Origin of the sequence: Citrobacter sp. S55_ASV_140, assembly GCF_018919505.1 — a bacterium.
GTDB lineage: Bacteria > Pseudomonadota > Gammaproteobacteria > Enterobacterales > Enterobacteriaceae > Citrobacter > Citrobacter werkmanii.
Map to the genome: position 1 here is coordinate 1 of NZ_JAHLQZ010000019.1, position 43,639 is coordinate 43,639.

Annotated in this window: 42 protein-coding genes, 3 tRNA genes and 1 pseudogene; 20 read left to right on the forward strand and 26 right to left on the reverse strand. The window is 52.5% G+C overall.

Annotated features, from left to right (window positions below; genetic code table 11):
• The 10 genes from KQJ18_RS05295 to nnr form a co-directional block, all read right to left on the reverse strand.
• Window positions 1–156, reverse strand: a 156-nt coding sequence (locus tag KQJ18_RS05295; protein WP_216421617.1) for a DUF2065 domain-containing protein, incomplete at its 3' end; no start/stop codon positions are given.
• A gap of 83 nt (window positions 157–239) precedes the next feature.
• Window positions 240–1,244 (reverse strand): protease modulator HflC, encoded by a 1,005-nt coding sequence (gene hflC / locus KQJ18_RS05300; RefSeq protein ID WP_003830491.1) that lies wholly within the window; start codon window positions 1,242–1,244, stop codon window positions 240–242.
• A gap of 2 nt (window positions 1,245–1,246) precedes the next feature.
• Entirely contained in the window at window positions 1,247–2,500 is a 1,254-nt protein-coding gene (hflK, locus tag KQJ18_RS05305) for an FtsH protease activity modulator HflK (protein WP_069324734.1), read from the reverse strand.
• A 120-nt stretch (window positions 2,501–2,620) separates the two neighbouring features.
• Complete coding sequence (hflX, locus tag KQJ18_RS05310) at window positions 2,621–3,901, reverse strand: ribosome rescue GTPase HflX (protein WP_003025589.1); 1,281 nt, start codon at window positions 3,899–3,901, stop codon at window positions 2,621–2,623.
• A gap of 74 nt (window positions 3,902–3,975) precedes the next feature.
• Window positions 3,976–4,284: an RNA chaperone Hfq gene (hfq, locus tag KQJ18_RS05315; protein WP_003025584.1), complete on the reverse strand. Its 309-nt coding sequence runs from the start codon at window positions 4,282–4,284 to the stop codon at window positions 3,976–3,978.
• An 84-nt stretch (window positions 4,285–4,368) separates the two neighbouring features.
• A complete protein-coding gene (gene miaA, locus KQJ18_RS05320) occupies window positions 4,369–5,319 on the reverse strand; it encodes a tRNA (adenosine(37)-N6)-dimethylallyltransferase MiaA (protein WP_038636521.1) in 951 nt (316 codons plus the stop codon).
• Window positions 5,312–7,165 carry a DNA mismatch repair endonuclease MutL gene (gene mutL / locus KQJ18_RS05325; protein WP_085048471.1) on the reverse strand — a complete coding sequence of 618 codons (1,854 nt, stop codon included), beginning with the start codon at window positions 7,163–7,165 and terminating at the stop codon, window positions 5,312–5,314. Before mutL ends, miaA begins: the two co-directional genes overlap by 8 nt.
• Before the next feature lie 9 nt (window positions 7,166–7,174).
• Window positions 7,175–8,506, reverse strand: coding sequence for an N-acetylmuramoyl-L-alanine amidase AmiB (amiB, locus tag KQJ18_RS05330; protein ID WP_199967100.1), 1,332 nt, complete (start codon window positions 8,504–8,506; stop codon window positions 7,175–7,177).
• Window positions 8,507–8,522: 16 nt separating this feature from the next.
• The gene (tsaE, locus tag KQJ18_RS05335) at window positions 8,523–8,984 is read right to left on the reverse strand and encodes a tRNA (adenosine(37)-N6)-threonylcarbamoyltransferase complex ATPase subunit type 1 TsaE (protein WP_008786002.1); all 462 of its coding nucleotides are present in this window, start codon (window positions 8,982–8,984) and stop codon (window positions 8,523–8,525) included.
• Window positions 8,956–10,503, reverse strand: a complete 1,548-nt coding sequence (gene nnr, locus KQJ18_RS05340) for a bifunctional ADP-dependent NAD(P)H-hydrate dehydratase/NAD(P)H-hydrate epimerase (protein WP_216421611.1) — start codon at window positions 10,501–10,503, stop codon at window positions 8,956–8,958. Before nnr ends, tsaE begins: the two co-directional genes overlap by 29 nt.
• On the opposite strand from nnr, the gene queG reads away from it, so the two are divergent.
• Window positions 10,502–11,641, forward strand: coding sequence for a tRNA epoxyqueuosine(34) reductase QueG (queG, locus tag KQJ18_RS05345; RefSeq protein ID WP_216421613.1), 1,140 nt, complete (start codon window positions 10,502–10,504; stop codon window positions 11,639–11,641). The genes nnr and queG overlap by 2 nt on opposite strands.
• A gap of 268 nt (window positions 11,642–11,909) precedes the next feature.
• Here queG and KQJ18_RS05350 read toward each other — a convergent pair.
• The 3 genes from KQJ18_RS05350 to orn all read right to left on the reverse strand — a co-directional run bounded on the left by KQJ18_RS05350 (window position 11,910) and on the right by orn (window position 13,004).
• A tRNA-Gly gene (locus tag KQJ18_RS05350) sits at window positions 11,910–11,985 on the reverse strand.
• A gap of 156 nt (window positions 11,986–12,141) precedes the next feature.
• Window positions 12,142–12,217: transfer RNA gene (locus KQJ18_RS05355), tRNA-Gly, on the reverse strand.
• A 241-nt stretch (window positions 12,218–12,458) separates the two neighbouring features.
• A complete protein-coding gene (gene orn, locus KQJ18_RS05360) occupies window positions 12,459–13,004 on the reverse strand; it encodes an oligoribonuclease (RefSeq protein ID WP_006686300.1) in 546 nt (181 codons plus the stop codon).
• A 105-nt stretch (window positions 13,005–13,109) separates the two neighbouring features.
• Here orn and rsgA point away from each other — a divergent pair, with 105 nt between their 5' ends.
• From rsgA to mscM, 3 genes are all read left to right on the forward strand, one after another.
• Complete coding sequence (rsgA, locus tag KQJ18_RS05365) at window positions 13,110–14,162, forward strand: small ribosomal subunit biogenesis GTPase RsgA (RefSeq protein ID WP_216421614.1); 1,053 nt, start codon at window positions 13,110–13,112, stop codon at window positions 14,160–14,162.
• Window positions 14,163–14,253: 91 nt separating this feature from the next.
• Window positions 14,254–15,222, forward strand: coding sequence for an archaetidylserine decarboxylase (gene asd, locus KQJ18_RS05370; protein ID WP_061382723.1), 969 nt, complete (start codon window positions 14,254–14,256; stop codon window positions 15,220–15,222).
• A gap of 17 nt (window positions 15,223–15,239) precedes the next feature.
• Window positions 15,240–18,554, forward strand: coding sequence for a miniconductance mechanosensitive channel MscM (gene mscM / locus KQJ18_RS05375; RefSeq protein ID WP_038636503.1), 3,315 nt, complete (start codon window positions 15,240–15,242; stop codon window positions 18,552–18,554).
• Between the two features lie 94 nt (window positions 18,555–18,648).
• Here the strand turns inward: mscM and yjeM are convergent, their stop codons facing one another.
• Together yjeM and epmA are read right to left on the reverse strand one after the other, a co-directional pair.
• Window positions 18,649–20,151 (reverse strand): glutamate/gamma-aminobutyrate family transporter YjeM, encoded by a 1,503-nt coding sequence (gene yjeM / locus KQJ18_RS05380; RefSeq protein WP_038636500.1) that lies wholly within the window; start codon window positions 20,149–20,151, stop codon window positions 18,649–18,651.
• A gap of 213 nt (window positions 20,152–20,364) precedes the next feature.
• The gene (gene epmA, locus KQJ18_RS05385; protein ID WP_003830517.1) at window positions 20,365–21,342 is read right to left on the reverse strand and encodes an elongation factor P--(R)-beta-lysine ligase; all 978 of its coding nucleotides are present in this window, start codon (window positions 21,340–21,342) and stop codon (window positions 20,365–20,367) included.
• Window positions 21,343–21,666: 324 nt separating this feature from the next.
• On the opposite strand from epmA, the gene frdA reads away from it, so the two are divergent.
• Genes frdA through frdD form a run of 4 tightly spaced genes read left to right on the forward strand, consistent with a single transcriptional unit; the run spans window position 21,667 to window position 24,957 of the window.
• Window positions 21,667–23,457, forward strand: a complete 1,791-nt coding sequence (gene frdA / locus KQJ18_RS05390; protein ID WP_038636496.1) for a fumarate reductase (quinol) flavoprotein subunit — start codon at window positions 21,667–21,669, stop codon at window positions 23,455–23,457.
• Window positions 23,450–24,184, forward strand: coding sequence for a fumarate reductase iron-sulfur protein (frdB, locus tag KQJ18_RS05395; protein ID WP_006686291.1), 735 nt, complete (start codon window positions 23,450–23,452; stop codon window positions 24,182–24,184). Before frdA ends, frdB begins: the two co-directional genes overlap by 8 nt.
• Window positions 24,185–24,194: 10 nt before the next feature.
• The gene (gene frdC / locus KQJ18_RS05400) at window positions 24,195–24,590 is read left to right on the forward strand and encodes a fumarate reductase subunit FrdC (RefSeq protein WP_006686290.1); all 396 of its coding nucleotides are present in this window, start codon (window positions 24,195–24,197) and stop codon (window positions 24,588–24,590) included.
• 10 nt (window positions 24,591–24,600) lie between these two features.
• Entirely contained in the window at window positions 24,601–24,957 is a 357-nt protein-coding gene (frdD, locus tag KQJ18_RS05405) for a fumarate reductase subunit FrdD (RefSeq protein WP_003025535.1), read from the forward strand.
• A 41-nt stretch (window positions 24,958–24,998) separates the two neighbouring features.
• Here frdD and ampR read toward each other — a convergent pair whose 3' ends face one another.
• The gene (gene ampR, locus KQJ18_RS05410) at window positions 24,999–25,874 is read right to left on the reverse strand and encodes a LysR family transcriptional regulator AmpR (RefSeq protein ID WP_069324727.1); all 876 of its coding nucleotides are present in this window, start codon (window positions 25,872–25,874) and stop codon (window positions 24,999–25,001) included.
• Window positions 25,875–26,005: 131 nt separating this feature from the next.
• On the opposite strand from ampR, the gene blaCMY reads away from it, so the two are divergent.
• Together blaCMY and KQJ18_RS05420 are read left to right on the forward strand one after the other, a co-directional pair.
• Complete coding sequence (gene blaCMY, locus KQJ18_RS05415; protein ID WP_069324726.1) at window positions 26,006–27,151, forward strand: CMY-2 family class C beta-lactamase; 1,146 nt, start codon at window positions 26,006–26,008, stop codon at window positions 27,149–27,151.
• A 93-nt stretch (window positions 27,152–27,244) separates the two neighbouring features.
• Window positions 27,245–27,778, forward strand: coding sequence for a lipocalin family protein (locus KQJ18_RS05420; protein ID WP_038636486.1), 534 nt, complete (start codon window positions 27,245–27,247; stop codon window positions 27,776–27,778).
• On the opposite strand, the gene sugE is transcribed toward KQJ18_RS05420, so the two are convergent.
• On the reverse strand, window positions 27,775–28,092 hold the full coding sequence (gene sugE / locus KQJ18_RS05425) for a quaternary ammonium compound efflux SMR transporter SugE (RefSeq protein WP_038642963.1): 318 nt from the start codon (window positions 28,090–28,092) through the stop codon (window positions 27,775–27,777). The genes KQJ18_RS05420 and sugE overlap by 4 nt on opposite strands.
• Before the next feature lie 256 nt (window positions 28,093–28,348).
• Here sugE and KQJ18_RS05430 point away from each other — a divergent pair, with 256 nt between their 5' ends.
• Window positions 28,349–28,948 (forward strand): LuxR C-terminal-related transcriptional regulator, encoded by a 600-nt coding sequence (locus KQJ18_RS05430; protein ID WP_150344525.1) that lies wholly within the window; start codon window positions 28,349–28,351, stop codon window positions 28,946–28,948.
• A gap of 30 nt (window positions 28,949–28,978) precedes the next feature.
• On the opposite strand, the gene ecnB is transcribed toward KQJ18_RS05430, so the two are convergent.
• The 3 genes from ecnB to efp form a co-directional block, all read right to left on the reverse strand.
• The gene (gene ecnB / locus KQJ18_RS05435) at window positions 28,979–29,125 is read right to left on the reverse strand and encodes a lipoprotein toxin entericidin B (RefSeq protein ID WP_032940256.1); all 147 of its coding nucleotides are present in this window, start codon (window positions 29,123–29,125) and stop codon (window positions 28,979–28,981) included.
• A gap of 107 nt (window positions 29,126–29,232) precedes the next feature.
• Window positions 29,233–29,367 carry a lipoprotein antitoxin entericidin A gene (gene ecnA / locus KQJ18_RS05440; protein ID WP_016151394.1) on the reverse strand — a complete coding sequence of 45 codons (135 nt, stop codon included), beginning with the start codon at window positions 29,365–29,367 and terminating at the stop codon, window positions 29,233–29,235.
• Window positions 29,368–29,424: 57 nt separating this feature from the next.
• Window positions 29,425–29,991, reverse strand: a complete 567-nt coding sequence (gene efp / locus KQJ18_RS05445) for an elongation factor P (RefSeq protein WP_006686282.1) — start codon at window positions 29,989–29,991, stop codon at window positions 29,425–29,427.
• Window positions 29,992–30,032: 41 nt separating this feature from the next.
• Here efp and epmB point away from each other — a divergent pair, with 41 nt between their 5' ends.
• Both epmB and yjeJ read left to right on the forward strand, forming a co-directional pair.
• Window positions 30,033–31,061 (forward strand): EF-P beta-lysylation protein EpmB, encoded by a 1,029-nt coding sequence (gene epmB, locus KQJ18_RS05450; protein WP_216421615.1) that lies wholly within the window; start codon window positions 30,033–30,035, stop codon window positions 31,059–31,061.
• A 184-nt stretch (window positions 31,062–31,245) separates the two neighbouring features.
• The gene (gene yjeJ, locus KQJ18_RS05455; RefSeq protein WP_085048478.1) at window positions 31,246–32,109 is read left to right on the forward strand and encodes a YjeJ family protein; all 864 of its coding nucleotides are present in this window, start codon (window positions 31,246–31,248) and stop codon (window positions 32,107–32,109) included.
• Window positions 32,110–32,197: 88 nt separating this feature from the next.
• Here yjeJ and KQJ18_RS05460 read toward each other — a convergent pair whose 3' ends face one another.
• The 3 genes from KQJ18_RS05460 to KQJ18_RS05470 form a co-directional block, all read right to left on the reverse strand.
• Window positions 32,198–32,551 carry a DUF4156 domain-containing protein gene (locus KQJ18_RS05460; RefSeq protein WP_038636474.1) on the reverse strand — a complete coding sequence of 118 codons (354 nt, stop codon included), beginning with the start codon at window positions 32,549–32,551 and terminating at the stop codon, window positions 32,198–32,200.
• A gap of 251 nt (window positions 32,552–32,802) precedes the next feature.
• The gene (groL, locus tag KQJ18_RS05465) at window positions 32,803–34,449 is read right to left on the reverse strand and encodes a chaperonin GroEL (protein ID WP_006686275.1); all 1,647 of its coding nucleotides are present in this window, start codon (window positions 34,447–34,449) and stop codon (window positions 32,803–32,805) included.
• A gap of 43 nt (window positions 34,450–34,492) precedes the next feature.
• The gene (locus KQJ18_RS05470) at window positions 34,493–34,786 is read right to left on the reverse strand and encodes a co-chaperone GroES (protein ID WP_000027827.1); all 294 of its coding nucleotides are present in this window, start codon (window positions 34,784–34,786) and stop codon (window positions 34,493–34,495) included.
• Between the two features lie 274 nt (window positions 34,787–35,060).
• On the opposite strand from KQJ18_RS05470, the gene yjeH reads away from it, so the two are divergent.
• Entirely contained in the window at window positions 35,061–36,326 is a 1,266-nt protein-coding gene (gene yjeH, locus KQJ18_RS05475; protein ID WP_038636468.1) for an L-methionine/branched-chain amino acid transporter, read from the forward strand.
• 47 nt (window positions 36,327–36,373) lie between these two features.
• On the opposite strand, the gene KQJ18_RS05480 is transcribed toward yjeH, so the two are convergent.
• On the reverse strand, window positions 36,374–36,850 hold the full coding sequence (locus tag KQJ18_RS05480; protein WP_006686272.1) for an FxsA family protein: 477 nt from the start codon (window positions 36,848–36,850) through the stop codon (window positions 36,374–36,376).
• Window positions 36,851–37,187: 337 nt separating this feature from the next.
• Here KQJ18_RS05480 and aspA point away from each other — a divergent pair, with 337 nt between their 5' ends.
• The 5 genes from aspA (at window position 37,188) to KQJ18_RS05505 (ending at window position 42,813) form a co-directional block, all read left to right on the forward strand.
• A complete protein-coding gene (aspA, locus tag KQJ18_RS05485) occupies window positions 37,188–38,624 on the forward strand; it encodes an aspartate ammonia-lyase (RefSeq protein WP_032940252.1) in 1,437 nt (478 codons plus the stop codon).
• Between the two features lie 114 nt (window positions 38,625–38,738).
• Window positions 38,739–40,040: an anaerobic C4-dicarboxylate transporter DcuA gene (gene dcuA / locus KQJ18_RS05490; protein ID WP_038636462.1), complete on the forward strand. Its 1,302-nt coding sequence runs from the start codon at window positions 38,739–38,741 to the stop codon at window positions 40,038–40,040.
• A gap of 128 nt (window positions 40,041–40,168) precedes the next feature.
• Window positions 40,169–40,516, forward strand: a complete 348-nt coding sequence (cutA, locus tag KQJ18_RS05495; protein ID WP_003025447.1) for a divalent cation tolerance protein CutA — start codon at window positions 40,169–40,171, stop codon at window positions 40,514–40,516.
• Window positions 40,492–42,201, forward strand: coding sequence for a protein-disulfide reductase DsbD (locus KQJ18_RS05500; RefSeq protein WP_204525570.1), 1,710 nt, complete (start codon window positions 40,492–40,494; stop codon window positions 42,199–42,201). The genes cutA and KQJ18_RS05500 overlap by 25 nt, the downstream gene beginning before the upstream one ends.
• 36 nt (window positions 42,202–42,237) lie before the next feature.
• The gene (locus KQJ18_RS05505; protein ID WP_006686267.1) at window positions 42,238–42,813 is read left to right on the forward strand and encodes a transcriptional regulator; all 576 of its coding nucleotides are present in this window, start codon (window positions 42,238–42,240) and stop codon (window positions 42,811–42,813) included.
• Here the strand turns inward: KQJ18_RS05505 and KQJ18_RS24890 are convergent.
• A pseudogene (locus KQJ18_RS24890) lies at window positions 42,810–42,920 on the reverse strand (LysE family translocator); the annotation flags it as partial. The gene KQJ18_RS05505 and the pseudogene KQJ18_RS24890 sit on opposite strands and share 4 nt — an antisense overlap.
• 204 nt (window positions 42,921–43,124) lie before the next feature.
• Here KQJ18_RS24890 and KQJ18_RS05510 point away from each other — a divergent pair.
• Window positions 43,125–43,200 (forward strand) — tRNA-Phe (locus tag KQJ18_RS05510).
• 129 nt (window positions 43,201–43,329) lie between these two features.
• Here KQJ18_RS05510 and KQJ18_RS05515 read toward each other — a convergent pair.
• Window positions 43,330–43,639: hypothetical protein (locus KQJ18_RS05515; protein ID WP_216421616.1), on the reverse strand; the 310-nt coding region annotated here is incomplete at its 5' end.

Consider the following 43,639-nt stretch of genomic DNA (forward strand, 5'->3'; position numbering starts at 1 on the left):
CGCAACCACAAGACCTCCACCAAAACGACGCAAAGTATTTTCGGGGAGTTGCGCCATCGCGGAGATCATTTTCTTCCATGCGCCGGGATAAAGCATCGGACCCAGACCTTCCAGCACCAAAACCAGCGCGAGTGCCAGCCAAATTGTTGAATTCATCCATCGTCCTTATATAAAAAAGAAAACCACCGCATCCCTGGGGACGCCGGTGGTTTTGCTGGTTTAAAACCGCTGAAACTATTTTAGCGTGTCGCGGTATTCGGTGTCTTCATGTAGCGGAAGAAATCGCTGTCCGGGCTCATGACCATCACGTCCTGGTTACCTTCGAAGCTCTTCTCATAAGCACGCAGGCTACGGATGAAGGCGTAGAAGTCAGGATCCTGGCTGAACGCGTCGGCAAACAGTTTAGCGGCTTCTGCATCGCCTTCACCGCGCATAATGCGGCCCTGACGCTCAGATTCTGCCAGCGTTTTCGTTACTTCGTAATCCGCCGTTGCACGCAGTTTTTCCGCTTCTTCCTGACCTTGTGAACGATGGCGACGGGCTACCGCTTCACGCTCAGCGCGCATACGGTTATAGATAGCCTCAGAGACTTCCGCAGGCAGGTTGATTTGCTTAATACGCACGTCAACCACTTCGATCCCCAACGCCGCCATACTGTTCGGGTTGATGACCGGAACTTTACCGTTCGTTTCAGCCTGAACACGCTCAGCCGCTTCGGCAATCGCACTATCCGCCGCCGGCGTCGCGACTTCATCTTCCGTACCAGCAGAACCGGAGTTCAGCGCGTCACGGACTTCCAGAGTCAGACGACCACGGGAATCGGTAACGATGTCTTTCACGTCGAGACGACCGATTTCAGAACGCAGACGGTCAGAGAACTTACGTTTCAGCAGGACTTCTGCCTGAGAAACATCGCCACCGCCCGTTGCCAGGTAGTAACGGCTAAAGTCACTGATGCGCCACTTGATGTAGGAGTCAACGATCAGGTCTTTCTTCTCTTTGGTGACAAAGCGATCGGCCTGGTTGTCCATGGTCTGAATACGCGCATCCAGCATCTTCACTGATTCAATAAACGGAATCTTGAAGTGCAGGCCAGGTGCAACAACCAGCGGCTTGTTTTCATCGTCACGCAGAACTTTACCAAAGCGCAGCGTAATACCGCGCTCGCCTTCTTTGACCACAAAGACAGACATGAACAGAACTACCAGAACGATGATGATAATCGCAATAACTGACTTACGCATCGTTATTCCCCCTGACGCTGGTAGTCGTTACGCTGCGCGTTCGCGCGGCGTTGGTCCATAATATCGCCCTGACTGGTGGACGAGGTGTTGCTTGCTCCAGTGCTGGAGGTCGTCGCTGGCGGCAGACGCAGCAGGTTTGAACTGCTGTCACTCTTTGCTGCTGGCGCACTACCGCCTTTCAGCATTTGATCCAGCGGCAGAACCATCAGATTGCTGCCTTTATCGTTAACCAGGACTTTGCGGGTATTGCTCAGCACTTTTTCCATGGTCTCGATATACAGACGCTCGCGAGTAATTTGCGGCGCGGCTTTATATTCCGGCAGAATTTTCGCGAAGCGCGCCACTTCACCCTGAGCTTCCAGGATGGTTTGCGTTTTGTAAGCACGCGCTTCTTCCAGAATACGCTGCGCCTGACCGTTCGCACGCGGCTGAACTTCGTTGGTGTACGCTTCCGCTTCACGGATGTACTGCTGTTCGTTTTCGCGCGCGGCAATCGCATCGTCAAACGCAGCTTTTACCTCTTCCGGCGGACGTGCGGCCTGGAAGTTGACGTCCAGCAGGGTGATACCCATGTTGTACGGACGGATCGTTTCTTCCAGTTCACGCTGGGTATCGCTACGAATAACGGTACGCCCTTCGGTCAGGATACGGTCCATAGTGTACTTCCCGATAACGCCACGTAGTGCGCTGTCGGTTGCCTGACGCAGGCTGTCATCCGCGCTGGTTACGCTAAACAGGTAACGCTGCGGATCGGTCACGCGGTACTGCACGTTCATTTCAACGCGCACAACGTTTTCGTCAGATGTCAGCATGACGCCAGATGCGGCAAGTTCACGCACGGCTTCAACGTTGACCGGAGTCACTTCGTCGATAAAGGTCGGTTTCCAGTTCAGACCCGGCTCAACCAAATGGCTGAATTTACCGAAGCGTGTCACCACGCCGCGTTCCGCTTCTTTAATGGTGTAGAAACCGCTGGCCGCCCAGATTATGACGATAGCGGCCGCAGCGATAGTAAAGACCCGACCGCCCAGTTGCGGACGCGGACCTTGCGATGAACTACCGCCGCCAGAACCAGTACCTTTACCGCCGCCCAGACCACCGAGCTTTTTGCTCAGTTTGCGGAAGATATCATCCAGATCGGGAGGTCCCTGATCGCGCCCACCTTTGTTTCCATTTCCCTCAGGGTTGCCGCCAGGTTTGCTGCTTCCCCACGGGTCGCGGTCTTGTCCGTTATTACCGGGCTGATTCCACGCCATTTTTGTGCTCCATATTTGTTATGCGATGCTATACCTGCGTCTTTTGTGCTGCCGATGCGTTGGCTACGCAAAATCCACAAGGTATAGAGGCGAAAAAATCTTCAGGCCATATCCGTCAGATCAGACAACATAGTCTTCCAGTGCCGGTTCTTGTTTACAGAGGCGACGCCAGTCTACGATCGGCATACGAACCTGCAGACCTACGCTGCCGTCCTCCTCCATCCACTCTTTTTCTATTGCCTGAAGTTGATAAAACCGGCTTCTCAGACGCCCTTCCTGCGGCGGCAAACGCAACGTATGCTGCGCCACCTCACCGGAAAGCCGCTCAGTCAAAGCCTGAAAAAGCTGTGGTATACCTATTCCCGTTTGCGCTGAAACCCAAACGCGAATGGGTTTATTCTCTTCATCCCTGTCGATACGCGGTTCAAAGTCATCCAGCATATCGATTTTATTCATCACCAGCAGGGTTGGGATCTCATGCGCATCGATCTCCTCAAGCACCGTATCGACGGCCTCGATGTTTTCTTGCACACGAAAATCTGCTGCATCAATAACGTGCAGCAGCAATGTCGCCTGACGTGTTTCCTGCAAGGTGGCTTTAAAAGCCGCCACCAGGTCGTGCGGTAAGTGACGGATAAACCCTACGGTATCCGCCAGCACGGTTTCACCGACATCCGCGACGTCGATCCGCCGCAGGGTCGGGTCCAGGGTCGCAAACAGTTGATCCGCTGCGTAGACCCGGGCTTCAGTTATCTGGTTGAACAGGGTGGATTTTCCGGCGTTGGTATATCCCACCAGTGATACGGTCGGGACATCCGCTTTCTTACGCGACTGTCGCCCCTGCTCACGTTGCTTTTCAACTTTTTCCAGGCGCGACTGTATCTGCAAAATGCGATTACGCAGCAAACGACGGTCGGTTTCGAGCTGGGTTTCACCCGGACCGCGCAAACCAATCCCGCCCTTTTGCCTTTCAAGGTGGGTCCAGCCACGGACCAAACGCGTAGCCATATGGCGCAGTTGCGCCAGCTCAACCTGCAACTTACCCTCATGGGTTCGCGCACGCTGGGCAAAAATATCCAGAATAAGACCAGTCCTGTCGATAACCAGACACTGGCACAATTGTTCCAGGTTACGTTCCTGGGCAGGGCTTAGAGCATGATCAAAAATCACCACCGCAGCGCCAGTCGCTTTTACGGCTTCGGCAATTTCGATTGCCTTGCCTTCACCAACAAAATACTTCGGGTGCGGTGCTTTACGGCTCCCGGTAATCACCTGCATTGCTTCGACACCGGCGGAAGAGACCAGAGATTCAAACTCCTGGAGATCTTCCATATCTTTGTCTTGCGAAAAATAGATGTGTACCAGTACCGCCTGCTCACCGGCATCATAACGGTCAAACAAGCGTCAACCCCTTAATATGTATCAACGGGGAACGCAGGTTCGCTGGCTCCCCGTATGTAAAACAGCAATCAACCTTATTCGGTTTCTTCGCTGTCCTGTTGCGCAGATGAACCTTGCGCGTTGCTACCGTGATGGTAGTTGCTGCCAGTGCCGCCGGTGGCATTATTGCTGTGATGGGAAACCGGGCGAGACGGGACAACAGTAGAAATCGCGTGCTTATAAACCATCTGGCTGACCGTGTTTTTCAACAGGATCACGAACTGATCAAAAGACTCGATTTGACCTTGCAGCTTAATACCATTCACCAAATAAATAGAAACTGGAACACGTTCCCGACGCAGTGCGTTCAGGAACGGATCTTGTAAAGATTGCCCCTTAGCCATTCTCTCTTTTCCTTATATGCTTATTTGTACTTTGAACCTTTCGATTCTGAAAAATTGCGCACGATACGTTTCAATTGTACACATTCAGTTCGCGATAGCACCAACAACCTGTAATACTTCGTTTCGCGCCTGGTCAGGCTTTTCACTGTCAAGCCAGTGCACCCCTTCCCAACCACGCAACCAGGTCACCTGCCGCTTCGCCAACTGCCTCGTGGCGCAAACACCTCTATAAACCATTTCATCGTATGAAATTTCGCCTTCAATGTATGACCACATCTGGCGATACCCGACACAACGAATGGAAGGCAAATCCGTATGCAAATCTCCACGGGCAAAAAGCGCCCGGACTTCTGCTTCAAAACCTGAAGCTAACATCTGATGAAAACGCTGCTCAATTCGCTGATGGAGCAGTTCACGGCTCGCCGGGGCGATTGCAAACTGATGCACCTCATACGGCAAAGCATCTCCTGACGTTTGCGTCAGCTCCGTTAAAGTTTTACCCGAAATGAAAAAAACTTCCAGTGCCCGGGAAAGTCTTTGCGGATCATTTGGATGAATACGCGCGGCAGCTACGGGATCGATCTCCTGAAGCTGTCGGTGTAACGCATCCCACCCATGCTCTGCCGCCTGCTGCTCAATTCTGGCCCTGACGTCCGGGTCCGCCGACGGTAACGGCGACAGCCCTTCAAGCAAGGCTTTGAAATATAACATTGTGCCGCCCACCAGCAGCGGGATACGCCCCGCGGCGGTGATATCGGCCATCTCGGCTAACGCATCGCGGCGAAAATCCGCAGCAGAGTACGCTTGCGACGGATCGCGAATATCCAGTAATCGGTGCGGCGCGGCCTGTAATTCATCTGCATCAGGCTTGGCTGTACCGATATCCATCCCTTTGTAAATAAGGGCGGAATCAACGCTTATCAACTCTACAGGCAAAACTTTACGCAATTCAATTGCGAGCGCTGTTTTACCGGAGGCCGTTGGCCCCATTAAAAAAATCGCCTTTGGCAGGCTCGCCTTACGGGTATCACTCATGTTTCAGGGCATTCATTACCGAATGTAAATCAACAGGTTGTAACAGACCACCCGGCGGCGCCTTCACGAGTTGTGGGCAAAGCCGCTCAACATCCGCTAACAGCGTAATCGCCTGGGCCATGCTCCACTGCGGATGCTCGCTAATCAGGTTACGTGCAATCCACTGTGCAATATTGCCCGGCTCGAATACGGACTGCTGCGCCAGGTAGCCTATCAGTTCAGGAATCAAGATTTGTAAATTTTGTTGGCGTAAGGGTAAAGGCACTGCCCGGATGGTCACATGCTGCGCATCCAGTTGAAATTCAATGCCCAGATCGGCCAGTTGGCTCTGCCCTTTCTGCAGCGCCGCTTTTTCATCGGCGGTCACTTTTAGACGTAAAGGAATCAGTAATGGTTGGGCGCAAACAGCCCCCTGTCCCGGCGTTAATTGCGCCTGACGCAGCCAACGTTCCGCCACAGGTAATGCCAGTAACCGAATATGACCATCGCATTCGAGTAACGCGCAGTCCGCACCGACAATCGTTAGCACCCGACCAAACCCCTGACTGTTACCGGTCAGAGGAGCCGATGGCGCTTCAGATACCGGCGCTTTACGCGTTGGAACTGGCGTCTGCAGCAGTTGCTGATAAATCTCACCCTGCTGCTTTTGATATCCAGGCTGGGCATGAGGCCAGTTGGCGCCCGCCTGACGACCACCACCACCAGCGGGGGCAGAGTAGCGAGGTGCAGCAGCTTCACGCGCCGGAGCGGGCTCGGCAAAATGGTTACGTCCGGCTGCAACGCGGTTTTCCGGGATGTGCCGTGGCGCAGGTTCGTCGTCATCCGCCAACGGCAGCGGCGTTTCAAGCTGCTGTTGCAGAACGCTCAATACGCCCTGGTAGATAAAATCATGCACCAGACGCGACTGATGGAAACGGACTTCATGTTTGGCGGGATGCACATTAACATCCACCTGATGCGGATCGATTTCCAGATATAAAACAAATGCCGGCTGCTGATCGGCGCCCAGCTTATCTTCACAGGCCTGGCGGATAGCGTGGTTGATCAGGCGGTCACGCATCATCCTGCCATTCACGTAACAGTACTGGATTTCCGCCAGCGCCGTCGTTGTGTGGTGAGGATCGGCTACCCAGCCCCGTAGCGTCAAATCGCCATGCTGCCATTCAATCGCCAGCGCATGTTCCAGAAACGGCATACCGCAAATCGCGCCCAGACGGCGCTCTTTTTGTCCATCCGCAGCCACTGCACGGTACTGACGCACCACTTTGCCGTTGTGCGACAAATTAATCGTCACATCAAAACGCGCCAGCGCAATGCGGCGGATAATCTCATCGATATGATTAAATTCGGTTTTCTCGGTGCGCATAAACTTGCGCCGCGCCGGGGTGTTGTAGAACAGATCCAACACCTCCAGCGTGGTACCCACCGGATGCGCGGCGGGTTTAACCGTGACATCCATGTCGCGTCCTTCAGCATAGGCTTGCCAGGCTTCAGGCTGCTCTTGCGTGCGCGACGTCAGGGTTAAACGAGAGACCGAGCTAATACTGGCTAACGCTTCGCCGCGAAACCCAAGGCTCACGATGGCTTCGAGATCGTCAAGCGAGGCAATTTTACTGGTGGCATGACGCGCCAGCGCCAGCGCCAGCTCGTCTTTTTTAATCCCGCAGCCGTTGTCACGAATACGAATAAGCTTCGCGCCGCCGCGTTCGATATCAATATCAATACGCGTCGCGCCGGCATCGATACTGTTTTCCACCAGTTCTTTCACCACTGACGCAGGCCGTTCTACCACCTCGCCCGCGGCAATCTGGTTCGCCAACTGTGGCGGTAGAACCTGAATCGGCATGGCTAATCCTTAATTTGTTAACGTGTTGCCAGGCGACACGGCGCTGGCGGTTTGCGCCGGTGCGCCCTGCGGCCCGGTTTGCATCGGGTGCGCCTGGAAATAGTTACGTAATCCTTTGTAAATCGCCTCGGCCAGTTGCTGCTGGTAATCATCGCTCGCCAACAGACGCTCTTCGCTGTTGTTACTGATAAAGCCAGTTTCAACCAGCACTGACGGGATATCCGGCGAACGGAGTACCCCAAGACTGGCGTGTTCCGGCCGACGTTTATGCATTGAGCCAATACGTTCTAACTGACCGATCATGCTGGTCGCCACATCATACCCGACGCGTTGCGAATGACCGAACTGCAGATCCAGCACGGCCTGGCTGAGGTAAGGATCGGCCTGGCTGTTGGCCAGCACATCGCCCGCACCACCTAACAATTCTGATTGCTTCTCATGCTGTTCCAGCCAGCCAGCCATTTCACTGTTCGCCCGGCGGTTTGACAGTACCCAGACGGAAGCGCCAGTGGCATCCCGGTTTGGCGCGGCGTCAGCATGAATCGAAACCAGGAAGTTGGCGTTTTGTTTACGCGCAACGTCGGAACGTCCCATGACCGAGATGAAGTAATCGCCATCGCGGGTGAGGACGCCTTTAAACATCGGGTCATCATTCAGCAAACTGCGTAGTTTACGCGCCACGGCAATCGTGACATTTTTCTCACGCGTACCGCCGGGACCAATTGCGCCGGGATCCTGTCCGCCATGCCCGGCATCAATGGCAATAACCACTTTGTCGCCGCTATTGGTGCTGGCGCGCGCCGCAGGTCGCGTGGACGTATTACTGCTGGTAACCGCCGTAGTGCGATCGTTTTCCGCTTTAAACGGATTACGTGCAGGCTCGGCAGAGCGCGGGGCGACAACCGGCGCTTCGACACGTTTCGCAACCACCGGAGGCGGTGGAGGCGGCGGTGGCGCATCGGCCTTGATGGTAAACACGACGGTATAATTACCGCCGTTCTGGCGTTTTACGGCATCGGCTTTGCCGTTCTCGGTTAAATCCACCAGCAGGCGCAGAGACTGCGCGTCTTTTGGCGTACCGGAACGGATAGATTTGACCAGATTATTACCGCTAAACAGCAACGGTAATCCCTGAATCACACCGGTTTGTTTAATATCCAGCGCGACGGTTCGTTTCCCATCCTGCGAAACGGCGTATTCAGGATCGCCGATAAAACTCAGCGTAATCCGCGCCTGTTGATCGCCGTTGGAAACCTGAAGATCGGAGAGGCTGGCGGCCCCTGCCTGCGCGCACAGCAGGACCAGGGTTGCCATCAGCCAGTTTCTGATGCGATAAATCATCCCGCCACCCTTAAGGTTAATCGGCTAAACGCGCCAGCAATAAATCACCCGATGAGGAGACTGCGCTTACGCGCGCCTCTCGACCTTGTGCCTGGTATTCGATGTGTATTTCGACGTCCGGGTCTGGCAGAACACCTTTACCTTGTTGCGGCCATTCCACCAGGCAGATGGCATCATTGGCAAAATAATCGCGGATCCCCATAAATTCCAGCTCCTCCGGGTCCGCAAGTCGATACAGATCGAAGTGATAAACCATCAAATTATCGAGCGAATAGGGTTCAACCAGCGTGTAAGTCGGGCTTTTGACATTACCTTTGTGACCTAACGCCTGCAGGAATCCACGGCTAAAAGTGGTTTTGCCCGCTCCCAGGTCGCCGTACAAATAAATAACCGTCGCGCCGTCACAGGCTTTGGCTACCCGCAGTCCCAGGTCTAAAGTCGCCTGTTCATCAGGTAGTGGAATTACTCGATTCATCATGATAAACGTCAATCACATCAGGGTTAACAATACGCTGTAGCGTAGTAAAGAGATCGGTCGCCAGCATGCCGCGCGAACCAAAACGCGCCGCCAGCACATCCGCCGCCGCACCGTGCGCAACACATCCCGCACATGCTGCATCATACGGGGTAAGCTTCTGTCCGAGCAATGCGCCAATAATACCGGAAAGCACATCACCCATTCCGCCGCTGGCCATGCCTGCATTGCCGGTAGCAATAATACCCAACTCAGCCGGTTCAGCAGCAACAACCGTACCCGCGCCTTTCAGCACTACCACGCCTCCGTACCGTTTTACCAGACGTTGTGCACAAAGTAAGCGATCGTCTTCAATTTCTGCAATGGAACAGCCCAGTAGTCGCGCGGCTTCTCCCGGATGCGGCGTGATCACGCGATTGTGACGTTTATCGGGGTTGATTGCCAGCAGGTTCAGCGCATCGGCATCCCAGAGCATCGGTTTGCGAAAATTCTCGACCTTTTGCAGCGCTTTTTTGCCCCACTCCTGCTGACCGAGCCCAGGGCCAATGACGACAACATCCGCCCACGCCAGGCTTTCATCCAGAGTCTGCGGCGTTAGCGTATCAACCATCAGTTCCGGCCTGGCGGTCAGAATCGGAGCGATGTTTTCACTGCGGGTCAGCACTTTGACCAGCCCGGCTCCTGCACGCAGCGCCGCTTCACCGGCCATACGTATTGCGCCTGCCGTCCCGTGGTCCCCGCCGATAATCACCAGCCGACCGTGGGAACCTTTGTGCGAGGTAGGTCGGCGTGGCGTCAGCCAGTTCGCAAGCTGTAGAGCATCAAAACGTTGAATTGGCGCATTCTGCCCAGCCAGCCAGTCGTCCAGCCCAAGCGCGTTAACATGTAGGCGTCCGGTGACATCGCGCGCTTTACCGGTTAACAGGCCTGGTTTGAGCGCAATAAAGGTGACGGTATGCGCCGCATTGATGACCGCACCCGGTGTCGCCCCTGTTTGCGCCAGCAGGCCGGAAGGAATATCTATCGCCACGATGGGGGCTGGGTAAGTATTGGCACGTTCAATCAATACCGAGAGAGCCTCACGCGGCGCGTGTTTTAAGCCAGTCCCTGACAGCGCGTCGATGATGACGTCCACGCTACCAGGCCAGGTGATATCCGCAGCATGAATGACGCCACCGGCGTTAAGCCAGGCATCGCGCGCCTGCTGTGCTTCCTCCGGGAGCGGTTTGTCACTCTCTTGCGCCAGCAGCGTGACCTCAAGTCCCTGCGCTTTGGCAAGCCTTGCCACTACGTAGCCATCGCCGCCGTTGTTGCCATGACCGCACAGCACCAGCCAGTGTTGAGCGTGCGGATAGGCTTCGCGGGCGACCTGAAACGCGGCCTCTCCCGCCCGTTGCATCAGTTCGTACAACGTCAGCCCTAAGCTGTCTGCCGCCTCTCGCTCCATCCGCCTGATGTCATCGGCGTACCAGATGGAGTGTGGTATACTTGCGGGGTTTTTCTTCATTGTATGGTCCGTCATGTCAGAGCCCCTCGATCTCAATCAGTTAGCGCAAAATATTAAGCAGTGGGGGCTGGAGCTTGGCTTTCAGCAGGTCGGTATTGCCGATACCGACCTCAGCGAAGCGGAGCCCAAACTGCAGGCCTGGCTGGATCAACACTATCACGGCGAGATGGACTGGATGGCCCGTCACGGCATGATGCGCGCCCGACCTCACGAATTATTGCCCGGTACGCTACGTGTCATCAGCGTACGTATGAACTATCTCCCTGCCAACGCGGCCTTTGCCAGTACGTTGAAAAATCCCTCTCTGGGTTACGTCAGTCGCTACGCGCTTGGGCGCGACTACCATAAGCTGCTGCGTAACCGCTTAAAAAAGCTGGGCGAGATGATTCAACAACACTGCGTTTCGCTGAATTTTAGACCTTTTGTCGATTCCGCGCCCATTCTTGAGCGTCCGCTGGCGGAAAAAGCCGGGCTTGGCTGGACAGGTAAGCACTCACTTATCCTTAATCGCGAAGCCGGTTCATTTTTCTTCCTCGGTGAATTACTGATCGACTTGCCCTTGCCGGTCGATAAGCCAGTAGAAGAAGGATGCGGGAAATGTGTCGCCTGTATGACCATCTGTCCCACCGGGGCCATCGTTGAACCCTACACCGTAGATGCTCGCCGTTGTATCTCTTATCTCACTATCGAACTGGAGGGCGCTATCCCGGAAGCGTTTCGTCCCTTGTTGGGGAATCGCATTTACGGCTGCGATGATTGTCAGCTCATTTGTCCCTGGAACCGCTATTCGCAGTTGACGGTCGAGGATGACTTTAGCCCACGCAAGCAGCTTCATGCTCCGGAGTTAATAGAGCTGTTTAGCTGGAGCGAAGCGTGGTTTTTAAAAGTCACTGAGGGGTCTGCCATTCGTCGTATTGGTCATCTGCGCTGGCTACGAAATATCGCTGTTGCGTTGGGCAATGCACCCTGGGATGAAGCCGTAATTAACGCCCTGGAAAACCGTAGAGGTGAGCACCCACTTCTCGACGAACACATAGAGTGGGCGGTTGCTCAGCAAATTGAGAAGCGAAACGCCTGCGTAGTTGAGGTGCAGTTGCCGAAGAAACAACGTTTAGTCAGGGTCATCGAAAAGGGTCTACCGCGCGACGCTTAAGTCATCCACAGCTTGTGTATAAAAATAAAAACACATTGATATTCAAGAGGGAAAAAATCGTCAAGTGATCGCATTAACAATTTGAAATGATAATTAATCCAATAATTTCAATGGGTTAAAATGATACTATTAACCAGGCGAAGTTTTTTGCATTCCAGGAATAATACCCGGGCCTGTGGATAAGTCTGTTTACAAGAGTATGTCAACGACGAAACAAAACGTCCCCAACGCGATTCTTCGTTGTGGATATTTTTTTGAGGTAAGAATTTGGAGCGGGAAACGAGACTCGAACTCGCGACCCCGACCTTGGCAAGGTCGTGCTCTACCAACTGAGCTATTCCCGCATAATCTTCGTCTTTCGAACCGCTACTGCGTTGGCTGCCTTCACTCGCCTTAGTCACTTACTTCAGTAAGCTCCTGAGGACTCATTCAGTTGCCGCCTTGTCGCAATTCGAAATCCTGCGATTGGTGGTCTGTGCTTAATAAGCACTTTCAAATTTTGGAGCGGGAAACGAGACTCGAACTCGCGACCCCGACCTTGGCAAGGTCGTGCTCTACCAACTGAGCTATTCCCGCAAATCTGTACTGCTTTTGTTGCTGCCGTAACGCGTAATTCTCTGTCGTTACGGGAGGCGCATTATACGAGAAATCCGTTTAGCTGCAACCCCCCTAAAAGCGATTTTCTTGTTTTTTCGTTTAAGTGCTGAATTTATCGGCAAGTCGTTTAATTTAGCGACAATCCTGACTTAGTGCAAGCTCGCAGGAACGATTTTCGTAGGCCGGGTAAGGCGCAACCGCCACCCGGCAATCCATAAAATCAAAGCTTAATAAAATGTTCGCGGTAGTAAGCCAGCTCAGCAACCGACTCACGAATATCATCCATCGCCTGATGCGTTCCCTGCTTGGTGAAGCCAGCAAGGATCTCCGGCTTCCAACGACGCGCCAGTTCCTTCAGCGTGCTGACGTCGAGATAGCGATAATGGAAATACGCTTCCAGCTCCGGCATGTATTTAAACAGGAAACGACGATCCTGCCCGATGCTGTTGCCGCAGATAGGTGATTTTCCTGCCGGAACCCATTCTTGCAAAAATGCCAGCGTAGCCAGTTCTGCTTCGCGATCGCCCATGGTGCTTGCCTTCACGCGCTCCACCAGCCCGCTCCCGGTGTGCGTACGTACGTTCCAGTCATCCATTAATGCCAGTTGTTCGTCAGACTGGTGTACCGCAATCGTCGGTCCTTCAGCCAGAATATTTAAGTTGGCATCCGTCACCAGTGTGGCGATTTCAATAATGCGATCGCGCTCGGGATCCAGACCAGTCATCTCCAGATCGATCCAAATCAGGTTGTTTTCATTGGCACTCATGCTATTTTCCACCCTTCAGCGTCACATTCAGTGTGACTATATTCATCTAAAATTGCGTGTATCATAAATGTTTTGCCCATCATGGGCGACCAGGAGCCAGTCCGATTGAGTAAGAATAAACTCTCCAAAGGCCAACAGCGCCGTGTGAACGCCAATCACCAGCGTCGTCTTAAAACGTCCGCGGAGAAGCCAGACTACGACGACAACCTGTTTGGCGAAACCGCTGAAGGCATCGTTATCAGCCGTTTTGGCATGCATGCCGACGTGGAGTCTGCTGACGGTGATATTCACCGCTGCAACATCCGCCGCACAATTCGTTCGCTGGTTACCGGCGATCGCGTAGTCTGGCGTCCAGGTAAAGCGGCAGCAGAAGGGGTAAATGTCAAAGGCATCGTTGAGGCGGTTCACGAACGTACCTCGGTGCTCACACGTCCTGACTTTTACGATGGGGTAAAACCCATTGCCGCCAATATCGATCAGATCGTTATTGTCTCAGCCATCTTACCGGAGCTGTCACTTAATATTATCGACCGCTATCTGGTTGCCTGCGAAACGCTACACGTCGAACCGATTATCGTACTGAATAAGATCGATCTGCTGGATGCCGAAGGCATGGCCTTTGTTAACGAACAGATGGATATCTATCGCAACATTGGCTATCGCGTATTGATGGTATCAAGCCGCACGAAAGACGGTCTGAAACCGCTTGAAGAAGCGTTAACCGGTCGTATCAGCATTTTTGCCGGCCAGTCGGGTGTAGGTAAATCCAGCCTGCTCAATAACCTTCTCGGCCTGCAGGAAGCGATCCTGACCAACGATGTCTCCGACAACTCCGGTCTTGGGCAGCACACCACCACCGCTTCTCGCCTGTATCACTTCCCGCACGGCGGCGACATTATCGACTCCCCTGGCGTACGCGAGTTCGGACTGTGGCATCTGGAACCGGAACAAATCACCCATGGCTTTGTCGAATTCCATGACTACCTGGGTCATTGCAAATATCGCGACTGCAAGCATGATGCCGATCCAGGCTGCGCTATCCGTGAGGCTGTAGAAAAAGGGGAAATAGCCGAAACTCGGTTTGAAAATTATCACCGCATCCTGGAAAGCATGGCGCAGGTAAAAACGCGTAAAAACTTTTCTGATACTGACAACTGACAACTAAGCTAAGCATCGCTAGAATCGTCCCCCTTTTTCAGGATCCGGCCCATATGCCGGATCGGGAACAAATTATGGCCTGGAGGCTACCTTGTTAAACTCATTTAAGCTTTCGCTACAATACATTCTGCCGAAACTATGGCTCACTCGCCTGGCGGGCTGGGGTGCGAGCAAACGAGCGGGATGGCTGACCAAACTGGTGATCGATCTGTTCGTGAAATATTACAAGGTCGATATGAAAGAGGCGCAAAAGCCGGATACCGCCAGCTATCGCACCTTTAACGACTTCTTTGTTCGTCCCCTGCGCGACGAGGCTCGTCCAATCAATACCGATCCGAATGTACTGGTCATGCCTGCCGACGGCGTGATCAATCAGTTAGGTAACATCGAAGAAGACAAGCTGTTACAGGCCAAAGGGCACAGCTATACGCTTGAAGCGCTGCTGGCCGGCAACTATCAGATGGCGGACAAATTCCGCAACGGTACGTTTGTGACCACTTACTTATCACCACGCGATTACCACCGGGTACATATGCCATGTAACGGTATCCTGCGCGAAATGATGTACGTGCCAGGCGACCTCTTCTCTGTAAACATCCTGACAGCGCAAAACGTACCGAATCTGTTTGCCCGTAACGAACGCGTTATTTGCCTGTTTGATACCGAGTTTGGCCCGATGGTGCAAATTCTGGTCGGGGCGACTATCGTTGGCAGCATTGAAACCGTATGGGCTGGCACCATTACCCCACCGCGTGAAGGCGTAATTAAACGCTGGACCTGGCCTGAAGGCGAAAGCGAAGGGTCGGTGGCACTGCTGAAAGGTCAGGAAATGGGCCGCTTTAAGCTCGGTTCCACCGTCATCAACCTGTTCGCACCGGGCAAAGTTAACCTGGTTGAGCAATTGCAGGACCTTTCAGTCACGAAAATCGGTCAGCCAATGGCCATCTCAACCGAGACTTTCGTGACGCCAGAGGCAGAACCTGCCCCGCTGCCGAAAGAAGAGATCGAAGCAGAACACGACGCCAGCCCGCTGGTTGACGACAAAAAAGACGAAACTTAAACATAGGAATCGCTGCTGTGCGCCTGATTATCACTTTTCTGATGGCCTGGTGCCTCAGCCTGGGGGCGTACGCTGCGACGGCCCCCGACGCCAAACAACTCACCCAGGAACTGGAGCAGGCCAAGGCGGCGAAACCCGCTCAGCCAGAAACCGTCGAGGCGCTCCAGTCCGCGCTGAATGCCCTTGAGGAGCGGAAAGGCTCTCTCGAGCGCGCCGCGCAATACCAGCAGGTTATTGATAACTTCCCCAAGCTCTCCGCAACGCTACGCGCACAGCTTAGCAATCTGCGTGACGAACCGCGCAACGTACCAACCGGACTGACAACTGATGCGTTAAACCAGGAGATCCTCCAGGTCAGCAGTCAGTTGCTGGAAAAGAGTCGTCAGGCCCAGCAGGAGCAGGATCGCGCCCGGGAAATCGCCGACTCGTTAAGTCAGCTTCCTCAACAGCAAACCGATGCCCGCCGCCAACTAAATGAGCTTGAGCGGCGTATTGGTACCGCCAACGCCAATCCCGCGCAGAATCAGGCGATGCAGGCTGAGTCCGCCAAACTCAAAGCCCTGGTCGATGAACTGGAGCTGGCGCAGCTTTCCGCCAACAACCGTCAGGAACTGGCGCGTATGCGCTCAGAACTGGCGGAAAAACAGAGCCAACAGCTCGACGCCTATCTGCAGGCATTACGTAATCAACTCAACAGCCAGCGGCAGCGTGAAGCTGAGCGAGCGCTGGAGAGTACCGAACTGCTGGCGGAAAACAGTGCGGGATTGCCCGAAGGCATTGTTGACCAGTTCAAGGTTAACCGCGAACTGTCCCAGGCCTTAAACCAGCAGGCGCAGCGTATGGATCTGGTCGCGTCGCAACAGCGTCAGGCCACCAGCCAAACGCTGCAGGTGCGTCAGGCGTTGAATACGCTGCGCGAACAATCCCAGTGGCTTGGGGTCTCGAATATGCTGGGGGAAGCGCTACGCGCGCAGGTGTCTCGTCTGCCCGAAATGCCCAAACCTCAGCAGTTAGATACTGAAATGGCGCAGCTACGTGTGCATCGTATGCGCTATGAAGATCTCCTCAATAAACAGCCGCAACTACGCCAGATCCATCAGGCCGATGGGCAACCGCTGACCGCGGAACAGAGCAGCATCCTCAACGCCCAGTTGCGCACTCAGCGTGAATTGCTGAACTCTCTGTTACAGGGTGGCGATACGCTGATCCTTGAGCTGACCAAGCTAAAAGTCTCCAATAGCCAACTGGAAGATGCGCTAAAAGAGGTCAACGAAGCGACGCACCGCTATCTGTTCTGGACGTCTGACGTCAGCCCTATCTCCCTCTCATGGCCTGTCGACATTGTTCAGGATCTGCGGCGTCTGATCTCATTAGATACCTTTAATCAGTTAGGTAAAGCCAGCATCATGATGCTGACCAGCAAAGAAACGCTACTACCGCTGTTCGGTGCGTTGGTACTGGTTGGATTTAGCCTCTATTCTCGCAAACACTTTACCCGTTTTCTTGAACGCTCGTCCGCGCGGGTGGGTAAGGTGACCCAGGACCACTTCTGGCTGACGATACGCACGGTATTCTGGTCAATACTCGTCGCCTCGCCGCTACCGGTACTGTGGGCCACCCTGGGTTACGGTTTGCAGGAAGCCTGGCCTTATCCGTTGGCCGTCGCTATCGGCGATGGCGTAACCGCCACGGTGCCCATGCTATGGGCGGTGATGATTTGCGCCACCTTTGCACGCCCTAACGGTCTGTTCATTGCCCACTTTGGCTGGCCGCGTAATCGCGTCGCGAAGGCTATGCACTATTACCTGATGAGCATCGGACTGATTGTCCCGCTGATCATGGCGGTAATTATGTTTGATAACCTCAATGACCGGGAATTCTCCGCCTCATTGGGACGCTTGTGCTTCATCCTGATTTGCGGCGCACTGGCGGTCGTGACTCTGAGCCTGAAGCGCGCCGGAATACCGCTGTATCTCGATAAAGAGGGCAACAGCGATAACATGGTCAACAGCATGCTATGGAATATGCTGATGGGCGCGCCGCTGATTGCCATCCTCGCGGCCGCAGTGGGCTATCTCGCCACATCGCAAGCTTTGCTGGCGCGTCTGGAAACGTCCGTGGCTATCTGGTTCTTGTTACTGGTGGTGTATCACGTCATCCGCCGCTGGATGCTGATCCAACGCCGCCGTCTGGCGTTCGACCGCGCCAAGCATCGACGCGCCGAAATGCTGGCGCAACGTGCGCGAGGTGAAGAAGAACCGCCGCACTCCACCAGTCTTGAAGGCGCGATTGACGTTGATGAAAGCGAAGTGGATCTCGACGCGATCAGCGCACAATCGCTGCGTCTGGTGCGCTCTATTTTGATGCTTATCGCCCTGCTTTCAGTCATTGTGCTGTGGTCGGAAATTCATTCCGCATTTGGCTTCCTGGAAAACATCTCGTTGTGGGATGTCACCTCTACGGTGCAAGGCGTGGAAAGCTTAGAGCCGATCACGCTGGGCGCGGTGCTCATCGCGATACTGGTATTTATCATCACCACCCAGTTAGTGCGCAACCTCCCCGCGTTGCTGGAGCTGGCGCTGCTGCAACATCTGGATTTAACCCCCGGCACCGGTTACGCCATTACCACCATTACCAAGTATTTGCTGATGCTGATTGGCGGTCTGGTTGGCTTCTCGATGATCGGCATTGAGTGGTCCAAACTGCAATGGCTGGTGGCTGCTCTCGGTGTTGGTCTGGGCTTTGGTTTGCAGGAAATCTTCGCCAACTTTATTTCCGGCCTGATTATCCTGTTTGAGAAACCGATTCGCATTGGCGACACGGTGACCATTCGCGATCTTACCGGTAGCGTGACGAAGATTAACACTCGCGCCACCACCATCAGCGACTGGGACCGCAAAGAGATCATCGTGCCCAATAAGGCCTTTATCACCGAGCAGTTTATCAACTGGTCGTTGTCAGATTCGGTCACCCGTGTGGTGTTAACTATCCCGGCGCCGTCAGAGGCTAACAGCGAGGAGGTCACGCAGATTTTGCTGACTGCCGCGCAGCGCTGTTCGCTGGTTATCGATAACCCGGCGCCAGAAGTCTTTCTGGTAGATCTGCAGCAGGGGATTCAAATCTTCGAACTGCGTATTTATGCCGCAGAGATGGGACACCGTATGCCGCTGCGCCATGAGATCCACCAGCTGATTCTGGCAGGCTTCCGCGAACACGGTATTGATATGCCATTCCCGCCGTTCCAGATGCGTCTGGAGAGCCTTGGCGGTAAACAAACGGGAAGAACGTTAAGTTCTGCGGGCAGAGCCAGCCGCCCGGCAGGAAGTTTGTAGCGCATGATTCAGGCAAGAAATGCCGGATGGCGACCCGTTGGGTCTTATCCGGCCTACGAAAATGCTTCTTTGTAGGCCGGATACGCCAGGACGGTTACTCCACCGCCCACTCAGGTTCGTTGGCCATGCGACGGCTATAGTTCTGATAAATCGCCATCGCCAGCAGCGAGAAGAAGATCGGGCCGCCGGTCATCCACAATGCGCTGTTCCAGTCCCCGGCTTCAATCACCGGCTGGATGATGGTGAACACGTTGGCAAACGTCACCACCAATACCACCACGCCTGTTGTCAGTAACGTCGCCGCCCGCGTTTTAAAAATCACAAACGGCCTTTCCAGGTCCGTACGCGCTTTAAAGAATGGGAAAGCCAGCGCAAGGAACAGATACGGCAGCGTCATTGAGACGTTCGCCATCAGGGTCAGTTTGTTATAAAACGCTGAGGCCGTGTCGCCGCCAAACGAAACCAGCAGGATAAACAGGCTCACCAGTAAACACTGCAACCACATTGCCGTCGTCGGCATCCCCACCGCATTCAGCCTGGTCATCGGCGCGGGCCACAATGCCTTCGGCGTTCCCTGAATAATCGCTTTCAGCGGCGAGTAGCTGAGCGTGAAAAAAGCGCCAGTATAGGCGAGGAACATAGAAAGACCGGTGATACGCGCGAACCATACCCCCAACGCCATCGCGCTTTCCGGGGAAAGGTGCAGCGCATTACCCAACGTCATCCCGAGGCTTTTCATTAGGATATAGGTAATGTTGCCGAGGTTGACCGAGCCATCACTTAATACCTGTTGCCAGTTGGTGCTAACGCCCCATAAAAATATCGCCAGTGAATAACCGACAGAAATGACAATAGCGGCAAAGACAATCCCTTTCGCGAAGTTCTTTTCTGGCTTTTCTGTTTTATCTACCAGTCCACCCACGGCCTCAATTCCGCCGTAAGCAAAAATAGCAAATACAACAAATGACAACATTGCCAGACCGGACTGATATCCCGGATTAGGCGAGGAGATAAAATTAATATCCTGCGCAAAGTGGCCACCCGTTAATAACAAAATAGCGACACTCACTAACAACAAAACTAAATTAAGACACATTACGGCAATTCCACCTACAGCCGTAATACGGGCAATCTTATTAATCCCCCGTGAGGCCACGCAGGTCACCAGAATCATCCAGCCGACGGCGAGCAGCCCGACAACCTGCGTAGGCTCAAGCCCCGCAAAACGCCAGTGCTGCGTCATGTCTGCGCCAAATAAGAAGGTCGAAAAAGGTACCCAGACCTTTGCCGCCGTGCTGACCATCCATATCACATAGGAAGAAAACCACATAAACGTGCCGATAAACGCATAACGTGGCCCAACGCTATTATTCATCCACGAATAGATTCCACCCTCTTCTTTCCGATAGGCGGAACCCATTTCCGCCATCATTAAAGCAAATGGAATAAAAAATAATAATGCGGAAAATATATACCATGGAATCGCGCTGTACCCCATTAAATAGAACGCGGAGGGGCTGTTAGCAAAACCAAAAACAGACGTAAATATCATAAGGATGAGACCAATCAGGCTCATCTTTTTTATTGTTTGGGTCATTAAACCATCCCTTACTCTGGCAAGCGTTTCACAAACGCCGCTCACCGATTGGCACTGCTCTCATTGCGGAGTTCAGCGATAAAAAATTAACACAGAATTGATACCTGAAAGATATCAAACATCCAGATGTAAATTGTGGCTATTAGAGGGTAAATGAAAAAATATGCTACAAAGTGGCTGTTTATCCGCCACTTTGTATGGAGAGAGCGTAAATTACGCGCGATCGACGGTAAATGCGATAACCTCAGCCAGGCTTTCCGCGCCCAGAGCCAGCATCACCAGACGGTCAACGCCGAGCGCCACGCCAGAGCAATCCGGCATGCCCACTTTTAACGCTTCAAGCAGGTTGGTATCGATAGGTTGCTGTGGCAGGCCACGCGCGGCACGTTTGCGGTTATCCTGTTCAAACCGTTGCTGCTGCTCGCGCGCGTCGGTCAACTCATGGAAACCATTCGCCAGCTCAATACCTTTGTAATACACCTCGAAACGCTCAGCCACGCGGTGATCTTCGGTACTGATTTGCGCCAATGATGCCTGGCTGGCGGGGAAATGATACACAAACGTCGGTTTGTCTTTGCCGATATGCGGCTCAACGCCCATCGTGAACAGCAGTTGCAGCAACGTATCCCGATCTTCTTCAGTATCGGCGATATTGCTGAGATCCAGCTTAGCCGCTACTTCCCGCAGTTGGGTTTTGTCTGCTGATAGTGGATCTATCTCCAGATGGCGCTGAAAGGCCTGCTGATAAGAAAGGCTTTCCGCCGGAGAGCAGTCCAGCACCTGCTGGAGCAAATCATCCACTTCATTCATCAGGCGATACATATCGTAGTGGGGACGATACCACTCGAGCATGGTGAACTCAGGGTTATGATGACGTCCCATCTCTTCATTGCGAAAGCTGCGGCACAGTTGATATACCGGACCACATCCTGCCACCAGCAGGCGCTTCATGTGATATTCCGGACTGGTCATTAAATAGAGATTCATTCCCTGGGAATGTCCAGGGCCGACGAAACGTGTTTCGAACGGGAACAGATGGATGTCCGTTACCGTTGCCTGACTCATACAAGGGGTCTCAACCTCAAGCACGCCACGATCGGCAAAAAAGCGGCGAATCTCCGCTATAATTGCTGCACGTTTTAACAGATTGGGGATGGACGCGCTCGGCTGCCAGGTTGCCGTTTCGCTCATGGTTGTTTCTCCGATTTAAGACAAGGGCACGAAGTCTACTCGTATCGCGCTAACGAGACAAATTTCCCGCGGTAGTAATCAGCACTGGCAATCGGGTAAAAAAAGCGACATTGGGTGGTTTAGTAATTAAATTAATCAAATTCAATGATAATTCCCCCCTTTGACACGCTAAAAAAATCGAACACGTCAAATTTCCCGCACATCCCTAAGACTATACTATTGTACCTATAAAGGAGCAGTGGAAACGCGTTCATAACCTGTTTGAAGCCGATGAAGCATCTGAGTTCAGGCGGGGATGAAATAACAACAATCTGGAGGAATGTCGTGCAAACCTTTCAAGCCGATCTTGCCATTATAGGCGCCGGTGGCGCGGGATTACGTGCTGCAATTGCTGCCGCACAAGCAAATCCCAACGCTAAAATCGCACTGATCTCAAAAGTGTACCCAATGCGCAGCCATACCGTTGCTGCCGAAGGCGGCTCTGCTGCTGTCGCGCAGGATCATGACAGCTTTGACTACCATTTTCACGATACGGTAGCAGGCGGAGACTGGCTATGTGAGCAGGATGTCGTGGATTACTTTGTCCACCACTGCCCAACTGAAATGACGCAACTCGAACAATGGGGCTGCCCATGGAGCCGTCGTGAAGACGGTAGCGTCAACGTACGTCGCTTCGGCGGCATGAAAATCGAGCGTACCTGGTTTGCCGCGGATAAAACCGGCTTCCACATGCTGCATACGCTGTTCCAAACGTCTTTGCAGTTCCCACAGATTCAGCGCTTTGACGAACACTTCGTTCTCGATATCCTGGTTGACGATGGCCATGCTCGCGGCGTCGTCGCGATGAACATGATGGAAGGCACGCTGGTGCAGATCCGCGCTAACGCAGTGGTAATGGCAACGGGCGGCGCAGGTCGCGTTTACCGTTACAACACCAACGGCGGCATCGTAACCGGCGACGGTATGGGCATGGCGCTGAGCCACGGCGTTCCGCTGCGTGATATGGAATTCGTTCAGTATCACCCGACGGGTCTGCCAGGCTCCGGTATCCTGATGACTGAAGGCTGCCGTGGTGAAGGCGGTATTCTGGTCAACAAAAATGGCTACCGTTATCTGCAAGACTACGGCATGGGTCCGGAAACCCCACTGGGCGAGCCGAAAAACAAATATATGGAACTCGGTCCGCGCGACAAAGTTTCTCAGGCTTTCTGGCACGAATGGCGCAAAGGCAACACCATTTCCACTCCGCGTGGCGATGTGGTTCACCTCGACCTGCGTCACCTCGGCGAGAAAAAACTGCTCGAACGTTTACCGTTCATCTGCGAACTGGCGAAAGCCTACGTGGGTGTCGATCCGGTTAAAGAACCGATCCCGGTACGTCCGACCGCGCACTACACCATGGGCGGTATCGAAACCGATCAGCACTGTGAAACCCGCATTAAAGGTCTGTTCGCTGTCGGCGAATGTTCCTCTGTTGGTCTGCATGGCGCTAACCGTCTGGGCTCTAACTCCCTGGCGGAACTGGTGGTCTTCGGTCGTATGGCCGGCGAACAGGCTGCGGAACGTGCTGCAACGGCTGGCGCTGCAAACAGTGCCGCGCTTGATGCACAGGTTGCCGGTATTGAAAAACGTCTGAAAGATCTGGTTAACCAGGAAGGTAACGAAAACTGGTCTAAGATCCGTGACGAAATGGGGATCTCCATGGAAGAAGGTTGCGGTATCTACCGTACGCCGGAACTCATGCAGAAAACCGTTGATAAGCTGGCTGAGCTGCAGGAGCGCTTCAAGCGCGTGCGTATCACTGATACCTCCAGCGTCTTCAACACCGACCTGCTGTACACCATCGAACTGGGTCACGGTCTGAACGTTGCTGAATGTATGGCGCACTCCGCTCTGGCGCGTAAAGAATCCCGCGGCGCGCATCAGCGTCTGGATGAAGGCTGCACCGAGCGTGACGACGTGAACTTCCTCAAACACACCCTCGCCTTCCGCGATGCTGACGGCACGACTCGCCTGGAATACAGCGACGTGAAAATCACCACTCTGCCACCGGCTAAACGTGTTTACGGTGGCGAAGCGGAAGCAGCCGATAAGAAGGAGAAGGCGAATGGCTGAGATGAAAAACCTGAAAGTTGAGGTGGTGCGCTATAACCCGGAAACCGATACCGCGCCGCACAGTGCTTTCTACGAAGTTCCTTACGATGAAACCACGTCTCTGCTCGATGCGTTGGGCTACATCAAGGATAACCTGGCGCCGGACCTGAGCTATCGCTGGTCCTGCCGTATGGCAATCTGCGGCTCCTGCGGCATGATGGTCAACAACGTGCCGAAGCTGGCGTGCAAAACCTTCCTGCGTGATTACACCAACGGTATGAAGGTCGAAGCGCTGGGCAACTTCCCGATTGAGCGCGATCTGGTCGTCGATATGACGCACTTTATCGAAAGCCTGGAAGCGATCAAACCGTACATCATCGGTAACCCGCGTACACCGGATCAGGGTCCAAACACCCAGACTCCGGCGCAGATGGCGAAGTATCATCAGTTCTCCGGTTGCATCAACTGTGGTCTGTGCTACGCCGCGTGCCCGCAGTTCGGCCTGAACCCTGAGTTCATTGGACCGGCTGCGATTACGCTGGCGCATCGTTACAACGAAGATAGCCGCGACCACGGTAAGAAAGAGCGTATGGCTCAATTGAATAGCCCGAACGGCGTCTGGAGTTGTACTTTCGTGGGCTACTGCTCCGAAGTCTGCCCGAAACACGTCGATCCGGCTGCGGCCATTCAGCAGGGTAAAGTTGAAAGTTCAAAAGACTTTCTTATCGCAACCCTGAAACCACGCTAAGGAGTGCAACATGACGACTAAACGCAACGCCTATGTGCGGCCAATGACGTCCACCTGGTGGAAGAAACTGCCGTTTTATCGCTTTTACATGCTGCGTGAAGGCACAGCCGTTCCGGCTGTCTGGTTCAGTATTGAACTGATCTTCGGCCTGTTTGCGCTTAAGCACGGTGTGGAATCCTGGGCTGGCTTTGTCGGGTTCCTGCAGAACCCGGTGGTGGTGATCCTTAACATCATCGCCCTGGCAGCCGCGCTGCTGCATACCAAGACCTGGTTTGAGCTGGCGCCGAAAGCGGCCAACATCATCGTAAAAGACGAAAAAATGGGGCCAGAGCCAATCATCAAAGGGCTTTGGGCGGTTACTGTGGTTGCGACAGTAGTAATACTGTTTGTTGCCCTGTTCTGGTAAGGAGTCCGGAATGATTAATCCAAATCCAAAACGCTCTGACGAACCCGTATTCTGGGGCCTGTTTGGTGCAGGCGGTATGTGGAGCGCAATCATTGCGCCGGTGATGATTCTGCTGGTAGGCATTATGCTGCCGCTGGGCTTTGTTCCTGATGCCTTCAGCTATGAACGCGTCCTGGCATTCGCTCAGAGCTTTATCGGTCGCGCATTCCTGTTCCTGATGATCGTCCTGCCGCTGTGGTGCGGTTTACACCGTATGCATCACGCGATGCATGACCTGAAAATCCACGTGCCTGCTGGCAAATGGGTATTCTACGGACTGGCAGCTATCCTGACCGTTGTAACGGCCATTGGTATCCTGACCATCTAATTGCATGCGTTAACTATCAGGCCCGCCATTGGCGGGCCTTTTTATTTGTGCAGAGCCCCAGCCAACCAACGGGAAAACTCACGCATTGCAGATGTCTCCGGTCGGGATTGCAAACGCGTTATCCAATAGCTCCCCAGATCAATCTGCGTTAGAAACGGTTGAACGATACGTTCACTACCAAGCAGATGAGTGAACATTCTTACCGGGGCAATCGCCACCCCGATCCCAGCCTGCGCGGCCTCCAGCATTGTGACGGACGAATCAAACACTACCACGTTGTGCGTCGGTGACGGAGGCGCTTCTCCAGCGGCCTGCATCCAAAGCGTCCACTCATCTCGCCGATAAGAGCGTAATAACGGGAATTTCAGGAGGTCTGCAGGTACCTTGATCTGTGCGGCTAATTCTGGCGAGCAAAGCGGGGACATCAGCGCGCTACACAAATATTGTGCATCGGTATCGTGCCAGGCACCTCCTCCGTAGCGAATGGTATAGTCCAGTCCCTCGGCGGCGGGATCTACGCGGTTATTGTGGGTGGAAATATGCAAATCAATATGCGGATAACTACGCTTAAAGTCGCTGAGCAGAGGAAAAAGACAACCGACCGCAAAGGTCCCCACCACTCCGATTTTAAGTTTTTCCTGGGTTTTTTTAGTAGCAAAACGATCCAGCATCCCCGCCATACGATCGAAAGAATCATTAAGTACAGGTAACAGACTTTCCCCTTCTGTCGTCAGCATTAACCCACGGGAGCCGCGCACAAACAGCTGACAATTTAGCTGCTGTTCCAGCGCTTTGACATGCTGGCTGATGGCAGAATGCGTCACGTTGAGCTCAATCGCAGCGCGGGTAAAGCTGAGGTGTCTGGCCGCGGCTTCAAAAGCTCGCAGTGAGTTAAGAGGGATATAGCTACGCGTCATCATCCGGCCTGTTAGAAAAACTTATATCTGCTGCTAAATTTAACCGTTTGTCAACACACTGCAAATCAAACAAACTGATTGCGTCTGACGGGCCCGGACACCCTTTCGCTTTTTATTACGGAACTGATTTCATGATGAAAAAATCGTTATGCTGCGCGTTGCTGCTGACAGCCTCTTTCTCTACGTTTGCCGCCGCAAAAACAGAACAACAGATTGCCGATATCGTAAACCGTACCATCACACCGCTGATGCAAGAACAGGCTATTCCGGGTATGGCCGTAGCAATTATCTACCAGGGAAAACCCTATTACTTTACCTGGGGGAAAGCCGATATCGCCAATGACCGCCCCGTCACCCGGCAAACGCTGTTTGAGCTTGGATCGGTAAGTAAGACGTTTAACGGTGTGCTGGGCGGCGATGCTATCGCCCGTGGTGAAATTAAGCTCAGCGATCCGGTCACCCAATACTGGCCCGAATTAACTGGCAAACAATGGCAGGGTATCAGCCTGCTGCATCTGGCCACCTATACGGCGGGTGGTCTGCCGCTTCAGGTACCTGACGACGTTACAGATAAAGCGGCATTACTGCGCTTTTATCAAAACTGGCAGCCGCAATGGGCCCCGGGTGCTAAACGCCTGTATGCTAATTCCAGTATTGGTCTGTTTGGCGCACTGGCGGTGAAACCTTCAGGAATGGGCTATGAAGAGGCGATGACCAAACGCGTCCTGCAACCATTAAAACTGGCGCATACCTGGATTACGGTTCCACAGAGCGAACAAAAGGATTATGCCTGGGGTTATCGCGAAGGGAAGCCCGTACACGTATCTCCGGGCCAGCTTGATGCCGAAGCCTACGGGGTGAAATCCAGCCTTGTCGATATGACTCGTTGGATTCAGGCCAACATGGACGCCAGCCAGGTGCAGGAGAAAACGCTCCGACAGGGAATTGAAATTGCGCAGGCTCGTTACTGGCATATTGGCGATATGTACCAGGGATTAGGTTGGGAGATGCTGAACTGGCCGGTGAATGCCGACTCGATAATCAACGGTAGCGACAGTAAAGTCGCGTTAGCGGCGCTTCCCGCCGTTGAGGTCAATCCGCCCGCTCCTGCAGTGAAAGCCTCATGGGTGCACAAAACCGGCTCCACTGGCGGATTTGGCAGCTACGTTGCGTTCGTTCCGGAAAAAAATCTCGGCATCGTGATGCTGGCAAACAAAAGCTACCCAAACCCTGCTCGCGTCGAGGCCGCCTGGCGCATTCTTGAAAAATTGCAGTAACTGACGATGAGGTCCGCTATAGCGGACCTCGTTTCTTCCTCTTCTTTTCCTGCTGTCATCTACACTTAACAAAAAAACAGTAAGGAAAATCTTATGCGCATTCTGCCCGTCGTTGCTGCAGTTACCGCTGCATTTCTGGTTGTCGCCTGCAGTTCCCCTACACCGCCAAAAGGCGTTACCGTTGTGAATAACTTTGACGCCAAACGCTATCTTGGTACCTGGTATGAAATTGCACGTTTAGACCATCGCTTCGAACGTGGACTGGAAAAAGTGACCGCAACGTATAGCTTGCGCGACGACGGCGGTATCAACGTGATCAATAAGGGCTATAACCCGGACAGAGGGATGTGGCAAAAAACGGAGGGTAAAGCCTATTTCACCGGCGACCCAAATCGGGCGGCGCTCAAGGTATCATTCTTCGGCCCCTTCTATGGTGGGTATAACGTGATTGCGCTCGACCGGGAATATCGCCACGCGCTGGTGTGTGGTCCGGATCGCGATTACCTGTGGATCCTTTCACGGACCCCCACCATTTCAGATGAAATGAAGCAGCAAATGTTGGCTATCGCGACCCGGGAAGGGTTTGACGTCAATAAACTGATTTGGGTGAAACAGCCTGGTGCTTAGTGAGTGCTCAGCTTCAGACCAATAATGCCAGCCACAATCAGCCCCAGACTCAACAAACGCGCCGGGCTGGCAGATTCACCCAACAGCAGAATCCCGGTAATGGCCGCCCCGACGGCGCCAATACCGGTCCAGACGGCATAGGCGGTCCCAACTGGCAAGGTGCGCATCGCCCAGGAGAGCATGGCGATACTGACGATCATCGCGACAATGGTGATAATGCTTGGCGTCAGACGAGTGAAGCCGTGGGTGTATTTCAGGCCAATCGCCCAAACAACTTCGAGCAAACCGGCAATTAATAAAATGATCCAGGACATATGAGGCTCCAGAACAATGGGGCCGTCCCCGGTGAAAGAAGCGTTTGCAGGTCGTCCTGCAAAGCTGGTGTATGAAATGGCATTTTTGCCCGACAGAAAATGAATTTCAACCTTTTTATTCACCGTCTGTTAAAAGCAAGAATTAAGCATAATTAGCGGCGTAGTTCCCGCATTTGGCACTCATCGGAGTTCTCTATGATGAAGGGCTTTCTGAAATCAGAAAGTCGATTGCCCCTCTTCTGAATGCGAAAAGTTTATGCTTAAAATTTTAGTGATTGACCGATGCCACTTTACCCGCACAGGGATTGAGGCCTTGCTTAATCATTCTGGCAGGTTCAGCTCCTCATTTCTGGTATCAGGAATTAATAATCTTCTGTTGGCAAAAGAGCATATTTTGCAGTGGAAACCACATCTGGTCATTGCGGATTTATACAGTTTTATTAGCGAGGCGCATTCCACTCCGCCAGTTAAGCCCTTTTTCATGAGCTGTGGCGTCATCCCGTTGATTTTACTGCAATCAGCGGACAGACAGCACACATCCATCCCGACTTCTCAAGCCATCGCTCATTCGGTATTAACCAAACACACCTCGCTAAACACACTCACACACACGATTCAGGAAGCGCTACAAGATCGCCCCACATTAGCATTAGCCGAAAACCCGACGCCACTGCTGACACCGCAGGAGGAGAAAGTATTGTCAATGTGGATGGATGGTGTGAGCAACAATGCGATAGCCGCCACGCTCAGCATTCATGGCAAAACGGTGTATACCTATAAACGAAATATTCGTATGAAGCTTCATCTGGGGAACCGCTTCTCACCGTTTCTCTCGCTCCCGCATAAGGAGAGTTAACGGTACGACCCGGCGTCGTACCGTTGAGCGTTATTGCTGAGCTTTTGTCGCTGCACCAGAAATAGCGTTACCACCGTCAGAAATATCCTCCCCTACGCCTCGCGTGGTATTACACGCGGTTAATACGGAAGAAAGTACCAACACAGAAAAGATCGCAGCAATTGTCTTCTTAATCATAACGTCTTCCTTTTCTAGCCAATATTGTTTGTGTATAGCTACTTAATAATAGACAAGATCCGGAAGTGTGATGGATAAACAATCGTTTTTCAGATTATGTGAGAAGTTTAACTGGCGGCGTGAGAGATTGAATTGCCGAGGTGTTTGATGTCTTCACCGAAGCCGCGCGCGGTATTACAGCCCGCCAGTAGGGTGCTGGTGAAAAGGATTAGCATTACAAGACTGAGAAGACGTTTCATCATTCCTGCCCTGGAAAAAGTATGGCGCAGCAACCTGCGCCACAAGATCAAATAAGTGTTTTATTTTACGCGGGAAACGTATTCGCCTGAGCGAGTATCCACTTTGATCACTTCGCCGATCTGTACGAACAGCGGAACTTTAACGACTGCGCCGGTAGACAGAGTAGCCGGTTTGCCGCCAGTACCAGCGGTATCGCCTTTCAGACCTGGGTCGGTTTCAATGACTTCCAGCTCAACGAAGTTCGGCGGGGTCACGGAGATCGGCTGACCGTTCCACAGGGTCACGATGCATTCAGCCTGGTCCAGCAGCCATTTAGCGTTATCGCCTACCGCTTTTTCATCTGCAGCCAGCTGTTCGAAAGTGGTGTTGTTCATGAAGTGCCAGAATTCACCGTCGCTATACAAGAAGGTCAGGTTCATGTCGGCTACATCTGCGCCTTCGGCAGAGTCGGTAGACTTGAAGGTTTTCTCTACGCGAGTACCGGTCAGCAGGCGACGCAGCTTAACGCGCGCAAACGCCTGGCCTTTACCTGGTTTAACGAATTCGCTGGCTTCAACCGCATACGGTTCGCCGTCCAACATGATTTTAAGACCAGCACGAAAATCGTTGCTATAGTACGTTGCCATAAGGCCCTCTGAAAATTGTTAACTGGTAGCTAAGCCACAAAATGGCGCATATTGTAACCCTAAATACCCCATCCAGAGAAGATTGGTTATCGCAACTTGCCGATGTTGTGACCGATCCCGATGAACTTCTGCATCTTTTGAATATAGACGCAGATGAAAAACTGTTGGCCGGACGCGACGCGAGACGACTTTTCGCCCTGCGCGTACCACGCGCGTTTATTGCGCGCATGGAGAAAGGCAATCCGAACGATCCGCTTCTGCGTCAGGTACTTACCGCCGAGGAAGAGTTTGTTGCGGCGCCAGGCTACTCGACCGATCCGCTGGAGGAACAACACAGTGTGGTTCCTGGCCTGCTGCATAAATATCGCAACCGGGCGCTGCTGCTGGTCAAAGGCGGCTGCGCGGTAAATTGTCGTTATTGCTTCCGCCGACACTTCCCGTACGCCGAAAATCAGGGCAACAAGCGCAACTGGCAGGTCGCTCTGGACTACATTACTGCCCATCCTGAGTTAGATGAGGTAATCTTCTCCGGCGGCGATCCGTTGATGGCCAAGGATCACGAACTGGACTGGCTGCTCACGCAACTGGAAACCATTCCACACATTAAGCGTCTGCGCATTCACAGCCGTTTACCGATTGTGATCCCTACGCGCATTACCGAAGGGCTGACCGAGCGTTTTGCTCACTCTTCATTGCAAATTCTGCTGGTCAATCATATTAACCATGCCAATGAAGTTGATGAGACGTTTCGTCAGGCGATGCTCAGACTGCGCAAAGCAGGCGTCACGCTACTCAATCAAAGCGTATTGCTACGGGGTGTTAACGATAACGCCCAAACCCTGGCCGACCTTAGTAACGCACTGTTTGATGCGGGTGTTATGCCCTATTACCTGCACGTACTGGATAAAGTGCAGGGTGCCGCCCACTTTATGGTCAGCGACGACGAAGCACGTCAGATTGTGCGTGAACTGCTGACGCTGGTTTCCGGTTATATGGTCCCTAAACTGGCGCGAGAAATTGGCGGAGAACCCAGTAAAACGCCGTTGGATCTGCAATTACGCCAGCAATAATGATTATTGAGTGTCCGATTATGGACACTCACTACCAATCCCGAGTATTTAATATCCGTGCAGGTGGAGTCGCACTTTTAATATGTGCTATTTTAACTGGTACTGTGCAACAACTCATTTGCAAAATTTATAAATTAATAAAAATATAAATCCCCAATAAATATATGGTTAGGGAGAACCCTGGATGGCTATTAGTATTAAGGGTATTAATACCGGTGTTATTCGTCAGAAGAATGAATTTATTGCTCTGGCACTCAAGATCAAAGAACCAAGAAATAAAGAGTCACTGTTTTTCCTCTCACCGTTGGGGCTAAGAGATCTGCTTATCGCTCTGGAGAGCAGACTCCATGCGAAGCACCAGCTTAGCGAAGAAGCGCGTTTGCGATATGAAAAAGAACGCGACAAAGCCAGTAAAAAGATGCACGAGAATATCCCTTTAATTCAGGAAGATGAGTTAAAAAATGCGGATATAAACCGTCGCATCAATTCTCTGGTGTTAGTGGATGATAAAGGAGAAAGCTTAGCATTTTCTCTGACACTGCATAACGGACAAATCCACGAATTACTGATTAATGAACTGCAGATCCAGGTATTAGCCTATGCAATCATTCATGCAATAAAAAATGCTGGCATGCAGGAATTAGCGCTAAGAATAACATCGCTGCTGGATTTCCTGCCGCTGTACGATGTTGACTGCCAGCAAAACGATAATCTTGAATATGATTCATATACACAACCAGAATGGAAACATAACCTGTTTAACCATTACCTGGCGATTATCTACCGCTATAAGGATGAAAAGGGTAAAGCTCAATTCTGTGGCTCAGTAGTGAAAACTCGCGCCCTTTCCGGCAGTAAAGAAGCTGAGGCCATTACCCGACGCCTTCTGGACTTCAGCCCACGACTGAAAAAACTTGCCGGTGTCCCGTGCCAGGTGTTTGTCAAAACGTTGACGGGAGATAAAACCCAAAAGCTCAATCAGGATCAGTGTTTGCGCGCGCTACATCATTTACGCGTTCAGTCTGCGCATAAAGCTCAGAATGCCTGATGGCGCTGCGCTTATCAGGCCTACGATCATTTATACCGTAGGCCGGATAAGACGCTTTAGCGTCGCCATCCGGCATCAACAGCTTTTATCAGTTTGGGCACTTATAAACCTGACCATTCATCTCACTGGCGGTAGGAACAAAACTGGACAGCATTCCCTGTGATGGGCTGCTGACGCCATAAATTACGTTACCCCCCATTGCTGCGGCCTGGTTACGCAGATCGTTCGCTGCGCCACGCATAGACCCACCCTCTTCGCCATGCTGACCAGAAAGCCAGTTGCTCTGCGTACCGGTTGCAGTGCCAATCAGCTGGCACTCTGCGCCTGGCTTGTCTTCGACAAAACGTACGTTTTGTCCGGCTGAACTCAGTTCGTTGCTGGAGCTACAACCCGCCATCAGTAGCGCGGCACCAACGATCCCTGCTAAATATTTCACGTGCATGTCATTCCCCATAATCAATTAGTTGGACGTTATGTCCGTAGCTGAATCATATACTAAAAAGATGACCAAAAGAAAAACCCCCAGACATTTCTGCCCGGGGGTTTCTCATTTTTCGCGAGAGGCGTATTTAATCAAATAATTCAAGTTGCAGACAGGCGGCAAGTTCATGAACCCCAGGAGCTTACACAAGTAAGTGACAGGGGTGAACGAACGCAGCCAACGAACCTGCGGCTTGAAGTATGAAGATTAAATTACATCATGCCGCCCATTCCACCCATGCCGCCCATTCCACCAGCAGCACCTAAGTCAGGCGCATCGCCTTTCGGCAGATCGGTAACCATGCACTCGGTGGTGATCATCAGACCCGCAACAGAAGCTGCATACTGCAGAGCAGAACGCGTTACTTTGGTTGGATCCAGGATACCCATGTCGATCATGTTGCCGTATTCTTCAGTTGCAGCGTTGTAACCGTAGTTACCGTCACCCGCTTTCACGGTGTTAGCCACTACAGACGGCTCTTCGCCGCAGTTCAGAACGATTTGACGCAGCGGAGCTTCCATTGCGCGCAGCGCAACTTTGATACCGACGTTCTGGTCTTCGTTCTGACCTTTCAGGCCGGCAATTTTGGACGCTACGCGAATCAGCGCAACACCACCACCAGCAACCACGCCTTCTTCTACCGCAGCACGGGTTGCGTGCAGGGCATCTTCAACGCGGGCTTTCTTCTCTTTCATTTCAACTTCAGTCGCAGCACCAACTTTGATTACCGCAACGCCGCCTGCCAGTTTCGCTACGCGCTCCTGCAGTTTTTCACGGTCGTAGTCTGAAGTAGCTTCTTCGATCTGCTGACGAATCTGAGTCACACGACCCTGGATTGCCGCTTCATCGCCCACGCCATCAATGATGGTGGTGGTGTCTTTGTTGATAACAACGCGTTTTGCCTGACCCAGATCTTCCAGAGTGGCTTTTTCCAGTTCCATACCGATCTCTTCAGAGATAACGGTACCACCGGTCAGGGTAGCGATATCCTGCAGCATCGCTTTACGACGATCGCCGAAGCCAGGTGCTTTAACAGCAGCCACTTTCACGATACCGCGCATGGTGTTAACAACCAGAGTTGCCAGCGCTTCGCCTTCAACATCTTCTGCGATGATCAGCAGCGGTTTGCCTGCTTTCGCGACAGCTTCCAGAACCGGCAGCATTTCGCGGATGTTGGAGATTTTCTTATCAGCCAGCAGGATGAACGGGCTTTCCAGTTCAACAGCGCCAGTTTCCGGCTTGTTGATGAAGTAAGGAGACAGGTAGCCACGGTCGAACTGCATACCTTCAACCACGTCCAGTTCGTCCTGCAGACCGGTACCGTCTTCAACGGTGATCACGCCTTCTTTACCGACTTTGTCCATCGCTTCTGCGATCAGTTTACCTACGGTTTCGTCGGAGTTAGCGGAGATGGTACCAACCTGAGCGATTGCTTTAGAGTCAGAGCACGGTACGGACAGCGCTTTCAGTTCTTCAACGGCAGCAGCGACAGCTTTGTCGATACCACGTTTCAGATCCATTGGGTTCATACCCGCAGCAACAGCTTTCAGACCTTCAGTAATGATGGACTGAGCCAGTACGGTTGCGGTGGTGGTACCGTCGCCTGCAGCGTCATTCGCTTTAGAGGCAACTTCTTTCACCATCTGCGCACCCATGTTTTCGAACTTGTCTTCCAGTTCGATTTCACGTGCTACGGAAACACCATCTTTAGTGATGGTCGGTGCACCGAAAGATTTATCCAGAACTACGTTACGGCCTTTTGGACCGAGGGTAACTTTCACTGCATCTGCCAGTACGTTTACGCCGCGCAGCATTTTCACACGAGCGTCGTTACCGAATTTTACGTCTTTAGCTGCCATTTTCTCTTTCCCTTAAATTCGTATGTTCAGTGTCGTTCGCGGATTAGGCTTCAACAATTGCCAGGATGTCACTTTCAGACATGATCAACACTTCTTCATTGTCGATCTTCTCAGATTTAACACCGTAGCCATCGTTGAAAATAACGATATCGCCGACTTTCACGTCCAGCGGCTGTACGGTACCGTTGTCCAGGATGCGACCCTTACCGACAGCGATGATTTCGCCACGAGTTGATTTACCTGCTGCAGAACCGGTCAGTACGATGCCGCCAGCAGATTTGGATTCAACTTCTTTACGTTTGACGATCACACGATCATGTAACGGACGAATACTCATTGATAGCTCTCCTTTGAGAAAGTCTTTATCAGTTATGGGTGACGCCGGCCCGTAAACGGTTTCCCGGCTAGTGACCAGAGAGATGGGGATGGGCTTTTGTGCCTTCAAGGGGGCAAGCGAAAAAAATTTTTTATCAGCAGAAAATCCCGTCAAAACACCGACACGCCTCACATTTCATAACGATTTCAGTCACGTCGTCATAAGCAAATCCGATTGTGATACCATCAAAATCTGCACTGTAGCCCGGTCAATGGGCATAACCGGATAACAACTTATGAGCGGACTGAAACAAGAGCTGGGACTGGCTCAGGGCGTTGGCCTGTTGTCGACATCATTATTAGGTACAGGCGTTTTTGCCGTCCCCGCGCTGGCTGCGCTGGTCGCTGGCAACAACAGTCTTTGGGCCTGGCCGGTGCTGATTGTTTTAGTCTTTCCCGTGGCGATTGTCTTTGCCGTGCTCGGCCGCCATTTCCCCAGCGCGGGCGGCGTGGCGCATTTTGTCGGTATGGCCTTTGGCTCGCGCCTGGAGCGCGTCACCGGATGGCTGTTTTTGTCGGTAATCCCGGTTGGCTTGCCTGCGGCATTACATATTGCCGCAGGATTCGGCCAGGCGATGTTTGGCTGGCATGACGAGCAGCTTCTGCTGGCAGAACTCGGTACATTGGCGTTGGTCTGGTACATAGGCTCCCGCGGCGCCAGCTCCAGCGCTAACCTACAAACGGTCATTGCCGGGCTGATCGTGGCCCTGATTGTCGCCATCTGGTGGGCGGGCGATCTAAAACCCAGTGAAATCCCCTTCCCTGCAATTAGCGAAATTGAGCTTCCCGGACTGTTCGCTGCCCTGTCAGTGATGTTCTGGTGCTTTGTCGGTCTTGAAGCATTTGCCCACCTGGCCTCTGAATTTAAAAATCCGGAGCGAGACTTCCCGCGCGCGCTAATGATCGGTCTACTGCTGGCAGGTTCTGTCTACTGGGCATGCACCGTCGTCGTCCTCCATTTTGGCGCTTATGGCGAGAAAATGGCGGCGGCGGCATCACTGCCAGAAATTGTTGTACAGCTGTTTGGCGTACAGGCACTGTGGGTCGCCTGCATTATTGGTTATCTGGCCTGCTTTGCCAGTCTCAACATTTATATTCAAAGTTTCGCCCGGCTGGTCTGGTCGCAAGCACAATACAAGCCGGGGAGTTATCTGGCGCGTCTTTCCCCTCGTCACCTTCCGCGCAATGCGCTGAACGCCGTGCTAGGTTGCTGCGTGGTCAGTACTTTGTGCATCTATATGCTGCAAATCAATCTCGATGCGTTAATCGTCTACGCTAACGGCATCTTTATTATGATTTATCTGCTGTGCATGCTGGCAGGTTGTCGATTACTGAAAGGACACTATCGCGCATTGGCGATCGTTGGCGGTTTGCTATGTCTGCTATTGCTGGCGATGGTGGGTTGGAAGAGCCTGTATGCGCTGATTATGCTGGCTGCGCTGTGGTTATTTTTACCCGGCAGGCCGGATAAGTCGACGCTGACGCCATCATCCGGCATATGAACACGTGCCGGATGGCGCTAACGCTTATCCGGCCTACATACTGATGCTTAATCCCGACGATCGTCTTTATGTTCGATACTGTCACGATGCTCGTCTTTGCGCTGGAACTCACCGTCAAAGGTCTCGCCCCCACCCGTTCCGGCGCTAAAACCACCGCCGGGCATACGAGAAAAACGCAAATGTGGCAGCAGTTTCATCGTCAGATGCTTCTGCACCGGGGGTAATAAAAGAAGAAGACCAAGGAAATCGGTGAAAAAACCCGGCAGCACTAATAGCAGACCGGCAATAATCAGCGAAACGCTCTTGATCATTTCTGCAGCCGGACTTTCACCTGCCGCCATTTTTTGTTGCATCAGTAAAAAGTTCTTAAATCCCTGATTACGAACCAGAGACATCCCGATAACCGACGTAAAAATAACCAAAATCAGGGTCATCAGAACACCCAACACATGGGCAACCTGAATAAAAATAGATATCTCTATGTAAACATAGAGAAAAATGGCAAGTAATGGTATCCAGCGCAAAGGGGACTCCTGTTAATAACAGGCGTTTTGTACAACGTCTGTTCAAAAATTATATGACTCGCATCAGTCAGATATTGAGGTGGTTAGCAAAATTTCAAGTCGCTTGTACACTAATATTTAGTGTTAATCCTAAAGGGGTGATCTATTTCACAGAATAATAAATAAGGGGTAAATTCCACGCTTTAAGTGATCCAGATTACGGTAGAAATCCTGAACCAGCATATGATCTCGGGTATCAGACCGATGCAGGGGATAATCGTCGGTCGAGAAACAATCGAAATCACATATATCCTGTGTGTTTAGTCAAATCATTGGCAGCTTGAAAAAGAAGGTTCACATGTTAAACAACATTCGTATCGAAGAAGACTTGTTGGGTACCAGGGAAGTTCCAGCGGACGCTTACTATGGTGTTCACACTCTGAGAGCGATTGAAAACTTCTACATTAGCAACAACAAAATCAGCGACATTCCTGAATTTGTTCGCGGCATGGTAATGGTGAAAAAGGCAGCGGCGATGGCCAACAAAGAGCTGCAAACCATTCCTAAAAGTGTGGCAAATGCCATCATCGCGGCGTGTGATGAAGTCCTGAATAACGGAAAATGCATGGATCAGTTCCCGGTAGACGTTTACCAGGGTGGTGCGGGTACCTCCGTCAACATGAACACCAACGAAGTGCTGGCCAATATCGGTCTGGAACTGATGGGTCACCAGAAAGGTGAATATCAGTACCTGAACCCGAACGACCACGTTAACAAATGTCAGTCTACCAACGACGCATACCCAACCGGTTTCCGTATCGCGGTATACGCATCCATCATTAAACTGATTGATGCCCTGAACCAGCTGCGTGAAGGCTTCGAGAAAAAAGCCGATGAATTCCAGGACATCCTGAAAATGGGTCGTACCCAGTTGCAGGATGCTGTGCCGATGACCCTCGGTCAGGAATTCCGTGCTTTCAGCATCCTGCTGAAAGAAGAAGTGAAAAACATTGGGCGTACTGCAGAGCTGCTGCTGGAAGTTAACCTCGGCGCAACGGCAATCGGTACGGGTCTGAACACACCGAAAGAATACTCTCCGCTGGCAGTGAAAAAACTGGCTGAAGTTACCGGTTTTGCCTGTGTTCCTGCAGAAGACCTGATTGAAGCAACTTCTGACTGCGGCGCATACGTTATGGTGCATGGCGCACTGAAACGTCTGGCTGTGAAGATGTCCAAAATCTGTAACGACCTGCGTTTGCTCTCCTCTGGTCCACGTGCCGGCCTGAACGAGATCAACCTGCCGGAACTGCAGGCTGGCTCTTCCATCATGCCAGCTAAAGTGAACCCGGTTGTTCCGGAAGTCGTAAACCAGGTGTGCTTTAAAGTCATCGGTAACGACATCACTGTCACCATGGCGTCTGAAGCAGGTCAGCTGCAGCTGAACGTTATGGAGCCAGTAATCGGCCAGGCAATGTTCGAATCCATTCACATTCTGAGCAACGCTTGCTACAACCTGTTGGAAAAATGCGTTAGCGGCATTACTGCTAACAAAGAAGTGTGCGAAGCATTCGTATACAACTCTATCGGTATCGTTACTTACCTCAACCCGTTCATCGGCCACCACAACGGCGACATCGTTGGTAAAATTTGTGCCGAAACCGGTAAGAGCGTACGTGAAGTTGTCCTCGAGCGCGGCCTGTTGACCGAAGCCGAACTGGACGATATCTTCTCAGTACAGAACCTGATGCACCCGGCTTATAAAGCAAAACGTTATACTGATGAAAGCGAGCAGTAATCGTGTAGGGTAGTACCAGAGAAGGCACGTCAGATGACGTGCCTTTTTTCTTGCACGAAGTTACTTAAAAACAACAATTTAATATCAACTTGTTAAACAACAAGGAAGGCTAATATGATAGTTTTAGAACTTATCATCGTTTTGCTGGCAATCTTTTTAGGTGCCAGACTTGGGGGTATCGGTATTGGATTTGCAGGTGGGCTGGGTGTCCTGGTTCTCGCCGCTATCGGCGTAAAACCCGGTAATATCCCGTTCGATGTCATTTCCATTATCATGGCGGTTATCGCTGCCATCTCAGCTATGCAGATTGCAGGTGGTCTGGACTATCTGGTTCATCAAACTGAAAAACTGCTGCGTAAGAACCCGAAATACATCACGATCCTGGCACCCATCGTGACCTATTTCCTGACCATCTTTGCGGGTACGGGTAACATCTCTCTGGCAACTCTGCCGGTTATCGCTGAAGTTGCGAAGGAACAAGGGATCAAACCTTGCCGTCCGCTCTCAACTGCGGTGGTTTCTGCTCAGATTGCGATCACAGCATCACCAATCTCTGCAGCCGTGGTTTACATGTCTTCCGTAATGGAAGGTCATGGCATCAGCTATATTCACCTGCTGTCCGTGGTTATTCCGTCCACCCTGCTGGCCGTTCTGGTAATGTCCTTCCTGGTGACTATGCTGTTCAACTCTAAACTGTCTGACGATCCGATTTATCGTAAACGTCTGGAAGAAGGTTTGGTTGAACTGCGCGGTGAAAGACAAGTTGAAATCAAAGCAGGCGCAAAAACTTCCGTTTGGCTGTTCCTGCTGGGCGTAATTTGCGTTGTTGTCTATGCGATCGTTAACAGCCCAAGCCTCGGTCTGGTCGCTAAACCGCTGATGAATACCACCAACGCTATCCTGATCATCATGCTGAGCATCGCGACGCTGACTACCATCATCTGCCGCGTTGAAACTGACTCCATTCTGAACTCCAGCACCTTCAAAGCCGGTATGAGCGCCTGTATTTGTATCCTGGGCGTTGCGTGGTTGGGTGATACCTTCGTATCTCACAACATTGACTGGATCAAAGATACTGCAGGTAGCGTAATTCAGGGTCATCCGTGGCTGCTGGCCGTCATCTTCTTCTTTGCTTCTGCATTGCTGTACTCTCAGGCAGCAACCGCTAAAGCACTGATGCCGATGGCTCTGGCGCTGAACGTTTCCCCGCTGACCGCTGTTGCCTCTTTCGCAGCTGTTTCCGGCCTGTTCATTCTGCCAACCTACCCAACCCTGGTTGCGGCAGTTCAGATGGATGACACTGGTACAACCCGCATCGGTAAATTCGTCTTTAACCATCCGTTCTTCATCCCGGGTACTCTGGGTGTAGTTCTGGCTGTCTGCTTCGGCTTCTTGCTGGGTAGCTTCATGCTGTAAGTTTTTTCTGCAGGGTGCCCGTGCGCCCTGCAGTTCCTCCTCCTCACCCCGCTTTAGCTAACATCCTTCCCTCGTCCGTTGTATAGTGACCACTCTTTAGCTGGTTACTCTGTTCTTTCGAGGTGTTTATGCTTGATGTAAAGAGTCAGGATATTTCCATCCCCGATACCGTTGTGGTGCTCTGTACTGCTCCGGATGAAGCAACCGCCCAGGATCTGGCTGCAAAAGTGCTAGCGGAAAAGCTGGCAGCCTGCGTGACACTTCTGCCCGGTGCAACCTCCCTCTATTATTGGGAAGGTAAACTGGAGCAGGAATATGAAGTCCAGATGATTTTAAAAACCACCGTCACGCACCAGCAAGCCCTTCTCGATTGCCTGAAGTCACATCACCCGTATCAAACACCTGAACTTCTGGTTTTACCCGTCACTCACGGAGACTTTGATTACCGCTCATGGCTCAACGCATCCTTACGCTGATCCTGCTGCTGTGCAGCACATCTACCTTTGCCGGATTATTTGACGCGCCCGGCCGCTCGCAGTTTGTTCCTGCCGATCGGGCGTTTGTTTTTGATTTTCAGCAAAACCAACACGATCTGAACCTCTCATGGCAGGTCAAAGATGGCTACTATCTCTATCGCAAACAGATAAGCATTACGCCATCTCAGGCCGATATTGCCGAGATAAAACTGCCGCCTGGCGTCTGGCATGAAGATGAGTTTTACGGCAAAAGTGAGATTTACCGTAAACAGTTGAATATTCCGGTCACGGTTAATCAGGCCGCAACTGGCGCAACATTAACGGTCACGTACCAGGGCTGTGCCGACGCCGGTTTTTGCTATCCGCCGGAAACTAAAACTGTCCCCTTAAGTGAAGTGTCAGCCGCTGTCGGGGGGGCTCCGGCTACCGCACCTGTCACTGAGGCCCCGGAAGAGAAACCACAGCCCGCAGCCCAGCTCCCCTTTTCCGCGCTGTGGGCATTGCTAATCGGCATTGGCATCGCTTTCACGCCCTGCGTACTGCCGATGTATCCGCTGATTTCCGGCATCGTGCTGGGCGGCAAGCAACGGTTATCAACCGGTAGGGCGCTGCTGCTGACGTTTATCTACGTCCAGGGAATGGCGCTCACCTATACTGCGCTGGGTCTGGTTGTTGCCGCCGCCGGATTACAGTTTCAGGCGGCATTACAGCATCCTTATGTTCTGATCGGTCTTGCCATCATCTTTACGCTGCTGGCTCTGTCTATGTTCGGCCTGTTCACGCTGCAACTCCCTTCCTCATTGCAAACGCGCCTCACGTTGCTGAGTAACCGCCAGCAAGGCGGCTCTCCCGGTAGCGTCTTTGCGATGGGGGCAATTGCGGGTCTCATCTGTTCTCCTTGCACAACCGCGCCGCTAAGCGCGATTTTGCTGTATATCGCTCAGAGCGGAAATATGTGGCTGGGAGGCGGTACGCTGTATCTGTACGCGCTGGGGATGGGCTTGCCGCTGATGTTGATTACCGTCTTTGGCAACCGCCTGCTGCCTAAAAGCGGTCCATGGATGGAACATGTTAAAACCGCTTTCGGCTTCGTCATCCTGGCGCTTCCCGTCTTCTTGCTTGAACGCATCATTGGCGACGAATGGGGCGTGCGCCTGTGGTCACTGTTGGGCGTCGCGTTCTTTAGCTGGGCATTCATTACCAGCCTGCAGGCAAAGCACGCCTGGATGCGTATCGTGCAGATTCTCCTGTTAGCCGCAGCGCTTGTCAGTGTACGTCCATTGCAGGACTGGGCGTTTGGCACGCCGCATGCTCAAACCCAGGCACACCTTAACTTTACGCCGGTGGCCTCGGTAGAGGCGTTAAATCAGGCGCTGGCGCAAGCCAAAGGCAGGCCCGTCATGTTGGATTTGTATGCCGACTGGTGCGTGGCTTGTAAGGAGTTTGAGAAGTACACCTTCAGCGATCCGCAGGTTCAGCAAGCACTAGGCGACACGGTGCTTTTACAGGCGGATGTAACTGCAAACAATGCCAAGGATGTCGCTCTCCTGAAACATCTACAGGTTTTAGGTTTGCCAACTATCCTGTTTTTTGATGCCGAGGGTAAAGAGCATCCGGAGGCTCGGGTAACGGGATTTATGGATGCAGCGACCTTCAGCGCACATTTGCGCGATCGTCAACCGTGAGCGACACTTGCAAAAGGAAATACGGAGGAGAATACCGTGCAACGTGAAGATGTCCTGGGAGAAGCCCTGAAATTACTTGAGGTTCAAGGGATAGCCAATACCACGCTGGAAATGGTGGCCGAACGTATCGATTATCCGCTTGATGAACTACAGCGCTTTTGGCCAGATAAAGAGGCCATCCTGTATGATGCGTTACGTTACCTCAGCCAGCGGGTGGATATCTGGCGGCGTCAGCTTTTGCTGGATGAGACCCTGAGCGCGGAACAGAAATTACTGGCACGCTACAGCGCGCTGTCCGAATGCGTGAGCAATAATCGCTATCCCGGCTGCCTGTTCATTGCCGCCTGCACGTTTTATCCCGATCCTGGACATCCAATCCACCAGTTAGCCGACCAACAAAAAAAAGCAGCGCATGACTTCACTCATGAGCTACTGACTACGCTGGAAGTTGACGACCCGGCTATGGTCGCCAAACAGATGGAGCTGGTGCTGGAGGGATGTCTGAGCCGCATGCTGGTGAATCGTAGCCATGCTGATGTCGAAACGGCACACCGTCTGGCGGAAGATATTCTGCGCTTTGCCCAGTGCCGTATGGGCGGCGCGCTAACCTAAGCGAACAAGCCCGTCCTGGCCGGTGTGAGTAAGCATAACGCCATCAGTCGTTGAAAACGTGCCATCGCCACGGTGGTGCGAATTAATCGGTTAACCGCCCTGGTCAGCATGTGATTAAGATGCAGTGAATCACTCTTTTGCCATACTGCCCTTCTTGCGCTTAGCATGACCTGTCGGCATCGTGGCGATCTGGAAGATTTGTGCAAACTTCAGGCACAAACGCACAGATTGCCGTAATATTAAGCGGTTGAACCGCTTTTCCTGAAATTTGATTGACTGGCAGGCGCGAATACGGTTTAATGCGCCCCGTTGCCCGGATAGCTCAGTCGGTAGAGCAGGGGATTGAAAATCCCCGTGTCCTTGGTTCGATTCCGAGTCCGGGCACCACTATTTAAAGAACCCGCCCTTGAGGCGGGTTTTTGCTTTTGTAGTTTCTGATAGCTTCCAGCCGATCGTTTTACCCTATTTCTGACCCGCCACCTCTCACAAACACCACACGTAAACTCAATCTTGCCGTTAACAGCCAATTTCAGTAAGCAGACGCCAGGGATCTATATAAAAATGGGATTCATCGTAACGGGACGTACAGCGGTGGACGATCTTGGGGCGGGTAGCAGGACAAGCTTTTACGTGGTGCGGGATTGCCTGATGCGCTGCGCTTATCAGGCCTACATCCAGGTCACAACGGCTGTGTTCACCACAGACGCAAAAAAGCCCATCCGGCAGGACGGGTTTCTTCACTTTATTTGATGCCTGGCAGTTTATGGCGGGCGTCCTGCCCGCCACCCTCCGGGCCGTTGCTGCGCAACGTTCAAATCCGCTCCCG

Excerpts from the sequence above, each read along its gene's own strand:
- hflC (WP_003830491.1), bottom strand. The coding sequence starts at position 1,244 with ATGCGTAAGTCAGTTATTGCGATTATCATCATCGTTCTGGTAGTTCTG.
- hflK (WP_069324734.1), bottom strand. The coding sequence starts at position 2,500 with ATGGCGTGGAATCAGCCCGGTAATAACGGACAAGACCGCGACCCGTGG.
- hfq (WP_003025584.1), bottom strand. The coding sequence starts at position 4,284 with ATGGCTAAGGGGCAATCTTTACAAGATCCGTTCCTGAACGCACTGCGT.
- miaA (WP_038636521.1), bottom strand. The coding sequence starts at position 5,319 with ATGAGTGATACCCGTAAGGCGAGCCTGCCAAAGGCGATTTTTTTAATG.
- mutL (WP_085048471.1), bottom strand. The coding sequence starts at position 7,165 with ATGCCGATTCAGGTTCTACCGCCACAGTTGGCGAACCAGATTGCCGCG.
- amiB (WP_199967100.1), bottom strand. The coding sequence starts at position 8,506 with ATGATTTATCGCATCAGAAACTGGCTGATGGCAACCCTGGTCCTGCTG.
- tsaE (WP_008786002.1), bottom strand. The coding sequence starts at position 8,984 with ATGATGAATCGAGTAATTCCACTACCTGATGAACAGGCGACTTTAGAC.
- queG (WP_216421613.1), top strand. The coding sequence starts at position 10,502 with ATGTCAGAGCCCCTCGATCTCAATCAGTTAGCGCAAAATATTAAGCAG.
- nnr (WP_216421611.1), bottom strand. The coding sequence starts at position 10,503 with ATGACGGACCATACAATGAAGAAAAACCCCGCAAGTATACCACACTCC.
- orn (WP_006686300.1), bottom strand. The coding sequence starts at position 13,004 with ATGAGTGCCAATGAAAACAACCTGATTTGGATCGATCTGGAGATGACT.
- yjeM (WP_038636500.1), bottom strand. The coding sequence starts at position 20,151 with ATGACCCAAACAATAAAAAAGATGAGCCTGATTGGTCTCATCCTTATG.
- epmA (WP_003830517.1), bottom strand. The coding sequence starts at position 21,342 with ATGAGCGAAACGGCAACCTGGCAGCCGAGCGCGTCCATCCCCAATCTG.
- frdB (WP_006686291.1), top strand. The coding sequence starts at position 23,450 with ATGGCTGAGATGAAAAACCTGAAAGTTGAGGTGGTGCGCTATAACCCG.
- frdC (WP_006686290.1), top strand. The coding sequence starts at position 24,195 with ATGACGACTAAACGCAACGCCTATGTGCGGCCAATGACGTCCACCTGG.
- frdD (WP_003025535.1), top strand. The coding sequence starts at position 24,601 with ATGATTAATCCAAATCCAAAACGCTCTGACGAACCCGTATTCTGGGGC.
- ampR (WP_069324727.1), bottom strand. The coding sequence starts at position 25,874 with ATGACGCGTAGCTATATCCCTCTTAACTCACTGCGAGCTTTTGAAGCC.
- blaCMY (WP_069324726.1), top strand. The coding sequence starts at position 26,006 with ATGATGAAAAAATCGTTATGCTGCGCGTTGCTGCTGACAGCCTCTTTC.
- KQJ18_RS05420 (WP_038636486.1), top strand. The coding sequence starts at position 27,245 with ATGCGCATTCTGCCCGTCGTTGCTGCAGTTACCGCTGCATTTCTGGTT.
- sugE (WP_038642963.1), bottom strand. The coding sequence starts at position 28,092 with ATGTCCTGGATCATTTTATTAATTGCCGGTTTGCTCGAAGTTGTTTGG.
- KQJ18_RS05430 (WP_150344525.1), top strand. The coding sequence starts at position 28,349 with ATGCTTAAAATTTTAGTGATTGACCGATGCCACTTTACCCGCACAGGG.
- ecnB (WP_032940256.1), bottom strand. The coding sequence starts at position 29,125 with ATGATTAAGAAGACAATTGCTGCGATCTTTTCTGTGTTGGTACTTTCT.
- ecnA (WP_016151394.1), bottom strand. The coding sequence starts at position 29,367 with ATGATGAAACGTCTTCTCAGTCTTGTAATGCTAATCCTTTTCACCAGC.
- efp (WP_006686282.1), bottom strand. The coding sequence starts at position 29,991 with ATGGCAACGTACTATAGCAACGATTTTCGTGCTGGTCTTAAAATCATG.
- epmB (WP_216421615.1), top strand. The coding sequence starts at position 30,033 with ATGGCGCATATTGTAACCCTAAATACCCCATCCAGAGAAGATTGGTTA.
- yjeJ (WP_085048478.1), top strand. The coding sequence starts at position 31,246 with ATGGCTATTAGTATTAAGGGTATTAATACCGGTGTTATTCGTCAGAAG.
- KQJ18_RS05460 (WP_038636474.1), bottom strand. The coding sequence starts at position 32,551 with ATGCACGTGAAATATTTAGCAGGGATCGTTGGTGCCGCGCTACTGATG.
- groL (WP_006686275.1), bottom strand. The coding sequence starts at position 34,449 with ATGGCAGCTAAAGACGTAAAATTCGGTAACGACGCTCGTGTGAAAATG.
- KQJ18_RS05470 (WP_000027827.1), bottom strand. The coding sequence starts at position 34,786 with ATGAGTATTCGTCCGTTACATGATCGTGTGATCGTCAAACGTAAAGAA.
- yjeH (WP_038636468.1), top strand. The coding sequence starts at position 35,061 with ATGAGCGGACTGAAACAAGAGCTGGGACTGGCTCAGGGCGTTGGCCTG.
- aspA (WP_032940252.1), top strand. The coding sequence starts at position 37,188 with ATGTTAAACAACATTCGTATCGAAGAAGACTTGTTGGGTACCAGGGAA.
- dcuA (WP_038636462.1), top strand. The coding sequence starts at position 38,739 with ATGATAGTTTTAGAACTTATCATCGTTTTGCTGGCAATCTTTTTAGGT.
- cutA (WP_003025447.1), top strand. The coding sequence starts at position 40,169 with ATGCTTGATGTAAAGAGTCAGGATATTTCCATCCCCGATACCGTTGTG.
- KQJ18_RS05500 (WP_204525570.1), top strand. The coding sequence starts at position 40,492 with ATGGCTCAACGCATCCTTACGCTGATCCTGCTGCTGTGCAGCACATCT.